Raw genomic sequence first — 57,671 nt, forward strand, 5'->3', positions numbered from 1 at the left:
AACGCCGGGCTTTTCGAAGCTCGGCGTTTTGTGTTGGATATATAAAATGAGCTGCCGCACGTTAGTGCGACAGCCCCATCATTTTGAACGGATGAAATTGTGTGTTTACTCCTGAATGATTCCGTTTACATCAACGGTCCAGGTTTTATCGTTGGAGTCTTTTACATCCTTGAATCCATTTCCAAGCTCCGGTTTTGCCGCGGATTTGGAAGAGGAGGATGCTTTCTGAATGGCGCCGTTGGTTCCCACCAGGTAGGATACGCCGTCTAACTGTGCCGGTGCGTAGCGCAGGTCGCGGTCTGCGTCCAGGCGCAGCCCCTGTGTGTAGACATTGTTGTCGCGCACGCCGTGGAAGCCGCGGCCCTTGTTGCCGCCGTCGGTGTAGAAGAACCAGGTCTGGTTCTCACCAAGATCCTCATCGTAGATGGTCTGTTTTCCGGTCTTCATAATGCCGTCGTCGCCAAAGTAGTAGTTTGCGGTCTGTCCGTCTTCGGTAATGACGCTCTGGAGACCGGTCTGCAGCTCGCCGCGCTCGTTGAAGCCGAAGCGCTTGCCGTCTACGGTAAATACCTGTACGCCGTTTGCCGCGTAGTACGGGCGGCCATTCTTAACATAGAAGATAAAGGTTTCGCCGTCTTCACTGATCTCCGGCGCGCCTTCCATCTGGTACCAGCCATTTCCGCGTTTGCCGTCCTCTTCGTAGAACTGATAGGAGGCGATAGCCGGAGCAGTCTGGGTCGCTGCGGCACCGGAATTGTTTTCGTTGGAAGCAGTGTCTGCGTTGGAGGCAGTTGCATTCTCAGCGTCTGCGCCGGTTTCGGCATCTGTCAGGACAGTATCATTCTGATTGCCGCCGGCCTGAGTCTGGGCGGTTTCCGGCAGGCGGAACCATCCGGTCTGCAGGATGCCGTTCTGGAAGGTGTAGTAGGAGCCGTCGATCTTGCGGTCAATCTGGTTTACAACCATGCGTCCGCTGTTGTCAAAGAAATGCCATACGGTATCCTGGTCCAGATCCTCATCCTCATTCTCCAGTTCGATCCAGCCGGTCTTCATAATGCCGTCACCCTCTTCGCCCAGATAATAGGTGGCGCCGTCTAACTCCAGCATGCCGGTCTGCATGTGGCCTTCTTCATTAAAATAGTAGTTCTTTCCGTCAATCTCCTGCCATTTGGAGACAACGCTTTTTCCGTCTTTTCCGTAGTAGTACCAGTAAGTATCCGGAGCCTCGGAATCCCACTCGTCCTCATTGGCTTCGCTGACCCACTGGTTCATGACACGGCGGCCTTCCTCGTTTACATAATACTCATCAATCATGCAGGAACGGGAAATGTAGCCGTCTTCGTTTAAGTAATACCACTCACCATCTTTCTTTTTCCAGGAATCGGTCAGGTAGTAGCCTTCGCTGTCTTTGTAGCGGAGCTCGCCGTCCTCATTCACCCAGCCGGCGGTTGCCGCCAGTACGGTGGATACGCTTCCCGGGATGGAAAGGGCAAGTGCAGGGGTTGCCGCTGACATTGCTGCCGCGGTGGATAATACAGCCAGTAATTTGTAATGTTTGTTCATAACGTTTGATTTCTCCTTTTTGCTTGTGGAAAGTTGGCCGAAAATCCGCAGTTGCATTACGGTGCCGATTATAGCGGATTTGATTCCTCTTGAAAAGTGAAGGTTACTGGAAATGGTGGCACGGTCTGCCAGCCGGAAATTCCGGGTGCAGGATGTCTGATAGTATGGTATACTAATAGCATTGAAAGAAAAGAAAGCGGCGAAAGCACCGCATGAGATCCATACAAAACACAACAGGAGGAGATTCCCAATGAAGATCAAAGTATCCAACTACATTGCCGGGAAACTGGTAGAAGCAGGCATCAATCAGGTCTTTACGGTTACAGGGGGAGGCGCCATGCATTTGAATGACGCGCTGGGCCATCAGGAAGGACTGCACTGCCTGTATCAGCATCATGAGCAGGCCTGCGCCATTGCGGCAGAGGCCTATGCCAGAATCCACAACAAGATCGGAGCGCTGTGCGTGACCACAGGCCCTGGCGGCACCAATGCCATTACCGGTGTGGTGGGCGGCTGGCTGGATTCCATCCCCATGCTTGTTTTATCCGGTCAGGTGCGCTACGACACCACTGCACGCTGGTCCGGCGTGGGCATCCGCGCCATGGGTGACCAGGAATTTGATATTGTGAAATCCATCGACTGCATGACCAAGTACAGCGAGATGGTCATTGATCCGCTGCGTATCCGCTATTGTCTGGAAAAGGCACTGTATCTGGCAACATCCGGACGTCCTGGCCCGACCTGGCTGGACATTCCGCTGGATGTACAGGGTGCGTATGTAGACACGGAGCAGCTGGCAGGTTTTGATGCTGAGGACTATGAGGCGGGCGGTACCGGCTGGGCGCTGCATACCGTTGGCATGGACCACACCTCCGGCGCGGCTGTATTTGCCGGAGCAACTGAGGAAACAGAAAAGAAAGCCGTTCTGGCAGGGGTACATGGCACCGAGGGAACCAGTGAGGTAGAGCCGCCGCATGCGATCCCGGAGGATTATGCCGGAAAGGGCGAGCACCGTCAGGTACTTCCGAAAAAAGTTTCCAGAGAAACAGCAAGAGAGATCATCGAGAAGATCAAAAACGCGAAACGTCCGGTTCTGTACGCGGGTAACGGAATCCGTATTGCCGGAGCGTTTGACGCCTTCATGGAAGTGGCAGACGGACTGGGCATTCCGGCGGTAGTGGGCTGGAATGCCGATGACTGCATGTACGATGACTGTCCGTGGTATGTGGGCAGACCGGGCAACATGGGCGACCGCCCAGGCAATTTGGCCGTGCAGAACAGTGACCTGGTATTTTCCGTGGGAAGCCGCTTAAGCATCCGCCAGGTGGGCTATAATTACAAGACCTGGGCCCGGGAGGCCTATGTGATCGTGAACGATATCGATCCGGAGGAGTTAAAGAAGCCGAGTGTGCATGTGGACATGCCGGTTCACGCGGACGCGAAGGATCTCATGGAGACTATGGCTGCGGTTCTTCGGGAAGAATATGACAAGAAGCCGGTATTTGACGGCGGCGAGGGCCTGCCGGGCATGACCTGGAGCGAGACCTGCCGCATGTACCGCGAGAAATATCCTACCATCCGCAAGGAGCAGTTAAAGCCGGATCCGACCCGGGAGGCGAATGTCTACGCAGTTGTGGAAGCACTCAGCAGCCGCTTAAGTGAAGACCAGATCACGGTAGTCGGCAACGGTTCTGCCTGTGTGGTAGGCGGCCATGCTTACATCATGAAGAAAGGACAGCGGTTCTTATCCAACTCCGCGATCGCTTCCATGGGTTATGACCTTCCGGCGGCTATTGGCGCCTGCATGGCAGCCCATGATCCGGAGCATGAGGGAGACGGCTACAGCAAACACGATATCATTCTGCTGACCGGCGAGGGCAGCATTCAGATGAATATTCAGGAGCTGCAGACCATCATCCACCACAAGATGCCGATCAAGATCTTCCTGATCAACAACGGCGGTTACCATTCCATCCGCCAGACCCAGAAGAATTTCTTTGGCGAGCCGCTGGTGGGTATTGGCGTGGACAGCCATGACTTAAGCTTCCCGGATATGGAGAAGCTGGCCGCGGCTTACGGCTATCCTTATGTTGTGGCACATCACAATGAGGAACTGGCTGAGGCTGTAGAGAAGACCCTGGCCATGGACGGCCCGGTGATCTGCGAATTCTATGTGACCACAGACCAGAACTTTGAGCCGAAGTCCTCCGCAAAGCGTCTGCCGGACGGTACGTTAGTATCTCCGCCGCTTGAGGATCTTTCCCCATTCCTTCCGGATGAGGAGATGGACAAACTGATGATCATTCCGAGGATAAAATAATGCAGGTTGTAGTAACAGGCGCCACAAGCTTTATCGGCGCGGCAACAGTGAAAAAATTAATGGAGGCGGGGCACCAGGTTTTTGCGGTGGTCCGCCCCGCTTCGTCTAATATGAAGCATCTGGAAGAGCTGGCATCCGGAGATTTGAGCGGGCTTGTGACCATTTGCCCGCTGGATCTTGCGGATATCCGGACGCTGCACGGCTTTTCGGCAGATGCCTGGGTCCACATTGGCTGGGACGGCGCGGGCAGCGACAACCGCACAAAGCGGGATGTGCAGCAGCGCAATGTCACCTATGCCCTGGACGCGGTGGAGGCAGCAGCAGCCCTTGGCTGCCGCCGCTTTTTGTTTACCGGTTCCCAGGCGGAGTACGGAGTCTGGCACCAGACCGTGGCAGAGGATACGCCCTGTCATCCGGTGTCTGAATATGGCAAGGCAAAGGTGGATTTTTGCGAAAAAGCGAAAATACTTTGCAAACAGAAGAATATGGAGTATATTCATACGAGGATATACAGTGTGTACGGCCCGGGGGATCATCCCTGGTCCCTGGTGCAGTCCTGCCTGCGCACCTTTTGCGAGGGCGGCAGCATGAAGCTTGGGGAGTGTACACAGAACTGGAATTTTCTTTATATCGATGACGCGGCAGCGGCCCTGGTCTCCCTGCTTACGGAGGCTCCGGCCGGTGTCTACAATATTGGCAGCAGCGACACCAGGCCGCTCCGGAGCTACATTGAGGAAATGTATGCTCTGTGTGGACATCGTGGAAGCTACAGCTATGGAGCACGCCCCCAGAATGCGGAGGGACCGGCAGACCTGATGCCGGACATCAGCCGGATTCTGCGGGAGACTTCCTGGCGGCCTGCCACAACATTTGCGGAGGGAATTTATGAAACATTGCATAGCCTGCGGGAAACTCCTGCCGGAACAGAGCCTCTTTGAGCTAACATCCGCCCCGGCTTCGGCCCAGGACATTCCGGATGCGAAGGAAGTGCAGCAGGATGAGGGTGTGACCCTTCATCTGCGCCAGTGCGGCGGCTGCGGGCTGGTTCAGTTTGACTGCGAGCCGGTGTCTTATTACCGCGACGTGATCCGGGCGGGCGGTGGTTCTTCCACCATGCGGGAGCTGCGCACCAGCCAGTACCGTCACCTGATCGAGACTTATCACCTGGAAGGAAAGACCTTCTTTGAGGCGGGGTGTGGACGGGGCGAATTCCTGAAATTTTTGCAGGAGTTCCCGGTAGAAATTTACGGTATGGAGCACAAGGCAGACCTGGTGGAGACCGCCCAGGCAGAAGGACTTCATGTCTGGAGAGAGTTCCCGGAGCGGGAAGACCAGCGTTTTGGCCATTCGCCGGAGGCATCCATGCTGCAGGAGAGCGGCTGGAGTGTGCCGGAGAAGCCCTTTGATGTGTTCTTATCCTTTAACTTTTTAGAACACCAGCCAAGGCCGGATGTGATGCTGAAGGCCATCTGGAATAATCTGGCGGAGGACGGCATGGGCCTTGTGACTGTGCCGAGCCTGGAGTATATTCTGGAAAAGGAAAGCTACTATGAGCTGATCCGCGACCACATTGCCTACTACACCTTTGATACGCTGCGGGCGCTGTTAAACCATTGTGGTTTTGAGGTGCTGGAGGAGGAGATGATCAACCGGGATACCCTGTCCATGGTTGTGAGAAAGACGGCAATGCCGGAGACAGATGCGGATGTCAGTGCTGCAGGCTCCGTTCAGAGCGGCACACCGTCGGGCGCCACCATCATCGCCCCTCTGACCGAGGGCTATAAGATCGTAACCGGCGAGGTGCGCGCGCTGACCGACCGTCTGGTCCGTGAAGGCAAGCGTCTTGCCATGTGGGGCGCCAGCCATCAGGGCTTTACCCTGGCATCCACGTCGGAGCTTGGGGAGCATCTGGCTTATATCATCGATTCAGCCCCGTTCAAGCAGGGGCGGTTCGCGCCGGCATCCCATGTGCCGATTGTGGCTCCGGATCATTACTTTGAGGATCCGGTGGACGCGGTTCTGATCGTGGCGCCGGGTTATACCGATGAGATTGCGGGAATCATAAAGACAAAGTTCGGTGAGAAGGTGGAGACCATGACGCTCCGCACCAACCGGATCGAGCATTTATAGAGTACATGTAACTGTGAGGGTACTGAACAGTTACGAGTACATGCGGAAACTCCTGGCAGATGCTGCTCGTGGAGAAGACGCAATGATGGAGGAATTATGACAGAGCTTTCAGGAAAACAGATCGTGATGACCGGGGCCACCGGCTTTATTGGAAGCCATGTGGCGAAGCGCTTTCTGGACGAGGGGGCCGAGGTGTACTGTCTGGTGCGCCCGGAGTCGCAGAAAACAGATTGTCTTCCGGTTCATGAGCATCTGCACCGGATTCCGGCGCAGATGGATGAGGCAGTGGAGTGTGTGCCGCAGATTGGCCATGCCGACGCGTTTTTACATTTTGCGTGGCGCGGCGTGAACCGCCAGGAGATCGACTCTCCCGAGGTGCAGAAGTTAAACATCGACGGCTCCCTGCGCTGCATCGAGGCGGCAAAGCTTTTAGGCTGTCAGGTGTTTATGGACGCGGGATCCCGTGTGGAGTATGGAATTACGTCTGACGGCACCATGGAAGAATCCATGGAGTGCCATCCGGTCAACGAATATGGAAAAGCCAAGCTTGCGTTCTTTAAACAGGCGAAGGAGTTATGCCGCGAGATGCAGATGACGTATTATCATCTGCGGTTTTTCAGCGTTTACGGAAAAGGCGACCATCCGTGGTCCATCATTTCCACGCTGACAAGGGAACTGCCGGAGGGAAAGACGGTTTCCTTAAGCGCCTGCCGCCACCGCTGGAATTTTATGGATATTGCGGATGCCTCCCGCGCTGTGGTGGAGCTGTACCGTTACAGTGACGGCCACCGGGGCGAGTGCTGCGCGGTGAACGTGGCTTCGGAGGATACCCGGGTGCTGCGGGACTTTGTGGAGGAAATCCACAGCCTCTGCGGCGGAAGGGGAAAACTGGAATATGGAAGCTTTGTCCAGGCGAAGGAGGGCGCGCTTTCCATCTGCCCGGTCAATGAAACGATCAAAAGGCTGACGGACGGCACCTGGAAGGAGCAGGTTTCCTTTGCGGAGGGAATCCGGCGGATGCTTGAATAATACAATTTTGGAAGGAAACGATTATGAAAAAGATCAGTGTGCTGATCCCCTGCTACAACGAACAGGAAAATGTAGAGGCCATCAGCAAAGCGGTGCTGGAGACCCTGACACGGGATCTGCCCCAGTACGACTATGAGCTGGTGTTCATCGACAACGACTCAACCGATGACACCCGCCCGATCCTGCGCAGGCTCTGCGCGGAAAACCCGAAGATCAAGGCCATTTTCAACGCCCGCAATTTCGGCCAGTTCAACTCTCCGTATTACGGCATGCTGCAGGTGACCGGAGATTGCGTCATTGAGATGGTGGCAGATTTCCAGGATCCGGTGGACATGATCCCGAAATACGTAAAGGCCTGGGAAGAAGGCTACAAGATCGTCATCGGCATCAAGACCAGCAGTAAGGAAAACAAGATCATGTACGCACTCAGAAGCTTCTATTATAAGACCATCAAGAAGCTGTCTGACGTAGAGCAGATTGAGCATTTTACCGGATCCGGGCTTTATGACCGGGATTTTATTGAGGTCTTAAGAAATCTGGATGATCCGACCCCGTTTCTGCGCGGCATTGTGGCAGAGCTTGGCTATAAGCGCAAGGAGATTCCTTACGAGCAGCCGAAGCGCCGGGCCGGAAAGACTCACAACAATTTCTACCGTCTGTATGATGCGGCTATGCTCAGCGTAACTTCCTACACCAAGGCGGGCCTGCGCCTGGCAACCTTTGTGGGTGCCATCAGTGCCTTCTTAAGCATGGTGGTAGCCATTGTGTACCTGGTTATGAAGCTGATCTGGTGGGACCGTTTCCCGGCTGGCATGGCACCGATGCTCATCGGCATGCTGTTTCTGGGGTCGGTGCAGATCTTTTTCATCGGTATGGTGGGAGAGTATGTGCTTTCCATCAACCAGCGCGTGATGCACCGTCCGCTTGTTGTGGAAGAAGAACGTCTGAATTTTGAGGAAAAATAACTGTGATGGCAGTGCCGCACGGTTACGAGGAGAAATAATTTGTTATGAAATACAAGATTGATGTGGTAAGAATCCGGGAAAACTCCATTCAGTTAAACGGATGGGTCATCGGAAAGACACCGGAGTCCAGAGCGGAGTTTGAGGTTCTGGACCAGAACAGAAGGCCGCTGGATATCAAATATGTGGCAACCCGCAGAGATGATGTCAGCCAGATCTATTACAAGCAGGTCTATGACCGGGATTATGGCTTTGATATTCAGTTCCCATACGAGCGCGGCGCGGATTACTGGCTGGTGATCCGCTGTGATGGAAAGACGGCCCGGGTGAAATATAATGAGGAGCTGATCGCGAAGCGGGCCAGCGTGGCACACAAGCGCATGGAAAAGATCAAGGATCTCATGAACATGGAGACCGTGCATGTGGCGCTGGAATTTGGAAAAAAACATGGCTTAAAGGCCCTGCTTTTAAAGTCCCGCCACAAGCTGCAGGGACTGGATAACGACTATGACTACGGTGAGTGGTATGAGCTGACCCGTCCGAAGGAGGAAGAACTGGCAGACCAGCGCGAAACGAAGTTTGCGTATGAGCCGCTGTTATCCATTGTCATTCCGGCTTACAAGACTCCGGAGAAATACCTGCGCGAGATGCTGGATTCCATTCTGGCCCAGACCTACAAAAACTGGGAGGTCTGTGTGGCCAACGGAAGCCCGAAGGGTGAGGGTGCCATTGTCAGCCGCGTCATGGCGGAGTACACAAAGAAAGACAGCCGCTTCCATGTGTCGGAGCTGGGGGATAACCTGGGCATTTCCGGCAACACCAACGCGGCCCTGGAGATGGCGAAGGGTGATTTCATCATCCTGGCAGACCATGACGACACCATTCCGGAGCATGCGCTTTACGAGGTGGCAAAGACCATCAATGAGCATCCGGACTGCGACGTGATCTACTCTGATGAAGACAAGCTGGATATGGACGGCGGCGCGCTGTTCGACCCGCATTTCAAGCCGGACTTCAACCCGGATCTCTTAACCAGCGTCAATTATATCTGCCATTTGTTTGTGGTAAAACGCAGCCTGTTAGACCAGGTGGGCGGCTTCCGTCACGAGTTTGACGGCGCCCAGGACTATGACTTTATCTTCCGCTGCACCGAGAGCGCAAAGGAAATCCGCCATATCCCGAAGGTGCTGTATCACTGGCGCTGTCATCAGGAATCCACCGCCAGCAATCCGGAGAGTAAGCTGTACGCCTTTGAGGCGGGTGCAAGAGCCATTATGGCCCATTACGAGCGCTGCGGCATCCCGGCGGAGAAGGTGGAGAAGGGCGTAGATTATGGCATTTACCACACCACCTTTAAAATTCAGGGGGATCCGCTGGTGTCCGTGATCATTCCGAACAAGGACCACAGCGTGGATCTGGACCTCTGCATCCGCTCCATCATCGAGCGGGCTACTTATAAGAACCTGGAGTTCATTGTGGTGGAGAACAACAGCACCGAGCAGGAAACCTTCGCCTACTACGAGAAGATCCAGAAGGAGTTCCCGCAGGTGAAGGTGGTGCGCTGGGAGCGGGAGTTTAACTATTCCGCCATCAACAATTTTGGAGCAACCTTCGCAAAGGGCGAATACCTGATGCTGTTAAACAACGACACCGAGATCATTGCCCCGCGCCTGTTTGAGGAGATGCTGGGCTTCTGCCAGAGAAAAGAGGTCGGCATTGTGGGTGCGCGCCTGCTTTACGAGGATGACACCATTCAGCATGCCGGTGTGGTGATCGGCTTTGGTGGTGTGGCAGGCCACACCTTTATCGGCCTGCATGAGGCAGAGAACAGCTACTTCCACCGGGCTATGTGTGCCCAGGACTACAGCGCCGTGACGGCGGCCTGCCTGATGGTGAAAAAGTCTGTGTTTGAGGAAGTGGGCGGCCTGACCGAGGAACTGGCGGTGGCTTTCAACGATGTGGACTTCTGCCTGAAGGTGCGGGCAGCCGGTTATCTGGTGGTTTACGCGCCGTATGCGGTGATGCACCACTACGAGTCCAAGTCCCGCGGTCTGGAGGATACGCCGGAGAAGGTGGCACGCTTCAACCGTGAGTGGGCGCTGGTGGCAAAACGCTGGCCGGATATTTTACAGAACGGTGATCCGTACTACAACCCGAACTTAACCCTGAGAAAATCCGATTTCTCCCTGCGGGATCTCTTAAAAGAGAAGATCGGTGAGCCGTATAAGCTGCCTGAGCTCAAAGAGCAGTAAGCTGGAGGAAGACGCATGAAAAAAGTTACGATCATCATTCCAAACTACAACGGCTTAAAATTCATGGAACCCTGTATGGCAGCTCTGGACAGGCAGCTTTGCCGTGACTTTCAACTGCTGGTGGTGGACAACGGTTCCACCGACGGCAGCGTGGAATGGCTGAAGGAGCATGGGCTTCCTTCCATTTTTCTGGAGACCAACACTGGCTTTTCCGGAGCGGTGAATGTGGGGATCCGGGCCGCAAAAACACCTTATGTGATCCTTTTAAACAATGACACCGAGGCGGAGCCGGAGTATGTGGGCGAACTGTTAAAGGCAATTGAGACTTCGCCGAAGATTTTTTCTGTCAGCCCGAAGATGATTCAGCTCTACCATAAGGAACTGATGGATGACGCCGGGGATATGTACAGCATTATGGGCTGGGCGTACCAGAGGGGCGTGGGACAGGAAATCGAACGCTATGACCGTCCCTGCCACATTTTTTCTTCCTGTGCCGGAGCGGCTATTTACCGCAGAGAGGTCTTTGAGGAGATTGGCTATTTCGATGAGATGCATTTTGCGTACCTGGAAGACATCGATGTGGGATACCGGGCGAAGATTGCGGGATACTATAATTTATACTGTCCGTCTGCAAAGGTGTTCCATGTGGGAAGCGGCACCAGCGGATCCAAGTATAACTCCTTTAAGGTAAAGCTGGCGGCCCGCAATAACGTGTACTTAAATTATAAGAACATGCCGGCCCCGCAGCTGCTGGTAAACAGTCTTCCGATTGCCGCCGGCATTGCCGGAAAGTACTGCTTCTTTAAAAAGCTGGGCTTTGAGAAGGATTATGTGGCCGGGGTTTTAGAGGGCATCCGGACCGTGAAAAAGACCCGGAAGGTTCCATACCGGAAGGAAGATTTTCGCAATTATCTTGCGATTGAATGGGAACTGATTTACGGCGCGGCGCTCTATATTTACGAGTTTTCCAGACGCCAGATCCGGAAAAAACTGGCTTCTGCAACAAAAAGTTAATAGAAATTTAATATACTGATCCAGAAAATTCGTGTATAATCGTTACGATTCCATTATGATGCCGGTAGACTGCCGTTTTGGCAGAACACTGGCAAATCCGTTGCTGTTTTGCCTGTTGAAAACAGCAGTTCATAAAGGTGGACTATATGATAAAAGATAATCAGACCAGACTGAACCGGCTGCATGTGCTTCTGGATGCACTGGTAATCGCGGTCGCCTATGTATTCAGCTGGTTTATTACACTGAAAAGCGGATTGTTCGGAGCAGATCTGGAGGCTGGTATCCTGCCGACCTGGTTTTACATGCGGGTCCTGGTGGTGGTCGTACCAGTCTATCTGCTTTTGTATACAATCTTTCATCTGTTTAAGCCGAAGCGGGTGCAGGGCAGGCGCCAGGAGTTTGCCAACATCTGCAAGGCAAACCTGATCGGACTGTTCCTCTTTGGAACAATCCTCTATCTGGGAAGAAAGAATCCGTATCTGCGGGAGTTTTCAGCAAGATTCATGGCGGGCTTCTTTCTCACCAATATCGCAGCGGAGACGCTGGAGCGAAATCTGATCCGTACCGTGCTGCGTTCCATGCGCGCGAAGGGATACAATCAGAAACATATCATTCTGGTGGGCTACAGCCGCGCGGCGGAGGGATACATTGACCGCGTGCTGGCCAATCCGGAGTGGGGCTACCGGGTACGCGGCATTCTGGATGACCACAAACCGTGGGGCTATGACTACCGCGGCATCAAGGTCATCGGAACCATGAAGGACCTAAAGCCGATTCTGGACATGAACCGTCTGGATGAGATTGCCATTACGTTAAGCCTGAAGGAATACGGCGGTCTGGAACAGATCGTGGCAGTCTGTGAGAAATCCGGCGTGCACACTAAATTTATTCCGGATTACAATAAGGTGATTCCGACAAAGCCTTACACGGAGGACCTGCAGGGGCTTCCGGTTATCAACATCCGCCATGTTCCGCTGAACGATCCGCTGAACGCGGCTATGAAGCGGGCGGTGGATATTTTCGGTGCCATTGTAGCCCTGATCCTGTTTTCCCCCATTATGCTGGTGACGGCAATTCTGATCAAGCTGACCTCTCCGGGTCCGCTGATCTACTGCCAGGAGCGGGTGGGACTTCACAACCGTCCATTTAAGATGTACAAGTTCCGTTCCATGGAGGTGCAGGCACCGGAGAAGGAAAAGAGCGAGTGGACTACGAAACGGGATCCTCGTGTGACACCCATTGGCAGAGTGATCCGCAAAACCAGCATCGACGAGATGCCGCAGCTTTTTAATGTCCTGTTTGGCAGCATGAGCCTGGTGGGGCCAAGACCGGAGCGGCCGTATTTTGTAGAGCGGTTCAAGGAAGAAATTCCAAGATACATGATCAAGCATCAGGTTCGTCCGGGCATGACCGGTTGGGCCCAGGTGAATGGCTACCGGGGCGATACTTCCATTACCAAGCGGATTGAGCACGATCTTTATTACATTGAAAACTGGACTTTGGGATTTGACTTTAAGATATTGTTTCTGACATTTTTCAAAGGCTTTATTAATAAGAACGCCTATTGACCCGGTCGCCGGAGCAGGCAGGAATGAGAATGAGGTACAAAAATGAGTCACGATTTTGACGATGAGTTAGAGCGCAGTACAGAGCGAAGAAGCAGACGCAACCCTCGCATGCGGGATACGCAGGGTTATGGTTCTTCCAGACAGGAAGATGGCTATCCGTCTGAGCGGGAACGCTGGGAGAGCCGCCAGAGGAAGCGTCAGGAAGCAGCGGAGCGGGAACTGGATGTGATGGGAGATTCCCGCATCTACGCGATTCCGAAGCAGCCAAAACGGGAAAGTGTCCAGGAGCCCGCCGGCCGGAGATACGAGCCGGACATGCTGGACGAAATGGAGAAGGGCCGTGGACGCGCAGGTTCCAGGCGGAGAAGCAGCATGAGCGGAGAAACTTCTTTCCAGGCTGCAGCCGGATCTGATTACGGACAGGACGCAGCGTTCGACGCGGATGTGCGCAGCAGTGCCGCGCGGGAGACCGCTGGCAGCCGGGCGGTTCGTGAGGCTGCGGCCGGTAAGAACGTGGGAGGCGCCAGCCGGGGCGGCGGCCGCTCGGATTTTGGCCGCAGCGAGGCAAAGAAAAAACGCAGACGCCGCATTATTGCCATGATCGTGGCAGAGTGTATCGCGCTGGTGGCCATTTTCAGCTATGCCTTTATGGCCCGCATGATGTCACAGATCCAGCGCTCCGAGGATTTCCAGATCAGCGAGATCAAGACCAACGATATCGCGATGGATGCGGAAGAGAATATGAAGGGTTACTGGACCATCGCCATTTTCGGTGTGGATGCTCGTGACAACGCCATCGAGAAATCCACGAACTCGGATGTTATTATCATCTGCAACGTGAACCGTGACACCGGCGAGATCAAGCTGGTATCCGTATACCGTGATTCTTACTTAAATATTAATGACAGTGGTTCCTACACCAAGATCAACCAGGCATATTTTGTAGGCGGCCCGAAACAGGCGGTCGAGGCGTTGAACCGCAACCTGGATCTGCAGATTCAGGATTACATGACCTTTAACTGGAAAGCCGTAGCCAACGCGATTGACGTTCTGGGCGGTGTGGACATTGAGCTGAGCAAGGCGGAGTTCTTCTATATTAACTCCTTCATTACCGAGACGGTAAAGGCAACCGGCATTGGCTCCCACCAGCTGAAACAGGCAGGCATGAACCATTTAGACGGTGTTCAGGCGGTAGCGTACGGACGTCTTCGTCTCATGGATACCGACTACGCGCGTACCGAGCGCCAGCGTAAGATCATTGCGCAGGCGTTTGAGAAATCCAAGAAAGCCGATTTCCAGACTCTGTACACCCTGATCGGAACGGTGTTCCCGCAGGTATCTACCAGTATCGGAGTAGATGACCTGGTAAGCAATGCCAAAAATATCAGCAAGTTCCATCTGGGAGAGACCACCGGATTCCCGCAGGCACGTGGCGACGCGAACATGGGCAAGAAGGGGGCCGTGGTTGTTCCGGCTACTCTGGAGAGCAATGTCATTGAACTGCACAAGTTCCTCTTTGGCGACGAAGATTATACTCCGTCTGAGACCGTTAAGAAGATCAGCGCGAAGATTTCTTCCGATACCGGCATTTATAAAGAAGGACAGTTTGTGGGTAATGTCGGAACCGGCGGCGGTGTGGTACAGCCGCAGAAGACCAAGGCGGCTTCCACCAAATCCTCCGAAAAGTCCAAGGATGAGGAAGGCTACCAGACTGTATATGAGTACGACAAAAACGGCAAGAAAGTCAGCAAAAAGCTTAAGATGGAGACCGATGCGGACGGTAAGTATGTAAAGTACGAGACCGACGCAGACGGATTCCTCGTAAAGGATGAGACAATTTCCGGCAGCCACAGCGTTACAACAGCGGTAGAGACCGATGAAAATGGAAACCTGAAAGAGTCCGAAAGCCGCAATAACCATAAGAACAATGAGAGTTCGGCCAGCGAATCCGGAATTGCGGATACTAAAGTAACAGACCGGCCGGGAGGCACATCGGAGAGTACTTCCGCGTCTCATCCGGGAAGCACCACGGAGAGCAGTTCAGCCAGCCATCCGGGAAGTTCTACCACCCCGACTACGGCGGCGTCTCATCCGGGCAGCATCAGTGAGAGTACATCGTCCGGTTCCGGCAGCACGGTTCCGACTGCGGCGTCCCATCCGGGAAGCAGCACCACGCCAACCAGCGCGGCCAGCCATCCGGGCAGCACGTCCACGACGCCAACCAGCCCGGGCACCGGAAATGTTTCATCCGGTGGACCATCCGGAAGCGGAAACAGTTCTTCTTCTGTATCGGGAACCGTAGCGGGACCGGGACAGTAAGAAAAACAATATCATAAAGTAACGAAAATGCCAGGGGCGCCAGATTGGCGCCCCTGGCATTTTTTGTATGGGAATCGGGTTTTATTTGGGGAGAGGCAGTGTTCACAATTAAATTGAAAAGGGAACACAATTGCAACACATTTTTCTGTTATAGTTCTTTACAGAGTTAAGGAAAAGAAGTACAGAAAGGAGATCATCATTATGTACGAAGAAGATAGAGATAACAGAGAACATGATTCGGAAGCTGGTTACAGTGACCGCACCGATGAACATATGGAATACCGCAGTGAAGCATCTCGCAGGGAAGAAAATCCGGAGATCAGAAGCGAGCAGCATCTGACACAGGAAGGCAGTCAGAATAACAGTGCATGGCAGTCCGTTGCGCAGGAAAGCAGCCAGAATAACAGCGCATGGCAGTCCGCACCACAGGGAAATAACCAGAACAGCAGTGCATGGCAGTCCGCTTCGCAGGGAGACAGCCAGAGCAGCAGCGCATGGCAGTCCGCACCACAGGGAAATAGCCAGAACAGCAGTGCATGGCAGCCTGCTCCGCAGGGAGACAGCCAGAGCAGCAGTGCATGGCAGTCAACCCCGCAGGGAAGTGCAGCTTCCTGGAGCGCTCAGGGTTCTGCCCAGGACAGCAGACAGGCAGATGCCCAGGCACAGGAACAGCATCATACAACCGGCGGCTGGGCACCGCGCAGACCGGAGTTCCATCACGCCTCTCATCAGAGACCGGAACACACAAAACGCAGTGGCCGTAGCCTGGCAGGAAAGATTGCCGGTGTTACCGCGGCAGCAGTCCTGTTTGGCACGGTAGCCGGTGGCACGATGTTTGCGGTAGATACCGCGGGCGAGTACCTGAAGGGACAGTACACCACCATTGGTCAGACTGAGACGCAGGCGCAGGTAAAGGTAGCGCAGGATGATGACGGCAGCAGCACCACTGCCGGAGCACCGGTTACCTCCGCAATTCAGACCGATGTTTCTTCTATTGTTGAGAAAGCTATGCCGTCCGTTGTTGCCATCAACAACACCATGGTCATGCAGCAGCAGACCTGGTTCGGACCGAGCCAGACCGTAGAAGTTCCGAGCAGCGGCTCCGGAATCATTGTGGGCCAGAATGATGAAGAACTTCTGATTGTAACCAACAACCACGTAGTTGCGGACTCCAAAGAACTGACCGTTACCTTCATTGATAACTCCCAGGTCAGTGCAGCCATCAAGGGTACGGATTCCGAGACGGACCTGGCAGTCATTGCCATCCCGTTAAAGGATATCCCGTCTGACACCATGAGTCAGATCAAAGTCGCAACCCTCGGTGATTCCGACGCGTTAAAGGTTGGCCAGGGCGTCATTGCCATTGGTAATGCCCTTGGTTATGGCCAGTCCGTAACAGTAGGTTATGTCAGCGCATTAAACCGTGAAGTGAAGGCAGAGGATCAGACCAGCCGCACTCTGCTCCAGACCGATGCAGCCATCAACCCTGGTAACAGTGGCGGCGCTCTTTTAAATATGAAGGGCGAGGTTATTGGCATCAACGCAGCCAAGTATTCTTCCACTGAGGTGGAAGGTATGGGTTACGCCATCCCGATCTCTCAGGCACAGGATATCATCAACGAGCTGATGAACAAGAAGACCCGTGTCGCAGTCGATGAGGCAGAGCAGGGTTATCTGGGAATTCAGGGCCAGAATATTGATGAGACCGCAGCAAGTATGTATGGCATGCCGAGAGGTATCTATGTATACAAGATCGTAGAGGACAGTGCGGCATCCCAGTCCGATTTAAGAGAAAAGGATATCATCACCAAGTTCGACGGTCAGACTGTCCGCACCATGGCAGATTTGAAAGATATGCTGACCTACTACAAAGGCGGCGACACCGTGAACTTAACCGTACAGTCCCTGGAGAATGGACAGTATGTAGAACGTACCGTACAGATTACCCTGGGAACCAAACCGGCCGGTGAGACCAACTAAAAATAACCATATGATATGATGTATCAAGGCCGTGGAAACCGCCATGAAGCGGTTCCTGCGGCCTTTGCGGTATACAGATTTACTCTCGCAGAAGCAGAAATGCCCGGTACAGATTCAGCGTTCCATATCCCCACTGGCGGTTGGGATAGCGGAACGCTTCTTTTCTGTCCGCTCCGCGGATGAGAATGGATTTTACGGAGATGCTGGTGAGGGTCAGGTCGTTTCCCTGGGTGAAGCCCCAGGAGAAGAGTGAGGCCACGGCTCCGGCGGTGATGGCGGCGGCCACGGAGGAGCCGGTCTTTCGGGTGAGCGGGCTTGTGGCGGATGACGAGATTGCTTCGCGGGTGGAGCCGGAAAAGGTGCTGCCATCCTGGCGAGGCAGTCCAGGCCCCTGTACTTCCACGCCGGGAGCGGCAAAATCCGGCTTGATCTGTCCGGTGGCAGTGAAGCCGCGGCTGCTGTGGATGTAAAGACTTCCGGTAACATGGTTGTATGTGCTGACGGTTAAGAGCAGAGGCGCGTTGCCGGGATCCGTAATGGTGATATCCGGGTCGGGCCGGAGAAATCCGGTGTCTTCGGTAAGGAATTCCTGCATGGGAAGCCAGATGTGAAACTGCCCGGAGACAAACAGCGTGGGATAGACCCGGATATGCCAGATGCCGGGGGCCGGAGCAGTAAAACGCAAAAAGGCCAGAAACCGTCCGGAGGAAGCCTCTGTGATCTGATAACTGATGAAAATGCGGGTGGCATCAAGCTGGAAGGAGACGGTGGTTTCCTGTCCCACCGCCAGAGGGATCCGCTCAATGACTTCCCCGGAGGGAGAGACGAAGCCTACCGTGTAAAGCTCCGAAACATCGGCCCAGAGTTCCATGGAAAATCCGGCGGTGGAATCCGCTACACGCAGTTCCACATCCTCATATGCCTGATCCGGGGAAAGACGGCCCGGATAGTGATGCCGGAATCCGGCTTCATTTCCGGCACCGGTGACGCAGGCAAAACCGCGGGTGCCGCTTAAGGCCTGCAGCTGCATGGCCAGGGGAGAGATCCCGCTGTGGCTTCCCTGTGCGGTTCCAACGCCCAGAAGGAGGACCAGTGGCAGCCGGTACTGACCGGCAATGCCGAGAAGAAAGGCGGCAGCGGTCATGATGTCATTTTCCTGGTAAGCGTCCGCGTCAGCCGGAACTGCAAAGAATTCCCGCAGATACTGCTTGGCAGGTTTTAACCGCACCACCGCCAGCGCGGCGTCCGGGGCAGCACCGGAAAACGTGGTGGGACTCTGAATCTGGCGGCCCGCGGCAACACCGGCCAGAAAGGTTCCATGACCGTTGATATCGGTGGAGGGCACCAGCTCAAATGGGTTTTCGGAGTCCAGAGCGCGGCTTAAGTCCTCCTGACTGTAGACGGTGCCGTAGAATGGCTGGAATCCCGCCACCGGCTCCGGGGAAGCTTCCCTTTCCATGGTCTGATCCCAGAGCCGTAAGATCCGGCTAGTGCCATCCGGGTTTTGAAACAGAGGATTGGTGTAGTCGATTCCGGTATCAATCAGTCCGATGAGGACGCCCTGTCCGGTACTCATGAGATTTGGCTGGGAAAAGACCGGGAGGATTCCGGCAGCTTCCAGCGCGGTGGTATCCTGAAGACCGTAAAGCTTTGGAATGGCAGAGTAGGTATGCTGCGTAAAACTTAAGGGAAGAACACCGGAAAGCGGCGCGTGGACAATGGCATATTCCTGACTGACCAGATTCACACACCGGGTTCCGGCAAGCTCATAGAGGGATTCTACGGCCCTCGGGGAATACCGGACAATGAAATCGGCAATATCTTCCGAGGCGGGGGAAACATTGCAGGAAATCATAAAAACTCCCGGAGTCTTTTCCTGTCAGTATATGAGCAGCACAGAGAACCGGTTACAATTTGACGCCATCCGCTTTTGATAGTACAATGAGGGTACTGAACAGTTACCAATGAGGGTAACTGCGCGGCGGCCGGGTTGCCGCTGCCACGATCGTGTGTGGATATTTGGAAAATCAGGAGGAACGAGTTATGCTTTATACAGGAATCATTGCAGCGCTGTCATCACTGGATCTTGGCATCAAATGGCTGATTGAGCGGGAAAAACCGGAAGACTTTCCCAAACCTCTGCCGCATACAAAGGAAAAAATCCTGCTTTACCGGAACCACAACGCAGGATTTCCCTTCGGCTTTCTGGAACAGCATGGAGAACTTGTGCGGATGCTCCCGCTGGCGGTTATTTCCGGTCTGGCCGGTTTTCTGACCGCAATTCTTCCTCAGAAAGACAAAAAAGTACAGAAGCTGGGTATTGCCATCATTCTGGGGGGTGCCATCAGCAACCTTTATGACCGCGTGGTGCGGCGTTATGTGGTGGATTACTTCAGCATTCAGTGTGGAAAACTGAAGGGTGTGGTCTTTAATCTTGGGGATATCTTTGTATTTCTTGGTTCCGGCATCCTGTTTGGGGAGGAGATCATAAAGGAGATACGCAGCGCTTTTTCAAAGAAAACTCCGGTTGACAGCAGTCGGAAAACCATGTAAAATCGTATGAAAATATAAAAGGAGCGAAATAATTCTATGTTAGATTCAGGAGACAGTACGGGCATACAACTGGCAGCAGTGATCATCCTGCTGATGTTATCAGCATTTTTTTCCTCGGCGGAGACTGCCCTGACTACGGTAAACAAGGTGCGTGTGCGGACTCTGGCAGAGGGCGGTGACAAGCGCGCGGCCATGGTGGCAGCGGTGATTGAAGATCCGGCCAAGATGCTCAGCACCATTCTGATCGGCAATAACATTGTGAACCTGTCAGCCTCTTCCCTGATGACGACCCTGACTCTGCGCCTGTTTGGCAATGCGGCAGTTGGTGTCGCTACCGGTGTGCTGACGCTGCTGATTCTGGTCTTTGGTGAGATTACGCCCAAAACCATGTCTACGCTGTACGCGGAGAAGATTTCCTTTGCTTACGCGGGCATCATTCACGTGCTGATGGTAGTCCTGACTCCGGTAATCGTTATCGTCAATAAGCTGTCTATGGGAGTGCTTTTCCTTCTTCGGGTAGACCCGAACAAAAAGCAGGAACCCATGACTGAGGATGAGCTTCGCACCATCGTAGAAGTAAGCCATGAAGAAGGCGTTATTGAGAGCGAAGAAAAGAAGATGATCAACAACGTGTTCGATTTCGGAGATGCCGTGGCGAAAGATGTCATGGTGCCGCGTATCGACATGGTCATGGTAGAGGTAAACGCGACTTTCAGCGAGCTTATGGAACTGTTCCAGAAGGAGCGCTTCACCCGTATTCCGGTCTACGAGGAGAACACGGACAATGTCATCGGCATTGTAAATATGAAGGATTTCATCCTGTTCGATCACGAGAAAGAAAAGAACTTCTCCATCCGTGATTATCTGCGCCAGCCGCTCTATACCTATGAATACAAGAAGACAGCCGAGCTGATGCTGGAGATGCGAAAAACCTTCAATAACATTGTCATTGTATTGGACGAGTACGGCGCCACGGCAGGTCTCATCACCCTGGAGGATATGCTGGAGGAAATTGTCGGAGAGATCCGCGATGAGTATGACCAGGATGAGGAGGACGAAGTAAAAGAAATCGGCCCGGATGAATATCTGGTAAATGGTTCTGCCAAGCTGGACGATTTAAACGACCGCCTGGGACTGGAACTGGAATCCGAGGATTACGACTCCATTGGCGGCCTGGTGATCGGTCTGTTGGACCATCTGCCGGAGGAAGGCGAGGAAGTCGATTACGAAAATCTTCATTTAAAGGTAGAAGAGATGGACAAAAACAGGGTTGGAAAGATCCGCATTCAGATCCATCATCCGGAGGAAACGGAAGACAAGGAAGAAGAAAAGGCTGCGGAATAGACAGCGAGGTTCTGTGCCGAAACAAAAACGCAGCAGAACAGTGAAAAAGAAGGAGATGCCGTAAGGTGTCTCCTTCTTTGCGTCGCGCAGCATGGGCCGCTTAGCTTAAAATTCCCCCGACCGTGCCGCCGGCCGCGCAGCAGGCCAGCACCGGCATCATCCGGGAAAGCTCCGGTATCTGGCCGTGGCGCAGCAGGATGGACGCGGCAAACAGAGCCAGAAAATACAGCACTCCGGTGAGCAGCCCCCAGAAAAATCTCCGGCTGCGAAGCGCCTTGCCACAGAGCAGGCCGCCCACAAGGCAGGAAATGACATACAGGGCGTAGACCGCGGGCGCAATCTGGGATTCTTTCAGCTTCAGCCGGTACAGAACGAAGGTCAGGATGAACAAGAGCAGGGCAGATAAGAGATAGGAAGCGACAAGGGAAATTAAAACAGCTTTCGGGCGGGATGGCAGCATAAAACCTCTCCTTTTGGGAATACTCTGATTGCTTCATTCTATTCCGGGCTGTCCGATAATATACGCAATGGAAAGAATGGCTTAAATACAAAGAAAAACAGGCTAAAATTACAAAAATATTCTTGACATGCTATCGCCAAACGGATATAATGATATGGCGTGCGAAAATCGCAGGATTTTTTGATGCGCAAAAAGCTGAAAAGAATTACAGCAACCAACAGACAATATCACAGGAGGTGAAAGGAATGCCAACATTCAACCAGTTAGTGAGAAAGGGAAGACAGACCGCAGAAAAGAAGTCTACTGCACCGGCTCTGCAGAGAGGATACAACTCCTTACAGAAACGTGCAACCAGCACTTCTTCTCCGCAGAAGAGAGGTGTCTGCACCGCAGTTAAGACTGCAACCCCGAAGAAGCCGAACTCTGCACTTCGTAAAATCGCCAGAGTACGTCTTTCTAACGGTATCGAGGTAACCAGCTACATCCCGGGCGAGGGACACAACTTACAGGAGCACAGCGTAGTATTAATTCGTGGTGGTCGTGTTAAGGACCTTCCGGGTACCAGATACCACATCATCAGAGGTACTCTTGATACCGCAGGCGTAGCCAACAGAAAGCAGGCTCGTTCCAAGTACGGCGCTAAGAGACCGAAAGACGCTAAGAAGAAATAAGTAACAACTTACACTAGTAGTACCACTAACGTAAGTAAAAGTAGTTAGTGCCGGGATGATATTGCCTGTGGTTGCAGGAATAGATAGAACCGTGCGCGAACACATTTTTATGGAAACATGTGAGTACCTATGAATTAATTTCTATAATTAAGGAGGGAAGTAACGTGCCACGTAAAGGACATATTCAGAAAAGAGATGTATTAGCAGATCCTTTATACAACAACAAGGTTGTAACCAAGCTGATCAACAACATCATGCTTGACGGTAAGAAGGGTGTTGCACAGAAAATCGTATACGGTGCATTCAACCGTGTAGAAGAGAAGAGCGGCAAGCCGGCTCTGGAAGTCTTCGAAGAGGCTATGAACAACATCATGCCTGTTCTGGAGGTTAAGGCAAAACGTATCGGTGGTGCTACCTATCAGGTGCCGATCGAGGTTAAGCCGGAGAGACGTCAGACCCTGGCACTTCGCTGGATCACCATGTTCTCCCGTAAGAGAGGCGAGAAGACCCAGGAAGAGAGACTGGCAAACGAGATTATGGACGCAGCAAACAACACTGGTGCATCTGTAAAACGTAAAGAAGACATGCATAAGATGGCAGAGGCTAACAAGGCCTTCTCCCACTTCAGATTCTAATAGGAGGAAAAAGCTTTGGCTGGAAGAGAATATCCGTTGGAGAGAACCAGAAATATTGGTATCATGGCTCACATCGATGCTGGTAAGACCACTTTGACTGAGCGTATCCTGTATTACACTGGTGTAAACTACAAAATCGGTGATACTCACGAAGGTACTGCTACCATGGACTGGATGGAGCAGGAGCAGGAGCGTGGTATTACCATTACTTCAGCAGCTACTACCTGTCACTGGACCATTCATGGCCAGGACAACCGTCCGATCAAAGGACAGCCGGAGTATCGTATCAACATCATCGATACCCCAGGTCACGTAGACTTCACTGTTGAGGTAGAGCGTTCCCTTCGTGTACTGGACGGCGCTGTAGGCGTGTTCTGTGCAAAGGGTGGTGTAGAGCCGCAGTCCGAGAACGTATGGCGTCAGGCTGATACCTACAACGTACCGCGAATGGCATTCATCAACAAGATGGATATCCTGGGCGCTAACTTCTACGGCGCAGTAGAGCAGATTCGTACCAGACTTGGTAAGAACGCTATCTGCTTACAGCTGCCGATCGGTAAAGAGGACGAGTTCAAGGGCATCATCGACCTGTTCGAGATGCAGGCTTACATCTACAACGATGATAAGGGCGACGACGTTACTGTTTGCGAAATCCCGGATGATATGAAGGATGATGCAGAGTTATATCACACCGAGCTGGTAGAGAAGATCTGCGAGCTGGATGATGATCTGATGATGCAGTATCTGGAAGGCGAAGAGCCGTCTATCGAGGAACTGAAGAAAGTATTAAGAAAAGCTACCTGTGAGTGTACCGCTGTTCCGGTATGCTGCGGTAGTGCATACAGAAACAAAGGTGTTCAGAGACTTCTGAACGCAGTTATCGAGTTCATGCCGGCTCCGACCGATATCCCGTCTATCAAGGGTACCGATATGGATGGCAATGAAGTGTTCCGTCACTCTTCTGATGAAGAGCCGTTCGCAGCTCTGGCATTCAAGATCATGACTGACCCGTTCGTAGGTAAACTGGCATTCTTCCGTGTGTACTCCGGTACCATGAATTCCGGTTCTTACGTTCTGAATGCTACCAAGGGCAAGAAAGAGCGTGTTGGCCGTATCCTTCAGATGCACGCTAACAAGAGACAGGAAATTGACAAAGTTTACTCTGGCGATATCGCTGCAGCAGTAGGCTTTAAGGTTACCGGTACCGGTGATACCATCTGTGATGAGAATCATCCGGTTATCCTGGAGTCCATGGAGTTCCCGGAGCCGGTTATCGATATCGCGATCGAGCCGAAGACCAAAGCTGGTCAGGGCAAGATGAGTGAGGCACTTGCGAAACTTGCAGAGGAGGATCCGACCTTCCGTGCATCCACCAACCAGGAGACTGGCCAGACCATCATCTCCGGTATGGGTGAGTTACATCTGGAGATCATCGTAGACCGTCTTCTGAGAGAGTTCAACGTAGAAGCTAACGTTGGTGCTCCGCAGGTTGCTTACAAAGAGACCTTCACCAAGGCCGTAGACGTAGACAGCAAATATGCTAAGCAGTCTGGTGGTCGTGGTCAGTATGGTCACTGTAAAGTTCACTTCGAGCCGATGGATGCGAACGCAGAAGAGACCTTCAAGTTCGAGTCTACCGTTGTCGGTGGTGCTATCCCGAAAGAGTACATCCCGGCAGTTGGCGCTGGTATCGAAGAGGCTGCTAAGTCCGGTATCCTTGCTGGATTCCCGGTACTCGGCGTAAAAGCTACCGTATACGATGGTTCTTACCATGAGGTCGACTCTAACGAGATGGCATTCAAGATCGCTGGTTCCATGGCGTTCAAGGAGGCTATGCAGAAGGCAGGCGCTATCCTGCTTGAGCCGATCATGAAGGTTGAGGTTACCATGCCTGAGGAGTACATGGGTGATGTTATCGGTGATATCAACTCCCGTCGTGGCCGTATCGAGGGTATGGATGACTTAGGCGGCGGTAAGATCGTTAAGGCATACGTTCCGCTTTCCGAGATGTTCGGTTACTCTACTGACCTTCGTTCCAAGACTCAGGGACGTGGTAACTACTCCATGTTCTTCGAGAAGTACGAGCCGGTTCCGAAGTCCGTACAGGAGAAGGTTATCAACGAGCACAAGAAATAATGTAATCTAATTTCCAATCGGTAGTTCTGCGGTTGTTTTTATCAAAGAACATGCTGCGGAGCTGCCGGCCGGAATAGAGAAAAGGCTTGAAAATATTGCGTAAATAGCATATAATAAAGAACAGCCTAACCATATAATCAATCGCCCGTACTAGGCGGGCAAATCAAGGAGGACGTTATAAAATGGCAAAAGCAAAGTTTGAAAGAACCAAACCGCATTGTAACATTGGTACCATCGGCCACGTTGACCATGGTAAAACCACTCTGACCGCAGCAATCACCAAAGTTCTGTCTGAGAGAGTTGCTGGTAACACCGCTACCGATTTCGAGAACATCGATAAGGCTCCGGAGGAGAGAGAGCGTGGTATCACCATTTCTACCGCACACGTTGAGTATGAGACTGAGAAGAGACACTATGCACACGTTGACTGCCCAGGACATGCTGACTACGTTAAGAACATGATCACCGGTGCAGCTCAGATGGATGGCGCTATCCTTGTAGTAGCAGCAACCGATGGTGTTATGGCTCAGACCAGAGAGCACATCCTGCTTTCTCGTCAGGTAGGCGTACCGTACATCGTTGTATTCATGAACAAGTGTGATATGGTTGACGATCCGGAGCTGCTTGAGTTAGTAGACATGGAGATCCGTGAGCTGCTGAACGAGTACGAGTTCCCGGGCGATGACACCCCGATCATTCAGGGTTCTGCTCTGAAGGCTCTGGAAGATCCGAAGGGCGAGTGGGGCGACAAGATCATGGAGCTTATGGACGCAGTTGACAGCTGGATCCCGGATCCGCAGCGTGAGACTGATAAGCCGTTCCTGATGCCTGTAGAGGATGTATTCACCATTACCGGTCGTGGTACCGTTGCTACCGGCCGTGTAGAGCGTGGTGTTCTTCATCTGAACGATGAGGTTGAGATCGTTGGTATCCACGAGGAGACCAAGAAGACCGTTGTTACCGGTATCGAGATGTTCCGTAAGTTACTGGATGAGGCTCAGGCTGGTGATAACATCGGTGCTCTGCTTCGTGGTATCCAGAGAACTGAGATCGAGCGTGGACAGGTTCTGTGTAAGCCGGCATCTGTAAAGTGCCACAATAAGTTTACCGCACAGGTTTACGTTCTGACCAAAGACGAGGGTGGTCGTCATACCCCGTTCTTCAACAACTATCGTCCGCAGTTCTACTTCAGAACAACTGACGTAACCGGCGTTTGCGAGCTCCCGGCTGGTACCGAGATGTGCATGCCTGGTGATAACGTAGAGATGACCGTTGAGCTGATCCATCCGGTAGCTATGGAGCAGGGTCTTCGTTTCGCTATCCGTGAGGGTGGTAGAACCGTAGGTTCAGGTCGTGTTGTTACCATCTGCGACTAATCTCTAATTAGAAATTAATCGAAATTTTCATATTATGTAGATGCGCCTGGTGCGCCTACTGTGTCCAAACGTAAGATGACCCGTGGAGATTTTCTCCACGGGTTTTTCTGTTGTATGAATTTCACACAATCTTCAAACTAAAGTATGGACAGTTGTGTTATAATTGGCAGGAGTGTAACTGTGAGGGTACTGAACAGTTACGCAGGAGTAGAGAAAAATTGAGGAGTATATTATGAAAATGAAATGGAAACAGCAGGCGGCAACAGCGCTGGCGGCAGTGCTCTGCGGAGCGGGACTGCATCTGGCAGTGGCTGTACCGGCCGGCAACAGTGCTGCAGTTTCGGAAGCGCTGGTGGCAGAGCCGGAAGGTGAATCCGCGGAGACAACAGCCCAATATACCTTTCATGCCGATGTTTACGGTCCTGGCGTGGCCAATCTGTCTTCCTCGGACAGTTATTCCCGGTATCAGTGGGGGCTGAAAAACGATGCGGAATTACAGTACAGTGAGATCACAAACCGGTTTAAGGACAGCAATCCGAAGCTGGCAACTTATATTGATCTGGCAAATTATCTTGGCATGCCGGCCCCGGTAGCCGGACCGGATGCTTACCGTATCAAAGAGATCCGGGCAAGACGTGGGGTGGATATCAATATTCTCCCGGCGTGGAACCTCTACGATTCCAGCACGGAGGAGCACCGTCAGGTGGTGGTAGCGGTCATAGATACCGGAATTGACATCAATCATCCAGATCTGAAGGATGCCATCTGGACCAATGAAGATGAGATTCCGGGGGACGGCATTGACAATGACGGAAACGGTTATATAGACGATGTCCATGGCTGGAATTTCTTTGATGGAAACAATGAACTCTGCAAGGGCAGTGAGGATGACCACGGTACCCATGCGGCGGGAACCATTGCCGCGGCCCGTGGAAATGGCGGCATTGCCGGAATCACAGACAACAAGTATGTGAAGGTCATGGTATTGAAGGCCCTGGGAACCCAGTATGGTGTTGGAGAGGAAAAGGCCATTATTGAGGCCATCCGCTATGCGGAAGCAAACGGAGCCTCCATCTGCAATCTCAGTTTTGGAACTACGGAGTATTATCCGGAACTGGATAAGGTAATGCGGGATTCGAAGATGTTATTTGTGGTATCTGCAGGAAATGGTGACGCAAAGGGAATCGGAGAAGATACCGATCAGAAGCCGGATTACCCATCCTCCTTCGACCTGGACAATGTCATTTCCGTGGCAAACCTGATGTTTGACGGAAGCCTGGCGGAAAGCTCCAACTACGGAGCAAAGAGCGTGGATATTGCGGCGCCGGGCACCTACATTGTCAGCACCATTGCAAACAGCGGTTATGGATTTATGACAGGAACATCCATGTCTGCCCCGATGGTGACTGGAGCGGCGGCATTCCTGTATTCCTACCGCACGGACCTGCAGCTTTCCGATATCCGGAAAGTTCTTCTGGAAACAGCACGTAAGATTCCGCCGCTGGAAGGCAAACTCAGCAGCAATGGCATGCTGGATGTGTACGCAGCGCTGAACTATGGAAGAACAACGGAGAACGCGGACAGCGCGCAGGCAGAGCAGAGCGCAGAGCAGACAGCCGGGACTGCGCAGGAGAGCCAGGGCAGTGACAGCACGTCAGACGGTGCGGCGCAGTCAGAGAGTACGGCCTCTGCATCCAAAACCATCACGGCAGGTGGCGGGGAACCGGTTAACCTGGGGTGGTAAGCTGACAACCTGGAAAACATATCGAAACGGCATCAGAAAAGCCCATGAAAACAATGAGAAATGTTTTCATGGGCTTTTTCATATCCTTTTTGCGATGTATACCGCAGTGCGGATTTATTTCTTTTTGTTTTTGTATTCATTTAGCAGGCGCTCAAACTCTTCTTCATCACCGGAACGTTTTAACCGCTGTCTGCGGCGCTCCCGGCGCTCTGCCAGCAGTCTTGCCTCTTTCTTTTTGGAGTAGATAAACCAGCTTACAAGGCCGATCATACCAAGTGCGAGAAGTACGATCAGCATCGTGATCAGGACACCGGCCACGGAAATATTTTTGTGAGGCCGCTGAGGCTTCTCTGCGTTGGAAGCAGTGGCCACGGAAGCCGCTGTGTTTGAGGCGTCGGTATCTGATGGGGCGGTTTCTGTGTCCGGATCATCCCCGTCGATGGTGACGCCGTCTTTTGCCAGCAGGTATGCAGTTCCGATGGTCCGGTCATTGTAGCTGTAGGTGAGCAGAGCCACGGCGTTGTCAGGACTGATCTCCGGCAGCGCGCCAAGGGAAATGTCCGCATCCTCAAAGGTGGCGCCATTTGGCAGGGTGATGACGCTGTCCGGATCGATCATCAGGTCGGACGCCTGGAAGGAACCCTTATCCAGATTGATGGTTTCGTTTCCGGTCACGTAACGGCTTTCATAGTCTGCCACGGTATAGTCCTGGAAGGAACGGAATCCAAATTCCAGAAGTGCCTTACCGTCTACGAAGTATTGTCTCGGCTGCCCTTTTAAGATAACGGAGACCAGGCGGCGGTTGTCTTTTACCGCGTAGGTGACCAGGGTATTGCCGGCTTTGATCAGGTATCCGGTCTTTCCGGCTACGGCCTCCGGGTAGTAATACGGGCTGCTCGGATCTTCGGTCACACAGAGACGGTGCTCCCCGCGGATGGTGAAGCCATCCGGATTCTGGGTGGTCGGCGCGATTTTATGGGTGGTAGAGGAGCTGATCTCCACCAAGGTATCGTTGTCGTAGGCGGCCTGCGCAATCAGGGCCATATCGTAAGCGGAAACATACTGATTGTCATTGTTTAAGCCGGATGGGTTTTCAAAATGGCTTTCCTGGCATCCCAGTTCCACCAGCTTTTCATTCATCATGTCCACGAAGGCGGGGATGCTGCCCGCGGTGTGCTCAGCCAGGGCATTGGCAGCCTGGTTGCAGGAGACCAGAAGCAGAGAGTAGAGACAATCCTCTACGGAAAGTTCATCTCCGGCCACGACACTGATTTTATTTCCGCTGTCGGCCTCAACCTGGTTGACAGCCGTCGTAGAAAATGTTACAGTATCTTGCAGATTGCAATTTTCCAGGACGATGAGTGCTGTGAGAATCTTGGTGATGCTGGCCGGATAGTACGGCAGGTGAATGTTCTGGCCATACAGAATGGCGCCGGAATCCATATCCATGACAATGCCCGCTTCAGCCATGATGCCGGTGTCAGAGGGCCAGTCGGGTTTTGCCCAGGCCGTCAAAACGAACAACTGGCATGTTAGGGCAAAACATACAAATTTTGTTATCTTTTGTTTCCATTTATTCAGCAATGTGCGAACCTCCTGTGTTCTTTTTCCGTTTGCCGCTCCGAGTGAAAAGCAAGGAACTCTGCGGAAATTTCCGAATTTTGGCAAAACGGACCTGTCTAATCATACCTTATGTAAAATAAATATTCAACCAAATATTCCATGAAATATTCGTGAAATTGCCACTTCCATTTTCCCCACATTTGTAGTATCATAATTTCTGCTACGACATATAGTTGTTTATAATCAATAAAAATACAAGATATAGTATATACGAGAGGGGTTTGGGCATGACTACGGATGTTAAGACAAATGTGATCAAGAGAAACGGCAAGGAAGTTTCTTTCGATGTCTCCAAAATTGTGAGCGCGATCACCAAGGCCAATGCCAGTGTGGATCATCTTCATCAGCTGAATGAGTATCAGATCAACGCAGTGGCAGACATGATCGCAAAGCAGGTGGAAGAGGCTACGCATGCGGTAAACGTAGAAGATATTCAGGATATGGTAGAGACCGGCATTATGGAGATGCGCGGTTATGAGGTGGCGCAGAAATATGTGCGTTACCGTTACAAGAGAGAGCTGACCAGAAAATCCAACACGACCGACAACGGCATCCTGGCTCTGATCGAGCATCTGAATGAGGAAGTAAAACAGGAGAACTCCAACAAGAACCCGGTCATCAACTCTACCCAGCGTGATTACATGGCTGGTGAGGTCAGCAAGGATTTAAGCCGCCGTGTTCTGCTTCCGGAGGAGATCGTGCGCGCCCATGAGGCGGGTATCATCCACTTCCACGATACCGATTATTTTGCGCAGAAGGAGCACAACTGTGACCTGATCAACCTGGAGGACATGCTCCAGAATGGCACCGTGATCAGCGAGACCATGATCGAGAAGCCGCACAGCTTCTTTACCGCCTGCAATGTTACCACCCAGATCGTGGCGCAGGTAGCCAGCAACCAGTACGGCGGACAATCCTTCTCCCTGGCACATCTGGCTCCGTTTGTAGACATCAGCCGTCAGAAACTGCGCAAGAATGTCATCGCGGAGCGTCAGGAGTGCGGTGAGTCTTTGGATGACGCCATCATCGACCGCGTAGTAGAACGCAGACTGCGCGAGGAGATCAAGAGTGGTATCCAGACCATCCAGTATCAGCTTATTACTCTGATGACCTGTAATGGACAGGCTCCGTTTGTTACCATGTTCATGTATCTGGATGAGGTTCCGGAGGGCCGCACCCGTGACGATCTGGCTATGATCATTGAGGAAGTCATGATCCAGAGAATGCAGGGCGTCAAGAACGAGAAGGGCGTGTGGATCACCCCGGCATTCCCGAAACTGATCTATGTTCTGGACGAGGACAACATTACCGAAGATTCCAAATACTGGCACTTAACTGAGCTTGCCGCGAAATGTACCGCAAAGCGCATGGTGCCGGACTACATCTCCGCGAAGATCATGAAGGAGATGAAGGGCGGAAACGTGTACCCGTGCATGGGCTGCCGTTCCTTCCTGACCGTAGAGGATTCACAGAGAAACGCAGACGGAAGCCACAAGTTCTACGGCCGTTTCAATCAGGGCGTTGTCACCATCAACCTGGTGGATGTGGCCTGCTCTTCTGAGGGCGATATGGACCGCTTCTGGGAGATTTTTGAGGAGCGCCTGGAGCTTTGCCACCGCGCGCTGCGCTGCCGTCATGAGCGTCTGCTCGGCACCATCTCCGATGTCGCTCCGATCCTGTGGCAGAACGGTGCCCTGGCAAGACTGAAAAAGGGAGAGACCATCGATAAGCTTTTGTTTAACGGTTATTCCACCATTTCCCTGGGCTACTGCGGCCTGCATGAGATGTGCGTGCGCATGACCGGAAAGTCCCACACCGACCCGTCCGCAAAACCGTTCGCTCTGGCTGTTATGCAGAAGATGAACGACAAGTGCAAGGAGTGGAAAGAGGCAGAGAACATCAGCTACTCCGTATACGGCACCCCGATGGAGTCCACCACCTACAAGTTTGCGAAATGCTTACAGAAACGCTTCGGCATCATCCCGGGCGTAACTGATAAGAACTATATCACCAACAGCTACCACGTTCATGTAACTGAGGAGATTGACGCCTTCAGCAAGCTGAAATTCGAGTCCGAATTCCAGAAGCTGTCTCCGGGCGGAGCCATCAGCTACGTGGAAGTGCCGAATATGCAGCAGAATATTCCGGCGGTTCTGTCCGTCATGAAGTTTATCTACGAGAACATCATGTATGCAGAGCTGAACACCAAGAGCGATTACTGCGAGTGCTGTGGCTACGATGGCGAGATCAAGATCGTCGAGGACGAGTCCGGCAAGCTGGTCTGGGAGTGCCCGAACTGCGGCAACCGTGCCCAGGACAAGATGTCCGTTGCGCGCCGTACCTGCGGCTACATCGGAACCCAGTTCTGGAACCAGGGCCGGACACAGGAGATCCGCGACCGCGTGCTACATCTTTAAAAAATAAAAATTGATTTGAATATAGAAAATGCCGGGCAGGCGCTAAATGGCGCCGCCCGGCATTTTCGTGGTTTTACAAGATAGCAATTCTAACATTTTTATGAAAATTATGGTGCGCACCCTCGCTTGCCTTGCACCTGATGAAAATTAATGGTATACTGTCGTGGTAAATTACCCGTATTGCGGCCTGCAGGGCCAGATGGGCGGAAAAGTGCCCCCGTTTTTGGGCATTTGTGAGAAGAAAAACGCAGCTTTTGCGGCTCTGCGGATGAAAGGAATACCATGTCTTCAAATAACGAATACGCGATCCAGGTACAGGACGTGAGCAAGATATATAAGCTGTATGACAAGCCGATTGACCGGCTGAAGGAATCCCTCAGCTTAACCCACAAAAACTACCACAAGGACTTTTTTGCGCTGAGTGATATTTCATTCAATGTAAAGAAGGGCGAGACGGTAGGCATCATCGGAACGAATGGTTCCGGCAAATCAACTATTTTAAAAATTATCACCGGAGTGCTGACGCCAACCAGCGGTCAGGTCCGGGTGAGCGGAGTCATCTCGGCGCTTCTGGAGCTGGGAGCGGGCTTCAACATGGATTACACCGGCATTGAGAATATCTATATGAACGGAACCATGATGGGCTTCTCCAAAAAGCAGATGGATGAAAAACTCCCGGATATTCTGGAGTTTGCCGATATTGGAGATTTCGTTTACCAGCCGGTGAAAACCTATTCCAGCGGTATGTTTGTGCGGCTGGCTTTTGCGCTGTCTATTAATGTAGAGCCGGAAATCCTGATTGTGGATGAGGCACTTTCTGTGGGAGACGTGTTCTTCCAGTCCAAGTGCTACCGCCGCATGGAGGAAATCCGAAAGAACGGAACCACCATTCTTATGGTTACCCATGATATGGGCAGTGTCATCAAATACTGTGACCGGGTGGTGCTTTTGAATAAGGGCCATTATGTGGCTGAGGGCGCGCCGGGCAAGATGGTGGATCTCTACAAGAAGATCCTGGCCAACCAGATGGATGACCTGGAAGAAGAACTGCTGGAGATGAATGATTTTTCCGGCGGGATGGACAATGGAGCAGAAACAAAAGATAATGTTCCAGAAAAAAATATTGAAGAAAAAACAGTGCACAGCGGCCTCATGAAAGACAAAATCACCATCAACCCGAACCGCACTGAGTACGGCAACGGCAAGGCCGAAATCTATGACCTTGGCATGTTTGATGAGCGGGGCAACTTAACGAACCTGCTGTTAAAGGGTGAGTATTTCACCATCAAAGAAAAGATTCGTTTCCATGACAGTATCCAGGCGCCGATCTTTACTTATACCATTAAAGATAAGAAGGGCGCGGACTTAACCGGCACCAACACCATGTTTGAGGGCGCCGAGATCCGTCCTGTGAAAAACGGTGATGAGTACGAGGTGAACTTCCGCCAGAAGATGACCCTTCAGGGCGGTGAGTATCTGCTTTCCATGAGCTGCACCGGCTTTGAGCAGGGCGAGCACACCGTGTACCACCGTCTGTACGATGTGGCAAATATCACGGTCATTTCCAATAAGAATACCGTGGGTGTTTATGATATGGAATCCGAGGTGGAGGCAGTGCTGAAACCGGCGGGCTCCGGGAACTCGGAAACCGGGAATGCGTGAGATGGAGAAAAAACATGCCGGGAAATGCGTGAGACCGAAAACGACAGGATCGAAACGCAAACATGGCGAACAACGAACGTGAACATAAGAAAGAGGTTTTTGAAACATGAACATGAGAAAGATCGATGATGAGATACAGGCGCTCCTTTCCGAGCACCGCGGAGACATCCGCTCCATCTTAAAGGACAACCACCGGCTGGACCTGTTATATGCCCTCTCTTCCCAGCGGGAATTGCTGCTTGAGTGGTATGACTTCGAGCCGGAGGCGGAGGTTCTTCAGGTGGGTGCCGATTACGGTGCGCTGACGGGACTTCTGCGTTCCAGCGTGAGCGCAGTGACGGTTCTGGATGACACCGAATCCGCACTGGAGACGGTAAGACAGCGTTATCCGGGCGCGGCCAACATCCATTACCACAAGGACAGCCTGACCGGTTACGCGGCTGAGGCCTGTGCTGAGGGCAAAAAGTACGACTATGTGATCTTTGCGGGAACGCTGACCGCTCCCTATGAGGATCACATTCATGCAGCCAAGGCGCTGTTAAAGCCAGAGGGCATTCTGATTGTGGCTTCCGCCAATGCCCTTGGCATGAAATATTTTGCGGGAACCGTGGAAGAAGAGAACGCGCTGACCAAGCGCCAGCTGATGGAGCTGCTTTGTGGAGATAAAGAAAACCAGAGCATGGCCGAGGAGCATGGCGCACTGAAGTTTTATTATCCGATGCCGGACTATAAGACCCCGGTCAGCATCTACTCTGACGCCTATCTGCCGAAAAAGGGTGATTTAACCCGCGTGACACCGGCTTACGATTATCCGCCGTACCACATGATGGAGCAGGGGGAGAAGTTTGATACGGTCTGCGAAGCAGGTTTGTTTGACTTGTACGCTAACTCCTATCTGGTATTCTGGAGCGCAGATCCGAAACAGCTTCAGAAAGATGATGAGCGGATTTTCATTAAATATAACAAGACAAGAAGAGAAGAGTTCCAGATCAAGACCTGTATCTGCGAGCGGAATAAGGAGCGCTACGTCGAGAAGGCCGCCCTGAGCCTGGACGGCAGCGCCCACATTGATTCCTTCAAAGAAAAATATGAGAAACTGACGAAGCAGCACCGCACATTAAAGGTTGCAGAGCCGAAGTTTGCCGAGCACCGCAATTCGGTTTATTTCCCATATCTGGTGGGTCAGACTTGTGCGGAAAAATTAGGCGAGCAGTTAGAGGGCGGACAGCTTCCGCTGGATGTCCTGCAGATCGTCATGAACCAGATCTATGATATCAGTCCGGAGTGCCGCAGCGCCTTTGTCCGCACCGAAGAGTTTGACGAGGTGTTTGGCGCAGACCTGCCGGAGGAGGAGCAGGATCTGCTGCTTTCCGATACCGCCTGCGAGGTTTCCAACATCGACGCATTGTTTGAAAACATGCTGATGACCCGGGAAGGCATCTACTGCCTGGATTACGAGTGGGTATTCTTATTCCCGGTTCCGGAGCATTTTGTAAAATACCGCATTCTGTACTACTTCTATGAACAGTACAGCAGCGTGTTAAAACAGCTGACCTTAGATCAGATCCTGGGTTACTTCGGCATTACGCCGGAGATGGCAGAAGTGTACCGCAAGATGGAAGTGAACTTCCAGAACTATGTACACGGTGAGAACCAGGAGCTGTATCTGGGTAATTACATGGTTTATTCCCGCACCGTGCGTGACATCCGTCAGACCGAGAGTGACCTTGCAAGAGCAAGAGAGCGCATCGAGCAGATGAAGATCCACAGCCGCGAGAAGGACGTGACCATCCGCAAGATCACGGAAGTACAGCGTCTGACCAACAACCATGTTACCAACCTGGAAGCCATCATTCACAACCATGAGCATGAGATCGGGGAGATGGCGAAGACCTTAAATTACTTAAACAAACATGAGGCCATCCTCTTTAAAATCCGCCGCAAACTGGGCGATAAATTTAACCAGAAGTACCCGAAGGGATCCATGGAGCGAAAGAAGCTTCATTATAAGAAGGAATACATGCTGCATCCGCTTCGCTCCATGAAGCTTTACTCCACACCGGAGGGAAGAAATTTACGGGACGGCGATTTCAACATTGGTGAGATTTACCGGGAGCACGGACGCCTGAAGTTTGAACAGGTGGAGAACCCAACGGTTTCCATCATCATTCCGGTATACAACCAGATCCACTATACCTATGCGTGCCTGCTTTCGATTTTAGAGCACACGAAGGATGTCTCCTATGAGGTCATCATTGCGGACGATGTGTCTACGGATGCTACGGAGCATCTTTCCGAGTACGCAGAAGGTCTGGTGATCTGCAGAAACAGCACAAACCAGGGCTTTTTACGCAACTGCAACAACGCAGCGCGCCATGCCCGCGGTAAATATGTGATGTTTTTAAACAACGACACCCAGGTGACCGAAAACTGGCTGTCTTCTCTGGTGCAGCTCATTGAGTCTGACCCGACCATCGGCATGGTGGGTTCCAAGCTGGTGTACCCGGACGGACGGCTGCAGGAGGCGGGCGGCATCATCTGGAGCGATGGTTCCGGCTGGAACTATGGCCGTCTGGATAACCCGGACAAGCCGGAGTACAACTATGTGAAAGATGTTGACTACATTTCCGGCGCGGCCATCTTACTGTCCAATGAGCTGTGGAATCAGATTGGCGGCTTTGACACTCGTTTTGCACCGGCCTACTGCGAGGATTCCGATCTGGCTTTCGAGGTCAGAAAAGCAGGCTACCGCGTGGTTTACCAGCCGAAGTCCAAGGTCATCCACTTTGAGGGCGTTTCCAACGGTACCGATGTACAGGGAACCGGCTTAAAGCGATACCAGATTGCCAACAGCAAAAAACTGAAGGAAAAATGGGCCGATGAGTTCGCAAAACAGTGCGAGAACGACGGCAACCCGGATCCGTTCCGTGCAAGAGAGCGCAGCATGGGCAAACCGATCATCCTGGTGGTAGACCATTATGTGCCGACTTACGATAAGGATGCAGGTTCCAAGACCACCTATCAGTACTTAAAGATGTTCTTAAAGAAGGGCTATGTGGTAAAATTCCTGGGCGACAACTTCATGAACGAGGAGCCCTACACCAGCGAGCTGGAGCAGATGGGCATCGAGGTTTTATACGGACCGGAGTATCAGGTCAAGATCTGGGACTGGCTGCGTGACCATGGCGATGACATTGCGGTGGCTTACTTAAACCGCCCGCACATTGCGTCCAAATACATTGATTACATTTTAGATAATACCGATATCAAGGTGATTTACTACGGACACGACCTGCACTGGCTGCGGGAGAGCCGTGAGTACCAGATTACCAAAGATCCGAAGATCCGTGAGGATGCGGAATACTGGAAATCCATCGAGTTTACGCTGATGAGCAAGGCGGCGGTATCTTACTATCCGTCTTACATTGAGCGCGACGCAATCCATGAGATCGATCCGACCATCAATGTGAAAGACATTACGGCTTATGTGTTCGATGAGTTCAAGTCTGATATTCAGGAAGACTTTGCGAAGCGCAACGGACTGCTGTTTGTCGGAGGCTTCGCGCATCCGCCGAATGCAGACGCGGTGCTCTGGTTCGCGAAGGATATTTATCCGCGCATCCGTCAGCAGATGGAGGCAGCAGGCCAGATTTCGCCGGAATTTATTGTGGTTGGTTCCAAGGTAACGGACGAGATCAAGGCGCTGCAGCAGCCGGGCAATGGCATCATCATCAAAGGCTTCGTGTCTGAGGAAGAACTGAGTGAGCTTTATGCTACCTGCCGGGTGGTTGTGGTTCCGCTGCGTTATGGCGCAGGCGTAAAGGGCAAGGTGGTAGAAGCAATTTATAACGGTGCTCCGATCGTCACTACCTCCATCGGCGCGGAGGGAATCCCGCAGGTAGAGGATGTGCTTTTAGTAGAAGACGAGCCGGAGGCATTTGCCGAGACGGTGACCAGACTCTACCAAAGTCCGGAGGGCTGCAAGGCACTCTGCGAGAAGACACAGAGCTACATCCGCACCCACTTCAGCATGGATGCGGCATGGAAGGTCATCGAGGACGATTTTAAGAGATAATTAAGGAGAATATACAATGCAGGCAATTTTACTGGCCGGCGGTCTGGGAACCCGGCTTCGGAGCGTGGTAAGTGACCGCCCGAAGCCTATGGCCCTGATTGGCGAGAAGCCTTTTATGGAATATGTGGTGCACGAGCTTTCACGGCACGGCATCACGGATATTATCTTTGCCGTGGGCTACAAGGGTTCCATGGTGGAGGAGTATTTTGGGGACGGCAGCGGCTTTACCGCGCCGGACGGGACTCCCATCACGGTTCATTACGCTTACGAGGAAGAACTTCTCGGTACAGCCGGAGCCATCAAAAATGCCGGCAGATTTGTTACGGAGGACAGTTTTTTTGTCCTGAACGCGGATACGTTTTATCAGATCGACTACAGCCGCCTGGTGATCATGCAGCAGCAGTCGGATCTGGATATGGCACTGGTGCTCCGGAAAGTGCCGGATATTTCCCGGTACGGGGCAGCCGTGTTAACGAACGGACGCCTCACCGGCTTTAACGAAAAGAGCGCGGAGGCGAAGCCGGGAACCATCAACGGCGGCGTGTATCTGATGAAGCGCGCCCTGCTGGATGAGATTCCGGCAGGAAAGGTTTCTTTGGAAAACGAGATGATCCCGAAGTGGCTTTCTGAGGGCCGCGCATTGGGCGGCTTCGTGAATGACGGCTACTTTATCGACATCGGCATTCCGGAGGCCTATTATCAGTTTATTGAGGATGTAGAGAAAGGAGTAGTGGTATGGTAATCAGGGGACGGGCACCGCTTCGCGTCAGCTTCGGCGGCGGCGGTACGGATGTGGCACCATTCTGCGTAGAGCAGGGCGGAGCCATCATCGGCAGCACCATCAACAAATATGCGTACTGTTCCATCGTTCCGAGAGAGGATGACCAGATTATCGTACACTCTCTGGATTTTGATATGACAGTCAAATACAACGCGAAGGAGAACTTCGTCTACGACGGGCGGCTGGACCTGGTCACCGCGGCCTTAAAGGCCATGGACATCAACCAGGGCTGTGAGGTGTACTTGCAGTGTGACGCTCCGGCCGGTTCCGGTCTGGGAACCTCTTCCACCGTTATGGTTTCCCTGTTAACGGCCATGGCCCGCTGGAAGGGCGTGGAGATGGACGCTTACCGCCTGGCTGACCTGGCTTACCAGGTAGAGCGTGAGGATTTAAAGATCGACGGCGGTTATCAGGACCAGTATGCGGCAACTTTTGGCGGCATCAACTTTATCGAGTTCCACGGCCGCAACAATGTGGTGGTAAACCCGCTGCGCATTAAGAAGGATATTCTGCATGAGTTACAGTATAACCTGCTCTTATGCTATACCGGCAACATCCATGTGTCCGCGAATATCATCAAGGACCAGGTGAAAAACTACGAGAAGAAAGATGCCTTTGATGCTATGTGCGAGGTGAAGGCCCTGGCTTATGCCATGAAGGATGAGCTGTTAAAGGGCAATCTGCACAGCTTTGGTAAGCTTCTGGACTATGGCTGGCAGAGCAAGAAGCGCATGAGCAGCAAGATCACCAACCCGCAGATTGACGAGCTTTACGATGAGGCCATCAAGGCCGGAGCCCTGGGCGGCAAGCTTCTGGGCGCTGGCGGCGGCGGTTATCTTCTCATGTACTGCCCGTACAATGTAAAACATAAAGTGGCAGCCCGCATGGAGCAGATGGGCGGTCAGCTGGCCGACTGGAATTTTGAACTGCGCGGCGCCCAGTCCTGGATCGCGGATGAGAACCGCTGGGGCTACCATGAGGTGAAGGTGCATCTGCCGAACGGGGACTACGAGTTCAGGCTGTAGAGCAAAGGTAACTGTGAGGGTACTGAACAGTTACGAGCAAAGAAAATGAAAAGTGGGGCGCTGCGATATGGAATCTTGCCGGATACAGTCTGCAGCAGTCCATAATAAGGATATACCATGGAAAAAGTAATATTTCTGGATCGGGACGGTACGCTGAACGTTGAGGTCAACTACCTGCACCGGAAAGAAGATCTGGTGCTGCTTCCGGGAGTGCCGGAGGCATTAAAAGCATTTAAGGACCAGGGCTACAAGCTGGTGGTGATCACCAACCAGGCGGGGGTGGCCCGGGGCTATTACACGGAGGACGATGTCAGGGAACTGCACCGCTATATGAATGAGCTTCTGGCGGAGCAGGGAGCGGAGATTGACGGATTTTATTACTGCCCGCACCATCCGGAGCATGGCATTGGAAAGTACAAGATCCAGTGCCACTGCCGCAAGCCGGAGACTGGCATGTTTGAGATGGCGGAACAGGATTTTGACGTGGACAAGGCTTCTTCCTGGATGATCGGTGATAAGCTGATCGACATTGAGGCCGGACGCAATTACGGAGTCCGCACCGTGCTGGTGGGAACCGGCTACGGCGCCGGAGTCCACGAAGAACAGAAAAAGAAGGGAGACTTCCCTTACGATCTGTACGCAAATGATTTACTGGAGGCATACAATGAGATTAACAGAAAAACAGCAGGAAATCTATGAGGAGCTGTTTGTACGCTATCCGGTTCTGGAGAAGAACCGGGAGGCTATTTTAAAGGCTTATGAGGTGCTGGAGACTTGTTACCGCACAGGCGGAAAGCTTCTGGTGGCTGGAAACGGCGGAAGCTGCGCGGACGCGGAGCACATTGTCGGGGAACTGATGAAGGGTTTTAAAAAGCGCCGCCCGTTAGACGAGACACTGCAGTGCTGTCTGGCTATGGAGGATACAAAGCACGGAGCAGAGCTGGCGCGCAGCCTTCAGGGCAGCTTAAGAGCCATTGCCCTGGACGGACATCCGGGCCTTTCCACGGCTTTTGCCAATGATGTGGACGCGGACATGATCTTTGCCCAGCAGGTCTGTGGGTATGGGGACAAAGAGGATGTATTCCTGGGGATATCGACCTCCGGAAACTCGAAAAATGTGGATTATGCGGTGACCGTCGCGAAAGCGAAAGGCTTAAGCGTCATTGGTCTGACCGGAAAGGATGGCGGTCTGCTTGGAAAGCGGGCAGATGTGGCCATCATCGTCCCGGAGACGGAGACCTTTAAGATTCAGGAACTGCATCTTCCGATTTATCATGCGCTGTGCCTGATGTTAGAAGAGGCATTCTTCGAAGAATAGGAAAGGTGCTGACCCTGCAGACGGCAGGGAGCATAAGCAAAACACGAATGAAACAGGAAGGAGACAAGCGGCCATGACCAGTCATACTTTTGCGATCTGTGCCTATAAGGATTCGCCCTATCTGGATGCCTGCATCCATTCCCTGAAACGGCAGTCTGTGAAGTCAAAGATTATTCTCTGCACCTCCACACCAAGTCCGTTTCTGGAAGCTATGGCAAAAATCCATGATATTCCACTGTATGTGCGGGATGGAAAGAGCGACATTCAGGATGACTGGAACTTCGCTTACGGAAAGGCGGACACCCGTCTGGTGACCATTGCCCATCAGGATGACTGTTACCACCGGGATTACGCGGCCGAGGTACAGCGGTGCTGGGAACGATACCCGGACACCACGGTGTTCACTACAGACTGCGCAATCTTAAAAGGGGAAACGCTGCAGAGACCGGGGCTGATCCAGTTTATCAAGATGATCCTGCGTCTGCCGCTTCGCCTGCATGGACTGGCAGACCGGACCTTTGTGAAAAAGGCGGCTCTGGTGTTTGGCAACCCCATCATCTGTCCTTCCTGTACCTATGATAAAGAGGCCCTTGGCGCGCCGCTGTTTGACTCGCCCTACAAATTCGCGCTGGACTGGGACACCATGTGGAAGCTGGCGAACCGTCCGGGACGGTTTATCTGTGTGGAGCGTCCGCTGATCCGCTACCGGATCCACGACGGGGCCACCACAAAGGCCTGCATCGAAAATCACCAGCGCGTGGAAGATGAGACAGCCATGTATGGGAAAATCTGGCCGAAGCCGGTGGTGAAAGTGCTGATGCATTTTTACCGCAAGGCATATTCGGCTTATGAGAAATAATGTAACTGTGAGGGTACTGAACAGTTACGAAATAATTTGGAGTATAATTATGGAAAAGATGGAATTTAGCGGAAAGCAGAAGGCGGAGGCCATGCAGTATCAGTGGACAAAGCGCGCGGACGTCTGGAAGACGGAAGCCCTGGCCCTGATCCTGCTGACTGCGTTCGCGTTTGTGATCAACCGCCATATGGAGATCAAGGGCCTTTACATGGATGATCTCTACCAGTGGTTCTGTTTTAACGATAACCCGTTTTTCGCGGCGGTGTTTACCAGCGGCGGAACCCGTTTCCGTGCCCTCTACAATCTGGTGGCATGGACAGAAATGAAACTATTCGGCACCCATGTAAACTGGTATGTGCCCTTTAACATTGTGCTGAACTCCTGTCTTGCGTACAACCTGTACCGCATGGCAAAACGGTTCAGCCATTCTGCGTATGTGGGGATTTTGTGCGCGGTCATGTTTTTAATGTCCCGCATGTCCTATTACCAGATCGGTCAGGCCCTGGGCCTGATGGAGACCATGGCCATGTGGATGGCGCTGGGGATTCTCTATTTCCTGTTAGAGTATCTGGGAGAAACGGATGAGACGGCTGCGAACCGGGAGTTTTATCTGGCGGCAGTGCTTTATTTCTGTGTCTGCCTGGTGCATGAGCGTTACATGGTGCTGCTTCCGCTGTTTTATTTTTCCCTGCTCTTTAAAATGTCAAAGAGCTGGAAGCTGTGGGCGGCTCCGACGGTGGGATTTGCCCTGATCCAGCTTCTGCGGTTCATTTTTATCGGAACCATCTCCCCGCCGGGAACCGGTGGAACGGATGTGGCAGATACCTTGTCTGTAAATTCAGTGCTGCACTTTGTGTTAAGCCAGATTGCCTACATCTTCGGCATTAACGCCGGGCCGGAGCATTTAAACGGACAGAACTTCCGGGAAGCGCCGCTGTGGGTGACCATTCTCATTGCCCTGGCAGACCTGATGATCGCGATGCTGGTGATTGCTTTTATTATCCGGGTGCTTCATAAAGGTAAGAAAATGGTGCCTTATTTACAGAAGGCATTCCTGTTTGTGGCATTTATCGGAGCCTGCATTGTCTGCTCCAGCGTGACCATCCGCGTGGAGATGCGCTGGGTCTATGTTTCCCTGGCGGCAGCGCTGTTATTCCTCTCCTGGATGTACGGCAGTCTCACTGAGCAGATGGCTAAGCGGGGCCGCTGGGTTCAGGCGCTTCCGTATTTAAGCCTGTTTACCCTGTACGTGCTGTTCATGCTTCCGGTGGAGCATTATTACCGGGGCCTGTTCCCGAACCTCTACTACTGGGCAGACCAGGAACACTATAACGCGCTGGCAGAGGAAACCTACGGACAGTACGGTGTGGGAATTTTTGGAAAGACCATCTACATTGTAGGGGATAAATTTGAGATGGACGATTTCACTCAGGCCGAATTCTTCCGGGTATTTGACCGGCTGAACCGTGAGGACTGTGTGAAGGTGGTTCACATTAAGGATCTGCGGGACATTGGCCTTATCACCGATGACATGCTGGTGATCCAGGAGGACCCGGAGAATAACCGCTTCCAGGATATCACTCATGCGGCATCCATGTTTAAATGCCGTCCGATCTACGGCTTCTACGATGATGGCTGGTTAGATGAGCGCGCGTCTGTTCAGGTGATGGCCGGAAGCACCGGAGAAATCCATTTAAGCTTTCACTATCCGAGGGATCTCACGGACGACCAGTGGCTGACCGTGTATGTGGACGGCGAGCCGAAGGAATATATTAACTTTACAGAGCAGAATGAGGAATGCACGATTCAGGTGGATCCGTATCAGCCGGTGACCCTGCGGTTTGAGAGCAATTTCTATGTGCCGAACGCGCTGGAGAAGCGTGGCGTGACACGGCTGGCCGTGCTTCTGAAGATGACAGCGGACTGAAATGTAAATGATACCATACGGAGGAAAGAAGATGAAGGTTGTAATTCTGGCAGGTGGTCTGGGAACCCGGATCAGTGAAGAGAGCCATTTAAAGCCGAAGCCAATGATTGAGATTGGCGGAAGACCGATCCTGTGGCACATCATGAAATATTATTCCGAATTTGGATTTCATGATTTTGTGATCTGCCTGGGCTATAAGCAGTATGTGGTAAAGGAGTTTTTTGCAGATTATTTCCTGCATACCTCCGATGTGACCTTTGACCTGGCCAACAACAAGATGGAGGTTCACAACAACTATGCGGAGCCGTGGAAGGTGACGCTGGTGGATACCGGATTAAACACTATGACCGGCGGCCGCGTAAAGCGCATCCAGCCGTATATTGGCGACGAGCCGTTCATGCTGACCTACGGCGACGGAGTCTGCAATGTAGACTTAAAGGGACTGCTGGAGTTCCACAAGTCCCATGGAAAAACGGCTACCATCACGACCGTCAGCATCGACCAGCAGAAGGGCGTGCTGGACATTGGCCCGGACAATACCATCCGCTCCTTCCGCGAGAAGGCAGCGTCCGACGGTGCCATCATTAACGGCGGTTTTATGGTGCTGAATCCGGAAGTCTTTTCCTATTTGAAGGACGACACTACCGTGTTCGAGCAGGAGCCGATGACCCGTCTGGCTGCAGAGGGACAGCTGATGTCCTTCTACCACGATGGTTTCTGGCAGTGCATGGACACCCAGCGCGAGATGCAGCTCTTAGAGAAGCTGTGGCAGTCCGGAAATGCGCCCTGGAAGATCTGGAACGAATAGAGAGTGGCAGCAGGGAGAGAATACAATGAAGTATGATTTGAATACATGCAGGGAATTTTATCAGGGAAAGAAAGTCCTGGTGACCGGACATACGGGTTTTAAAGGTTCCTGGCTGTGCCGGATCCTGACTTTGGCAGGCGCACAGGTGACCGGTTACGCAGCCGAGGCCCCAACCAATCCGGCTCTGTTTTCCATTGCCGGACTGGCAGATACGATGGACAGTGTGATCGGGGATGTCCGGGATCTGAAACATCTGAAGGAAGTCTTTGACCGGGTACAGCCGGAAATCGTGCTGCATCTGGCAGCACAGCCCATTGTGCGGGATTCCTACAAGGATCCGGTCTACACCTATGAGACCAACGTGCTGGGAACGGTGAACGTGCTGGAGTGCGTGCGCCTGACTCCTTCCGTGAAATCCTTTTTGAATGTGACCACCGATAAAGTGTACGAGAACCGGGAGTGGGAATACGGCTACCGCGAATGCGATCCGCTGGATGGCTATGACCCGTATTCCAACAGCAAATCCTGCTCCGAGCTGGTGACCCACAGCTATCAGAAGTCCTTCTTCGCGGACGGACACTGCGCGATTTCCACTGCCCGGGCGGGTAATGTCATTGGCGGCGGTGACTTTGCAAACGACCGCATTATCCCGGACTGCGTTCGCGCCATGGAGGCCGGCAAAGAGATTGTGGTGCGAAATCCGTATTCCACAAGACCGTTCCAGCATGTGCTGGAGCCGCTGTTTGCCTATCTGGAGATTGCCCAGAAGCAGTATGAGGATCTGGCGTACCAGGGATATTATAACGTGGGACCGGATGAGTGCGACTGCGTGACTACCGGCGAGCTGGTAACGCTGTTCTGTGATCTCTGGGGCGATGGCGCTTCCTGGGTGAACCAGCATGACGGAGGCCCCCATGAGGCAAACTTCTTAAAGCTGGACTGCTCGAAGATCAAGAAGACCTTTGGCTGGAAGCCCCACTGGCATATTCAGGATGCGATTGAGAAGACCATTGTCTGGTCGAAGGCGTACCTGGCTGGGGAGGATATGAGAAAGGTCATGGATCAGCAGATTCAGCAATACTAAGAGAGAGCAGATGAGATTCGGGGAAACCTTAGAGATCCGGAACGGAAATCTGTCAACAAGATATAGGAGAGAGTAATAATATGGAAAAAACACAGGAGCAGGCACGCCAGGAAATCCTTGACCTGGTAGCGGATTACTGCAGAACCTATCATATTAACAATAAGAAGAAATACGAACCGGGTGACCGCATTCCGTATGCGTCCCGCGTGTACGATGAAGCGGAGATGGTGAATCTGGTGGACAGCGCTCTGGAGTTCTGGCTGACCTCCGGCCGCTACACCGATGAGTTTGAGGAGAAGCTGGCAGAGTATCTGGATGTGCGTTACTGCGCTCTGGTAAACTCCGGTTCCTCCGCGAACCTGGTGGCTTTCATGACCCTGACTTCCCCGCTCTTAAAGGAGCGTCAGGTGAAGCCGGGGGATGAGATCATCACCGTGGCAGCCGGTTTCCCGACGACCGTAACCCCGGCCATTCAGTACGGCGCAGTTCCGGTGTTTGTGGATGTGACCATTCCGCAGTACAACATTGATGTGACGAAACTGGAGGAGGCTTACTCTGAGAAGACGAAAGCCGTGATGATTGCGCACACTCTGGGCAACCCGTTTGACTTAAAGGCCGTGAAGGACTTCTGTGACCGCCATAACCTGTGGCTCATCGAGGACAACTGTGATGCTCTTGGAAGCCGTTACACCATTGACGGTGTGAAAAAATTTACCGGAACAGTAGGTGATATCGGAACCTCCAGCTTCTACCCGCCGCACCATATGACCATGGGCGAGGGCGGCGCTGTTTATACCGACAACCCGCTGCTCAACAAGATCATCCGCTCCTTCCGCGACTGGGGACGCGACTGTGTCTGCCCGTCCGGCCGGGACAACCTGTGCGGACACCGCTTCGACCGTCAGTACGGCGAGCTGCCGCTGGGCTATGACCACAAATATGTATACTCTCATTTCGGTTATAACTTAAAGGCTACCGACCTGCAGGCGTCCATCGGATGTGCGCAGCTTGACAAGTTCCCGGGATTTGTGGAGCGCAGACGCCACAACTTTGACCGTCTGAAAGCAGCACTGGCAGATACCACTGACAAGCTAATCCTGCCGGAGCCGTGTGAGAACTCCAGACCGAGCTGGTTTGGTTTCCTTATCACCTGCAAGGAAGGCGTGGACCGCAATGCGGTGGTTCAGTACGTGGAGAAGAAGGGCGTACAGACCCGTATGCTGTTTGCCGGAAATCTGACCAAGCACCCGTGCTTTGACCAGATGCGGGCAGAGAAGCGCGGCTACCGTGTGGTGGGCGAGTTAACCAACACCGACCGCATCATGCAGGATACCTTCTGGGTAGGTGTTTATCCGGGCATGAGCGATGAGATGATCGATTACATGGCAGCAACGATCCGCGAAGCCATCAACCAGTAGTTTCCGCACCAGCCGCAGGCAGGATGCGCGGATGACAGATACAGGATCAGGCAGCCTTCCGCCATGTGGAGGCCAGCCGGAAAAGAGGTCGGACAGTGCAGTACGATTTAACAAAGGTTCATGAGATTAATTTAAAAATATTAAAAGAGATCGACCGGATCTGCAGAAAATATAAGATTAAATATATGCTGGACGGCGGCACCCTGCTTGGGGCTGTCCGTCACAAAGGCTTTATCCCGTGGGATGATGACGTGGATATCGCGTTTACCCGCAACAATTACGAGGCATTCTTAAAGGTAGTAAAACGGGAACTGCCGGATACGATGGAGCTTTTGATGCCGGAGGATTTCCAGGGCGGAAAAGCGTTTTTCGATTTTACGGCCCGGGTCATTTACAAGAATAGCCGCCGCCATGAGGATTCCCCGGAGGTGCAGTATTACGAGGGCAAATTAAATCACCTGTGGGTAGATCTGTTTATCATCGACGAGCTTCCGGAAAACAAGGCGGCAGCAGAATTTACCCGGCTGCTCCACAAGAGCATTTACCTTCTGGCTATGGGACACCGGTATCATCTGGATTTCTCCAAGTACAGCCTGTTCCACAAGCTGGCGGTGGGAGGCGGTTCCGCAGTCGGAAAGCTGATCCCGATGAAACTGATTTTTAAAATGCAGCATGCTGCAGCGCTGAAGGATAAGCATGGCCGCAGCAGTCTGTGCTATTACAGCAACTACCAGCCGGATTATCTGTATGTGACCATTCAGAAGGAATGGTGCGAAGAGATTACCGACATTGAATTTGAGGGCGAGACACTGATGGCTTCAAAGCATGCCCATGAGGTTCTGACCTGGGTATACGGCGACTACATGAAGCTGCCGCCGGAGGCCGAGCGGGTACCGGCCCATTCCACAATAGACATTCAGGTATTTGACGAGGAAGCATGATGGAAAAGAAATTATCGGTAGTGGTATCGGTATACAACGAAGAACAGGCACTGCCCATGTTTTACGAGACAACGAAGCTGATCCTGGAGATTCTTCCCTGGGACTACGAGCTGTTGTTCGTCAACGATGGAAGCCGGGATGACAGTCTTTCCATTTTAAGAGAGTATGCAGCCCGGGATGAGAAAGTGAAGGTGGTATCCTTCTCCCGCAACTTTGGTCACGAGGCAGCCATGATCGCGGGCATTGACTATGCGGATGGAGACGGCATCGTCTGTATGGACGCGGATCTGCAGCATCCGCCGGAATGTCTGCCGGAAATCGTGCGGAAATTTGAGGAGGGATGCGGGGTCATCAGCATGGTGCGGACGAAGAATAAGTCCGCAGGGCTGATCAAGAACATCACCTCCGCTGGATTTTACTGGGTCATCAACACCCTTTCGGAGGTAAAGTTTGAGCCAAACGCGTCGGACTTTTTTGCGGTATCCAGGGAAGCAGCCGAGGTGCTGCGGAAGAATTACCGGGAGAAGGTGCGTTTCCTGCGGGGGTATGTGCAGAGCATTGGATTCCAGAAGACCACCATTACCTATGAGGCTCACGACCGGGTCGCAGGGGAAAGCAAGTACAGCATCCGCAAGCTGCTGGCTTTTTCCATGAACACCATCATGTGTTTTTCCAACCTGCCGCTGAAGCTTGGCATTTACGCCGGAGCCTTTGCGGGACTTTTGGGAGTGGCGGTAATGATCTACACGCTGTTCACCCGCCAGGGCGCGCCCAGCGGTTACGCCACCATCGTGATCTTAAACTGCTTTATGTTCGCAATCCTGTTTCTGATCGTGGGTATTATCGGAGAGTATATCGCGATTCTGTTCAGCGAGCTGAAGGACCGGCCGATTTATATCGTGGAAGAGACACAGAATGTGGAGAAGAAGTCTGTGTAAGAATAGTGCAGAAAAATTGACCAGAAAAATCCGCCGGAGTCGTACAAATCCGGCGGATATATTTCTGTGAAAAGCAGGCGGAATGCCCGGCGGATACTATGTGTCGGGTGGAATTTTGCACTGCCTGGAATCAGGATTTTGAATTGTGCGCCTGCTCCTGCAGATACGCGTCTGCGTCCTTAAAAAACGAGGTGATGATCAGCAGCATGATGATCCCCACCGGGAAGGCCGCGATGATGGATACGGTCTGCAGGTTGGACATGGAGTTTTCTGAGAAGATCAGCGCCAGTGGCAGCAGGATCAGGAAAATAGCCCAGAACAGCTTGACGTTCCGGTGCGGCTCTTCATCGCTCTTTAACTCCTTGTAAGTGTAGGTGGAGGCCACCATGGTGATGGAGTCAAAGGACGTGGAGTAGAAGGTGATCATGGACAGCACCAGCAGGACAAGCACGGCTTTGGAAAGCGGGAGCTGTCCGAGAATATCCAGGATGGCATGATACAGGTTGCCGTCTGCAGCGTAGGTGGAGAGCACATCCAGCTTTCCATGCATCTGCAGGCCGAGACCGTAGTTTCCCATAATAATAAAGGAAGTAAAGGTTCCGGAGAGACCGAATACATAGCCGCCCAGAATGACCTGGCGCAGGGTGCGTCCTTTGCTGATGGAGCCGATGAAAAACGGCACGGCCACACACCATACCATCCAGTAGGCCCAGTAGAAAATGGTCCAGGTCTGCGGGAAGGAGGAGGTTCTGAGGGAATCGGTCCAGGTGGCCAGGCCGATAAAATTCTGGGTTAAGTTGCCCAGAGCAGTTATGCCTTCTTCAATGATGAAGCGGGTCTGGCCGCCAAAGAAGAAGACATAGGCCAGCAGGCCGAAGAACAGCCAGGTGCAGGTGGCAGCGGAGAGCTGAACGCCCTTCATGCCGAAGTACACGCTGAAGGTATAAATGGCGCAGACCACAATGAGGATCACCAGGGTGAGTCCGGTGCTCTGCGGGATGCCGGTCACCGTGCTGATGGCGCCCGCCAGGAGCGGGGTTGCCAGGGAGAATGTGGTGGCAGTTCCGGCCAGGAGCGCGAAGACCGCGATCAGGTCGATGAGCTTTCCAGCCAGACCGTCTACTTTATTTCCAAGAACCGGGCGGCAGGCTTCGGAGTATTTCTGACGTGTCCGTTTGCGGACATGAAGCATGAAGCCGAAAGCCGCGGACAGCACCAGGTAAAAGCCCCAGGGGATCGGTCCCCAGTGGAACAGGGGATAAGTGGCAGCCCAGTCATGCAGGGCCCCCATCTCGGCGGTGTGCGGGTCCGAAGCGTACAGGATCCACTCACAGCAGGAATAGAACAGGATGTCGGCAGCCAGGCCGGCAGTGAAAATCATGGAGCCCCACTGGAAGCCGGAGTACAGCGGTTTGTCGGTATCGCCCAGGCGGATCTTTCCGAACCGGGAAAACGCGATATAGAGGGAGCAGACAAACACACCCAGACCGATGATGAGATAATAGCTTCCCATCTCATCGCCCAGGAAATTACGGATGGCGCTGATGGTGTTTGTGGAGCTTTCCGGACTTATGACAAACCAGGCACAGAGCGCCAGGATACATAAGAAGGGAACCAGTGTGGTGAACCAGTCGATCTGGTGGAGCAGAGATGTCTGCCCGGCAGCAGCTTGGTCAGTGTAATGTTTCATAATAGCCTCCTGTTCAAAAAAACTTAAAATCGAATTATATTGAACATAATATCACCGCATTGCGGAAAAAGCAAGGGGATTCTATGAGAAGATTTGGCAGAAGACACAGATTTAGAAGAAGCGGCAGCCGGAAGATCGGATGGCAGATGGAGATGTCCATTGACCGTGCCGCATCCAGAAGATACCGCAGTTACCGGCGACACAGGAATATGTGGTTTGTGATCCTGGGCGTATTGCTGGTGCTGCTCCTTACCTTTGGCTGCGTGTTTGCGGTTAAGCGGGCAGTACGGGCAAGGGGCGCGGATGCGTCGGAATCCGCCCATAAAACGGAGCAGACCGGAAGTACCGGAACCTATGAAAATGTGGAACTGGTGACGGAAGGCGAGAAGGTAAAAGAGCTGGAAACCCAGGGAAAGACCGCGGAAGAAATCGCGGCTCAGACGGAGCCGATCCTTGGCGGAGCGGAGCTGACCATGCTGGCCGGACAGACGAAGGCCCAGATGATGTCCTTCCTTCTGGAGACGAAGAAAGGCAGCCTGATCGTAGTGGACGGCGGTTGGTGGGATGATGCCGACTACTTAAAAGAGCAGATCAAAAAGCGCGGCGGCCATGTATCAGCCTGGTTTCTGACCCATGCTCACACCGACCATGTGGGAGCGCTCTTAAACATCCTGCAGAGTGAGGCCGACGGGGAGGACACCGGTATCACCATCGATCATATTTACTATGATTTTGCTTCCCTGGACTGGTACAAGACCCATGAGCTTGGCGATCTGGGAACCGCGGATGCCATTCTCACCGCGCTGGCAGGACTTCCGAAGGATGAGGCATGCCCGGTGAAAAAGGGCGATGAGATTCTGGTGGATGATGTGTGCATTACCGTATTAAACGACCGCTATGAGCCGGATGATAACCATGTGGGCGAGCGGGACGGAAATGATGCCAGCATGGTATACCAGATGCTGGTAAACGGTGTCACGATTCTGTTCACCGGCGATCTGCAGGTGGACGGCGGAAATCATGTGCTGGAAACGGTGGCGAAGGAAGATTTAAAAGCCGACATCGTACAGATGGCACACCATGGACAGCATGCCGTAACGAAAGAGTTTTACGAGGCAGTCAGCCCGAAAATCTGCCTGTGGCCGACACCCCAGTGGCTGTGGGACAACGAGGATGGAAAATATACCACACCAGAGACCAAGGCGTGGATGAAAGAACTGGGTGTAGAAAAGCATTACTGCATGAAAGATGGAGACCAGGTGATCCGATAAGGATCGCCGGTCTCCATTTTTTGTTATATTCTTTTGAGCGACTGCAGAAGCTGAACACGGTTTTTGACGCCCAGCTTCTGGTAAATGTTATGGACATGTTTTCTCAGCGTGGAATCGCTGATGTAAAGCTGCTCACAGATATCAGGTCCGTTTTTTCCATTGTTCATCAGCTGAAGAATCTCCAGTTCCCGTTTGGTAAGCCCCTTTTCCTCTGCGAACTGAGTCAGATTGGAACGTTTGGAATATGCGGAAAAGGTCTTTGGCGTTACTTCAAAGTTTAAAAGATAGAACAGCTTCAGCTCGATATGGATCTTCAGCATTTCCAGCATAAACAGTTCCCGGTCACTGAAGTCCTCCTGTCCTTTTTTCCGCCAGATGGCAATGGCGCCAAGTGGCTGGTCGCGATGGACAAAGGTCATATAGATTGCGTAGTACAGATCCTGTGGCTTTAAAATATCTGTATAAATTGGAGTATTAGTCCAGGTGTTGTCCGGGGTGATATTGGAATAACGGAATACGCTGCTCCAGGGACTGTTTAAATAGGAAGTCCAGCGCGGAGAGTAGGATCCGGTCATATATTTATCAACATAATATTGCAATTCCGGAGTTTGGGGAACGATAGCGGCATTGCTTAAGGTAATACTGCTGTTTGTTCTGGATGCTTTAAACACAAGACCCTGGGAAAAGGGAATGATACCTTGAATCTGTTCAAGAATTGTTCTGGAAAATTCTGTATAGTCTTTGCAGCGGTTCATGCGGTAGATAAGCTGCGAGAGCGCCTGCCATTCGTAGTTAAGTAAATTTTCTGCCATAAAGCCCATCCTTCCATAAACACTGTATATAATGTACCACAAAACTGCTATTTTGTCAAAAAAACTGCTAGTTTTGCAGTATAAATGCACGGAAAATGGAACTGGGATTCCGGGAAAAGAAACAGAAAATCCATATAAATTTTTGCGAAATTTTGTATAATTATGATAAATGATAAAAAAATAACGAAGGAGGAGTGGAAGTGAAAGGATTTGTTACAGCAAAGGAAGCAGCAGAATTGATTAAAAGCGATGATACCGTTGCTTCCGCAGGAATGGCACTGATGGGACTTTGTGAGGATGTAATTCGCTCCACGGAAGCCAGATTTCTGGAAACCGGAGAACCAAAAAATCTGACGCTTTTCTATGGCGCGCACCAGGGAAACAACCCGATCACCGAATACGGCTGGGATCACTGGGCACATGAGGGAATGCTGAAACGCTGGAACGGAGGATTTTTAGGAGCATCCCCGAAAATCATGGAACTGTGTAATACAAATAAGATTGAAGCGTATTGCTGGCCAATGGGAAATATCCTTCATATGTATCATGAGATCGCAATTGGCCGTCCGGGCTTGATGACCAAAATCGGACTGAAAACCTATGCGGACCCGCGTCTGGAGGGCAGCAAGGTAAATCAGGTATCCAAGGAAGATATCTGTAAGGTGATTGATTTTGAGGGCGAAGAGTATCTGTTCTATCCGAAGCCGGTGCTGAATGTGGGACTGATCCGCGGAACCACCGTAGATACCCATGGAAACCTGACCTTCGAGGAGGAGAGTATCAACAGTGAAGCCCTCTCCCTGGCAATGGCAGTGAAGCAGTGCGGCGGCATTGTTATCGCACAGGCAAAATATAAGGCTGCGGCAGGAACCATCCATCCGAGAACCGTTCATGTTCCGGGAATCTTTATCGACTATGTTGTGATCAATGAAGATATTCATACCCATCAGCAGAATGAGGCATCTGCTTACAATCCGGCTATGGCAGGAAATGTAAAGGCAGATCTGGCCGAATTTCCGAAACTGCCGTTAACGGAAGCGAAAGTGATTGCCCGCCGTGCGGCTATGGAGTTAAAGGCAGGAACCAGCATCAATCTTGGTATCGGTATCCCACAGAATATTGCGTCTGTTGTAAACGAGGAAAAGTGTGGGAAATATGTTACTTTAACCAGTGAGTCCGGAACCGTTGGCGGCGTTGCCATTACCGGAAAAGCATTCGGAAACTGCTGGAATCCGGAGTGCTTCCTGGATGAAGATGTACAGTTCACCTGGTATTGTGGCGGCGGACTTGGAGCTGCGTTCCTTGGACTCGCGGAGACCGATGAACGCGGAAATGTCAATGTCAGCAAATTTGGCCCTCGCTTTAACGGCCCGGGCGGATTCATCGATATCACACAGCCGACAAAGAAAGTTATTTTCTGTGGCGCCTTTATGGCAGGCAAGCTGCAGACCGAAGTAAAAGACGGAAAGATCCACATTGTAAATGAAGGTAAGTTCCGCAAGTTCGTATCCAAAGTTGGACAGGTAACCTTCAGTGGTGATTATGCAGTAGAATCCGGCCAGGAAGTTATGTATATCACGGAGCGTGGTGTATTTGAACTGACAAAAGATGGCCTGATGCTTACAGAAATCGCGCCTGGCATTGACCTGGAGAAAGACATTCTGGCAAATATGGATTTCAAGCCGATCATTTCCCCGAATTTAAAGGAAATGGATGCAGCATTGTTCCAGGAAGACTGGGGTGGCTTAAAGGCAATTATGGAAGGCTGAACACAACAATCATAAAAAACGGAGGGAAGAGATATGTCAGATATTTTAATGGAAGTAAAAGATAAAATTGCTTATGTAACCTTAAACAGAGGACCGGCAAACGCATTTGTAAACGAGATGTATGTAGAGTTTGCAAATACCCTTCTGGAACTGGGCGAGCGTGATGATGTTGCGGTTGTTGTGGTTCGTGCCAATGGAAAGATCTTCTGCGGCGGAAATGATATCAGCGCATTTGATTCCTTTGATTCCCGCACCAAGGCAAACTACTCCGCAGAGTGCTGCGGCAAGGCAGCTGGTGCCGTGTGGGATTGCAAGAAGCCGGTTATCTGCGCGGTTCAGGGCGCGGCAATGGGCGCAGGCATGTGTATCGCGGCAGCCAGTGACTTTATTATCGCAGGCGAGGGCGTGAAGTTCGGAATTCCGGAAGTAAAACTCGGTATCCCGGCAGCAGGCGTATTTGCCCGCATGATCGTTCCGTTACATAAGGCAAAATGGATGGCATTTACCGGCAATCCGGTTACGGCAGAGGAGCTGTATCAGTACGGCACTGTTATGAAGGTTGTTCCGAAGGCAGAGGTTTGGGATGAGGCAGATAAATTTGCCCATGAGATGGCCGCATCCTGCTACCGCGCAGTCAGCATCTTCAAGCAGAACTTCTGCCGCAACCTGGATGCCCGCCTGTATGACCAGTTCATGGTAGAACAGAACAGTTTCATGGATAACATGATGTATTCTCATGATTTCAAGGAAGCAATCGCAGCATTTACTGAGAAGAGAGCACCGGAATTTAATGGAAAATAAAAGCCATATTGGCAGAGGGGATTACATATGGAGAAAAGAGAAATAGATCCGAAGAGTCGTGATTATGAGTTTTCTGAGATTGAGCCGGATGAGCGCTTTGTACAGACCGCAAAGGAATTCTGGGTTACCATCGGGACCTTCTGTGTATTTACCGTTCTGATGATCCTGAACCTGTACATGGTGAATGGACCTGATCCGCAGCATTATACGTATGTCTTTGGCTTCCCGCTCTGGATTTTCTGCCAGATCTGCCTTCTGATCGGCATGGTAGTTGCCGTAATCCTGATTACCACATTTGTTTATCGGGATATGGATATCACGGAGCATGGAACTGTAAAACCAAGAGAGAAGAAATAATGCCAGGGAGAAAGGGGGCAGGCTTTTATGGAAATATCGAGTAGTACAAGAACTACGATTGTAGTTGTGTTTGCAATTTATACGATCCTGCTGCTGGGGTATAGTCTTTATTCCCGGCGGGCTATGAAAGAAGGAAAGGGAGACTATATCAGTAAGTTTTATACCGGAGGACGTGACGGTGGTATTCTGATGACTGCCATGATGGTTTCCGCAGGCGTTGCGGGAGCAGGTGTGTTCATGGGAGTGCCGGGCTTTACTTATACCTTCGGCGCTATCTGGATGGTGTGCTGTTTCTGGTCCATGTGTTCCAACTTCATGGTACTGGGACTGATCGGTAAACGTGTGGGTATTGTAGCCCGCAGAACTAATTCCCAGACCTTTGTGGAACTTTTGATGCACCGCTATAATAAGAACAAGCTGGTTGGCTTTTTATGCAGCTTTGTTGTACTGTTCTTCCTGGGAGCCTTTGCGGTTTCCACCATCACGGGCGGCGGACGTATTTTCCAGATCCTGACCGGACAGGATTACCGTATTGGACTGGCAATCTTTACCGTTCTGGTAATCATTGCGGCTGTTACGGGTGGTATCAAGGGCGTAGCAACAGCAATTGTCATTCAGGGTATTGTCATGACGGTATCTGTTATCATCCTGTTCTTCATGGGAATCCGCAGTACTGGTCTCAGCTATACCGGAACGATTCAGGCGCTGATTGAGCAGCAACCAGAGTGGTTCATGCCGGTGAAGGGCGTCGGAATGGTATTCTCCTTTGCGTTCCTCTGGGGCATGGCTACCTTTACCCTGCCGCATGTTACCATGACGGCACTGACGTATAAAGATTCCCGCACCCTGCATCAGGCAATCAAGGTCGGAACTGTGGTTGTGGCAATCTGGCTGTTAGGCTTAAATGGACTTTGCTTTACGATTAAGTACCTCTTTCCGGAGGGAACTCTTGCAACCCCGGATCTTGGAATTCCGACTCTGGCTGTTACGGCAATGCCGCCGTGGGCAGCAGGACTGGTTCTTGCCGGTGTGTGCGGCGCGGTTCAGTCTTCCGTAGGCGGAATGGTAGTTTCCCTTGCAGGTACTTTTGTAAGTGATGTATACAGCAAACTCATTAATCCGAATGCAAAACCGGAGACCGTTAAGAAGCTGAATATGTGCAGCATCATCGTAGTTGCAATCATTGTATTCCTGTTTGCATGTGATCCGCCGGAACTTCTGGCTTCCCTGATTACCTACGCAAGTGGTGGTATGACCGTAGCCTTCTTCCATGTACTGCTGTTAGGCCTGTTCTGGAAACCGGCCAATGAGTACGGCGCAGTAGCCGGAATCATCAGCGGCATTGCACTGTTCCTTCTGATTGATAAGGGCATCCTCCCGTTATCTCTTGGAATGAACGCGGCAGTTATGGCAACACTTCTTTCCACCGTCATTATGGTGGTAGTTTCTCTGGTAACTCCGAAAACACCGTATGGCATCATTGCCACCTGGTTCGGAAAAGATTATCCGGAACAGTAAAATCCGCATATAGAAAAACAGCGCCGGTATGGAACAAAAAGATTCCGTATCGGCGCTGTTTTGTTCTTAAAGTGATTAATCCGGAACAAAAAGTCCGCTGTGATAGGAGTAGCTGCCCAGTTCATCCAGCAGCCGGTCCATTTCTTTTCTGTCAGTTGGCAGTTCGCCGGTCAGATAGGAATTGATGATGGCGTAGACATTGCTGCTCTTGTGCAGGCACTGGCGAAACAGATCCGGGAAGGAGGATTTGGAGGCAAGCCTGCGGTCCCAGGGATTGCACCAGATATCATGATCGATGTTTAATACTTCCCGCGGGTTATTGATCTCATCCGTGACCAGCTTCTGCGATGCCACCGGCTTTTTCAGAACCAGTTTTTCCACGAAGGCAATTTTGTTGCGTTTGGATCCTTTTGGGTCTGCCAGGGTCCGGCAGCCGAAGCGCAGAGCCAGGATGGAGCGGTGGATCATGGCCGGGGTCACCTGAAAGTTGTTACTGTAGGTGATGGGATAGTAAGCCTCGT

Annotated in this window: 43 protein-coding genes (1 of these 43 running past the window's edge); 36 read left to right on the forward strand and 7 right to left on the reverse strand. The window is 52.2% G+C overall.

What is annotated here, in order from left to right; all coding sequences use genetic code 11:
- Positions 1-105: 105 nt before the first annotated feature.
- Entirely contained in the window at positions 106-1,563 is a 1,458-nt protein-coding gene (locus WMO41_RS10700) for a cell wall-binding protein (protein ID WP_349229744.1), read from the reverse strand.
- A gap of 250 nt (positions 1,564-1,813) precedes the next feature.
- On the opposite strand from WMO41_RS10700, the gene WMO41_RS10705 reads away from it, so the two are divergent.
- The 10 genes from WMO41_RS10705 to WMO41_RS10750 all read left to right on the forward strand — a co-directional run bounded on the left by WMO41_RS10705 (position 1,814) and on the right by WMO41_RS10750 (position 17,137).
- Entirely contained in the window at positions 1,814-3,883 is a 2,070-nt protein-coding gene (locus WMO41_RS10705) for a thiamine pyrophosphate-binding protein (RefSeq protein ID WP_349229745.1), read from the forward strand.
- Positions 3,883-4,821 carry an NAD-dependent epimerase/dehydratase family protein gene (locus tag WMO41_RS10710; protein ID WP_349229746.1) on the forward strand — a complete coding sequence of 313 codons (939 nt, stop codon included), beginning with the start codon at positions 3,883-3,885 and terminating at the stop codon, positions 4,819-4,821. The genes WMO41_RS10705 and WMO41_RS10710 overlap by 1 nt, the downstream gene beginning before the upstream one ends.
- A complete protein-coding gene (locus WMO41_RS10715) occupies positions 4,769-6,013 on the forward strand; it encodes a class I SAM-dependent methyltransferase (RefSeq protein WP_349229747.1) in 1,245 nt (414 codons plus the stop codon). Before WMO41_RS10710 ends, WMO41_RS10715 begins: the two co-directional genes overlap by 53 nt.
- Before the next feature lie 96 nt (positions 6,014-6,109).
- Complete coding sequence (locus WMO41_RS10720) at positions 6,110-7,042, forward strand: NAD-dependent epimerase/dehydratase family protein (RefSeq protein ID WP_349229748.1); 933 nt, start codon at positions 6,110-6,112, stop codon at positions 7,040-7,042.
- Positions 7,043-7,065: 23 nt separating this feature from the next.
- On the forward strand, positions 7,066-8,007 hold the full coding sequence (locus WMO41_RS10725; RefSeq protein WP_349229749.1) for a glycosyltransferase family 2 protein: 942 nt from the start codon (positions 7,066-7,068) through the stop codon (positions 8,005-8,007).
- A 44-nt stretch (positions 8,008-8,051) separates the two neighbouring features.
- Positions 8,052-10,256: a glycosyltransferase gene (locus WMO41_RS10730; protein ID WP_177291709.1), complete on the forward strand. Its 2,205-nt coding sequence runs from the start codon at positions 8,052-8,054 to the stop codon at positions 10,254-10,256.
- Between the two features lie 15 nt (positions 10,257-10,271).
- Positions 10,272-11,270, forward strand: coding sequence for a glycosyltransferase family 2 protein (locus WMO41_RS10735; protein WP_349229750.1), 999 nt, complete (start codon positions 10,272-10,274; stop codon positions 11,268-11,270).
- A gap of 146 nt (positions 11,271-11,416) precedes the next feature.
- Positions 11,417-12,838 carry an undecaprenyl-phosphate glucose phosphotransferase gene (locus WMO41_RS10740; RefSeq protein WP_349229751.1) on the forward strand — a complete coding sequence of 474 codons (1,422 nt, stop codon included), beginning with the start codon at positions 11,417-11,419 and terminating at the stop codon, positions 12,836-12,838.
- Between the two features lie 42 nt (positions 12,839-12,880).
- A complete protein-coding gene (locus WMO41_RS10745; protein ID WP_349229752.1) occupies positions 12,881-15,157 on the forward strand; it encodes an LCP family protein in 2,277 nt (758 codons plus the stop codon).
- Between the two features lie 201 nt (positions 15,158-15,358).
- The gene (locus WMO41_RS10750) at positions 15,359-17,137 is read left to right on the forward strand and encodes a S1C family serine protease (protein ID WP_349229753.1); all 1,779 of its coding nucleotides are present in this window, start codon (positions 15,359-15,361) and stop codon (positions 17,135-17,137) included.
- A gap of 79 nt (positions 17,138-17,216) precedes the next feature.
- Here WMO41_RS10750 and WMO41_RS10755 read toward each other — a convergent pair whose 3' ends face one another.
- Positions 17,217-18,992, reverse strand: a complete 1,776-nt coding sequence (locus WMO41_RS10755) for a S8 family peptidase (protein WP_349229754.1) — start codon at positions 18,990-18,992, stop codon at positions 17,217-17,219.
- Between the two features lie 188 nt (positions 18,993-19,180).
- Between WMO41_RS10755 and WMO41_RS10760 the strand changes: the two genes are divergently transcribed.
- Both WMO41_RS10760 and WMO41_RS10765 read left to right on the forward strand, forming a co-directional pair.
- Positions 19,181-19,690, forward strand: a complete 510-nt coding sequence (locus WMO41_RS10760) for a signal peptidase II (protein ID WP_177291395.1) — start codon at positions 19,181-19,183, stop codon at positions 19,688-19,690.
- Positions 19,691-19,726: 36 nt separating this feature from the next.
- On the forward strand, positions 19,727-21,034 hold the full coding sequence (locus WMO41_RS10765) for a CNNM domain-containing protein (RefSeq protein ID WP_177291394.1): 1,308 nt from the start codon (positions 19,727-19,729) through the stop codon (positions 21,032-21,034).
- Positions 21,035-21,134: 100 nt separating this feature from the next.
- Here WMO41_RS10765 and WMO41_RS10770 read toward each other — a convergent pair whose 3' ends face one another.
- Positions 21,135-21,494, reverse strand: a complete 360-nt coding sequence (locus WMO41_RS10770) for a TIGR04086 family membrane protein (RefSeq protein ID WP_349229755.1) — start codon at positions 21,492-21,494, stop codon at positions 21,135-21,137.
- A gap of 245 nt (positions 21,495-21,739) precedes the next feature.
- Here WMO41_RS10770 and rpsL point away from each other — a divergent pair, with 245 nt between their 5' ends.
- The 5 genes from rpsL (at position 21,740) to WMO41_RS10795 (ending at position 28,056) form a co-directional block, all read left to right on the forward strand.
- On the forward strand, positions 21,740-22,165 hold the full coding sequence (gene rpsL, locus WMO41_RS10775; RefSeq protein WP_118733059.1) for a 30S ribosomal protein S12: 426 nt from the start codon (positions 21,740-21,742) through the stop codon (positions 22,163-22,165).
- Between the two features lie 164 nt (positions 22,166-22,329).
- Entirely contained in the window at positions 22,330-22,800 is a 471-nt protein-coding gene (rpsG, locus tag WMO41_RS10780; protein WP_118531413.1) for a 30S ribosomal protein S7, read from the forward strand.
- A 15-nt stretch (positions 22,801-22,815) separates the two neighbouring features.
- Positions 22,816-24,936 carry an elongation factor G gene (gene fusA / locus WMO41_RS10785; RefSeq protein WP_349229756.1) on the forward strand — a complete coding sequence of 707 codons (2,121 nt, stop codon included), beginning with the start codon at positions 22,816-22,818 and terminating at the stop codon, positions 24,934-24,936.
- Between the two features lie 182 nt (positions 24,937-25,118).
- On the forward strand, positions 25,119-26,312 hold the full coding sequence (tuf, locus tag WMO41_RS10790) for an elongation factor Tu (RefSeq protein ID WP_349229757.1): 1,194 nt from the start codon (positions 25,119-25,121) through the stop codon (positions 26,310-26,312).
- 232 nt (positions 26,313-26,544) lie between these two features.
- A complete protein-coding gene (locus WMO41_RS10795) occupies positions 26,545-28,056 on the forward strand; it encodes a S8 family peptidase (RefSeq protein ID WP_349229758.1) in 1,512 nt (503 codons plus the stop codon).
- A gap of 114 nt (positions 28,057-28,170) precedes the next feature.
- Here the strand turns inward: WMO41_RS10795 and WMO41_RS10800 are convergent, their stop codons facing one another.
- On the reverse strand, positions 28,171-29,526 hold the full coding sequence (locus WMO41_RS10800) for a D-alanyl-D-alanine carboxypeptidase family protein (protein ID WP_349229759.1): 1,356 nt from the start codon (positions 29,524-29,526) through the stop codon (positions 28,171-28,173).
- A 380-nt stretch (positions 29,527-29,906) separates the two neighbouring features.
- On the opposite strand from WMO41_RS10800, the gene nrdD reads away from it, so the two are divergent.
- The 14 genes from nrdD (at position 29,907) to WMO41_RS10870 (ending at position 48,932) form a co-directional block, all read left to right on the forward strand.
- Entirely contained in the window at positions 29,907-32,096 is a 2,190-nt protein-coding gene (gene nrdD, locus WMO41_RS10805) for an anaerobic ribonucleoside-triphosphate reductase (protein ID WP_349229760.1), read from the forward strand.
- Between the two features lie 282 nt (positions 32,097-32,378).
- Complete coding sequence (locus tag WMO41_RS10810) at positions 32,379-33,758, forward strand: Wzt carbohydrate-binding domain-containing protein (protein ID WP_177292924.1); 1,380 nt, start codon at positions 32,379-32,381, stop codon at positions 33,756-33,758.
- 112 nt (positions 33,759-33,870) lie between these two features.
- Positions 33,871-37,833: a glycosyltransferase gene (locus WMO41_RS10815; RefSeq protein ID WP_494338457.1), complete on the forward strand. Its 3,963-nt coding sequence runs from the start codon at positions 33,871-33,873 to the stop codon at positions 37,831-37,833.
- A gap of 16 nt (positions 37,834-37,849) precedes the next feature.
- The gene (locus WMO41_RS10820) at positions 37,850-38,575 is read left to right on the forward strand and encodes a nucleotidyltransferase family protein (protein ID WP_349229762.1); all 726 of its coding nucleotides are present in this window, start codon (positions 37,850-37,852) and stop codon (positions 38,573-38,575) included.
- The gene (locus WMO41_RS10825) at positions 38,569-39,639 is read left to right on the forward strand and encodes a GHMP family kinase ATP-binding protein (protein WP_349229763.1); all 1,071 of its coding nucleotides are present in this window, start codon (positions 38,569-38,571) and stop codon (positions 39,637-39,639) included. The genes WMO41_RS10820 and WMO41_RS10825 overlap by 7 nt, the downstream gene beginning before the upstream one ends.
- Positions 39,640-39,756: 117 nt before the next feature.
- Positions 39,757-40,338, forward strand: a complete 582-nt coding sequence (gene gmhB, locus WMO41_RS10830; protein WP_349229764.1) for a D-glycero-beta-D-manno-heptose 1,7-bisphosphate 7-phosphatase — start codon at positions 39,757-39,759, stop codon at positions 40,336-40,338.
- Positions 40,304-40,957, forward strand: a complete 654-nt coding sequence (locus WMO41_RS10835; RefSeq protein ID WP_177292920.1) for an SIS domain-containing protein — start codon at positions 40,304-40,306, stop codon at positions 40,955-40,957. Before gmhB ends, WMO41_RS10835 begins: the two co-directional genes overlap by 35 nt.
- Before the next feature lie 73 nt (positions 40,958-41,030).
- Entirely contained in the window at positions 41,031-41,816 is a 786-nt protein-coding gene (locus tag WMO41_RS10840) for a glycosyltransferase (RefSeq protein WP_349229765.1), read from the forward strand.
- Positions 41,817-41,865: 49 nt separating this feature from the next.
- Complete coding sequence (locus WMO41_RS10845) at positions 41,866-43,743, forward strand: hypothetical protein (protein WP_349229766.1); 1,878 nt, start codon at positions 41,866-41,868, stop codon at positions 43,741-43,743.
- 31 nt (positions 43,744-43,774) lie between these two features.
- Complete coding sequence (gene rfbF, locus WMO41_RS10850) at positions 43,775-44,551, forward strand: glucose-1-phosphate cytidylyltransferase (RefSeq protein WP_349229767.1); 777 nt, start codon at positions 43,775-43,777, stop codon at positions 44,549-44,551.
- A 25-nt stretch (positions 44,552-44,576) separates the two neighbouring features.
- Positions 44,577-45,635, forward strand: a complete 1,059-nt coding sequence (gene rfbG, locus WMO41_RS10855) for a CDP-glucose 4,6-dehydratase (RefSeq protein ID WP_349229768.1) — start codon at positions 44,577-44,579, stop codon at positions 45,633-45,635.
- A gap of 80 nt (positions 45,636-45,715) precedes the next feature.
- Complete coding sequence (gene rfbH / locus WMO41_RS10860) at positions 45,716-47,053, forward strand: lipopolysaccharide biosynthesis protein RfbH (RefSeq protein ID WP_349229769.1); 1,338 nt, start codon at positions 45,716-45,718, stop codon at positions 47,051-47,053.
- Positions 47,054-47,148: 95 nt separating this feature from the next.
- The gene (locus tag WMO41_RS10865) at positions 47,149-47,994 is read left to right on the forward strand and encodes a LicD family protein (RefSeq protein WP_349229770.1); all 846 of its coding nucleotides are present in this window, start codon (positions 47,149-47,151) and stop codon (positions 47,992-47,994) included.
- The gene (locus WMO41_RS10870; protein ID WP_349229785.1) at positions 47,994-48,932 is read left to right on the forward strand and encodes a glycosyltransferase; all 939 of its coding nucleotides are present in this window, start codon (positions 47,994-47,996) and stop codon (positions 48,930-48,932) included. The genes WMO41_RS10865 and WMO41_RS10870 overlap by 1 nt, the downstream gene beginning before the upstream one ends.
- A gap of 130 nt (positions 48,933-49,062) precedes the next feature.
- Here the strand turns inward: WMO41_RS10870 and WMO41_RS10875 are convergent, their stop codons facing one another.
- Entirely contained in the window at positions 49,063-50,622 is a 1,560-nt protein-coding gene (locus tag WMO41_RS10875) for a BCCT family transporter (RefSeq protein WP_349229771.1), read from the reverse strand.
- A gap of 83 nt (positions 50,623-50,705) precedes the next feature.
- On the opposite strand from WMO41_RS10875, the gene WMO41_RS10880 reads away from it, so the two are divergent.
- On the forward strand, positions 50,706-51,893 hold the full coding sequence (locus WMO41_RS10880; protein WP_349229772.1) for a ComEC/Rec2 family competence protein: 1,188 nt from the start codon (positions 50,706-50,708) through the stop codon (positions 51,891-51,893).
- 23 nt (positions 51,894-51,916) lie between these two features.
- On the opposite strand, the gene WMO41_RS10885 is transcribed toward WMO41_RS10880, so the two are convergent.
- Positions 51,917-52,705 carry a helix-turn-helix domain-containing protein gene (locus WMO41_RS10885; protein ID WP_349229773.1) on the reverse strand — a complete coding sequence of 263 codons (789 nt, stop codon included), beginning with the start codon at positions 52,703-52,705 and terminating at the stop codon, positions 51,917-51,919.
- Between the two features lie 200 nt (positions 52,706-52,905).
- Here WMO41_RS10885 and WMO41_RS10890 point away from each other — a divergent pair, with 200 nt between their 5' ends.
- Genes WMO41_RS10890 through WMO41_RS10905 form a run of 4 tightly spaced genes read left to right on the forward strand, consistent with a single transcriptional unit; the run spans position 52,906 to position 57,150 of the window.
- The gene (locus WMO41_RS10890; protein ID WP_349229774.1) at positions 52,906-54,474 is read left to right on the forward strand and encodes an acyl CoA:acetate/3-ketoacid CoA transferase; all 1,569 of its coding nucleotides are present in this window, start codon (positions 52,906-52,908) and stop codon (positions 54,472-54,474) included.
- 33 nt (positions 54,475-54,507) lie between these two features.
- Complete coding sequence (locus tag WMO41_RS10895) at positions 54,508-55,275, forward strand: enoyl-CoA hydratase/isomerase family protein (RefSeq protein WP_349229775.1); 768 nt, start codon at positions 54,508-54,510, stop codon at positions 55,273-55,275.
- Positions 55,276-55,302: 27 nt separating this feature from the next.
- Positions 55,303-55,632 carry a YhdT family protein gene (locus WMO41_RS10900; RefSeq protein ID WP_349229776.1) on the forward strand — a complete coding sequence of 110 codons (330 nt, stop codon included), beginning with the start codon at positions 55,303-55,305 and terminating at the stop codon, positions 55,630-55,632.
- A 27-nt stretch (positions 55,633-55,659) separates the two neighbouring features.
- Complete coding sequence (locus WMO41_RS10905; RefSeq protein ID WP_349229777.1) at positions 55,660-57,150, forward strand: sodium:solute symporter family transporter; 1,491 nt, start codon at positions 55,660-55,662, stop codon at positions 57,148-57,150.
- Positions 57,151-57,225: 75 nt separating this feature from the next.
- Here WMO41_RS10905 and WMO41_RS10910 read toward each other — a convergent pair whose 3' ends face one another.
- A protein-coding gene (locus tag WMO41_RS10910) for a zinc dependent phospholipase C family protein (RefSeq protein WP_349229778.1) crosses the window boundary here: on the reverse strand, positions 57,226-57,671 show its end. It continues 535 nt past the right edge of the window; 446 of the gene's 981 nt are visible here — the last part of the coding sequence; its start codon lies beyond the right edge, outside the window; it ends in the stop codon at positions 57,226-57,228.

The organism is Ventrimonas faecis, assembly GCF_040096075.1.
Lineage (GTDB): Bacteria > Bacillota > Clostridia > Lachnospirales > Lachnospiraceae > Brotaphodocola > Brotaphodocola faecis.

Coding starts and splice junctions, on each gene's coding strand:
- WMO41_RS10700 (WP_349229744.1), bottom strand. CDS start 1,563: ATGAACAAACATTACAAATTACTGGCTGTATTATCCACCGCGGCAGCA.
- WMO41_RS10705 (WP_349229745.1), top strand. CDS start 1,814: ATGAAGATCAAAGTATCCAACTACATTGCCGGGAAACTGGTAGAAGCA.
- WMO41_RS10710 (WP_349229746.1), top strand. CDS start 3,883: ATGCAGGTTGTAGTAACAGGCGCCACAAGCTTTATCGGCGCGGCAACA.
- WMO41_RS10715 (WP_349229747.1), top strand. CDS start 4,769: ATGAAACATTGCATAGCCTGCGGGAAACTCCTGCCGGAACAGAGCCTC.
- WMO41_RS10720 (WP_349229748.1), top strand. CDS start 6,110: ATGACAGAGCTTTCAGGAAAACAGATCGTGATGACCGGGGCCACCGGC.
- WMO41_RS10725 (WP_349229749.1), top strand. CDS start 7,066: ATGAAAAAGATCAGTGTGCTGATCCCCTGCTACAACGAACAGGAAAAT.
- WMO41_RS10730 (WP_177291709.1), top strand. CDS start 8,052: ATGAAATACAAGATTGATGTGGTAAGAATCCGGGAAAACTCCATTCAG.
- WMO41_RS10735 (WP_349229750.1), top strand. CDS start 10,272: ATGAAAAAAGTTACGATCATCATTCCAAACTACAACGGCTTAAAATTC.
- WMO41_RS10740 (WP_349229751.1), top strand. CDS start 11,417: ATGATAAAAGATAATCAGACCAGACTGAACCGGCTGCATGTGCTTCTG.
- WMO41_RS10745 (WP_349229752.1), top strand. CDS start 12,881: ATGAGTCACGATTTTGACGATGAGTTAGAGCGCAGTACAGAGCGAAGA.
- WMO41_RS10750 (WP_349229753.1), top strand. CDS start 15,359: ATGTACGAAGAAGATAGAGATAACAGAGAACATGATTCGGAAGCTGGT.
- WMO41_RS10755 (WP_349229754.1), bottom strand. CDS start 18,992: ATGATTTCCTGCAATGTTTCCCCCGCCTCGGAAGATATTGCCGATTTC.
- WMO41_RS10760 (WP_177291395.1), top strand. CDS start 19,181: ATGCTTTATACAGGAATCATTGCAGCGCTGTCATCACTGGATCTTGGC.
- WMO41_RS10765 (WP_177291394.1), top strand. CDS start 19,727: ATGTTAGATTCAGGAGACAGTACGGGCATACAACTGGCAGCAGTGATC.
- WMO41_RS10770 (WP_349229755.1), bottom strand. CDS start 21,494: ATGCTGCCATCCCGCCCGAAAGCTGTTTTAATTTCCCTTGTCGCTTCC.
- rpsL (WP_118733059.1), top strand. CDS start 21,740: ATGCCAACATTCAACCAGTTAGTGAGAAAGGGAAGACAGACCGCAGAA.
- tuf (WP_349229757.1), top strand. CDS start 25,119: ATGGCAAAAGCAAAGTTTGAAAGAACCAAACCGCATTGTAACATTGGT.
- WMO41_RS10795 (WP_349229758.1), top strand. CDS start 26,545: ATGAAAATGAAATGGAAACAGCAGGCGGCAACAGCGCTGGCGGCAGTG.
- WMO41_RS10800 (WP_349229759.1), bottom strand. CDS start 29,526: ATGGCTGAAGCGGGCATTGTCATGGATATGGATTCCGGCGCCATTCTG.
- nrdD (WP_349229760.1), top strand. CDS start 29,907: ATGACTACGGATGTTAAGACAAATGTGATCAAGAGAAACGGCAAGGAA.
- WMO41_RS10810 (WP_177292924.1), top strand. CDS start 32,379: ATGTCTTCAAATAACGAATACGCGATCCAGGTACAGGACGTGAGCAAG.
- WMO41_RS10815 (WP_494338457.1), top strand. CDS start 33,871: ATGAGAAAGATCGATGATGAGATACAGGCGCTCCTTTCCGAGCACCGC.
- WMO41_RS10820 (WP_349229762.1), top strand. CDS start 37,850: ATGCAGGCAATTTTACTGGCCGGCGGTCTGGGAACCCGGCTTCGGAGC.
- WMO41_RS10825 (WP_349229763.1), top strand. CDS start 38,569: ATGGTAATCAGGGGACGGGCACCGCTTCGCGTCAGCTTCGGCGGCGGC.
- gmhB (WP_349229764.1), top strand. CDS start 39,757: ATGGAAAAAGTAATATTTCTGGATCGGGACGGTACGCTGAACGTTGAG.
- WMO41_RS10835 (WP_177292920.1), top strand. CDS start 40,304: ATGAGATTAACAGAAAAACAGCAGGAAATCTATGAGGAGCTGTTTGTA.
- WMO41_RS10840 (WP_349229765.1), top strand. CDS start 41,031: ATGACCAGTCATACTTTTGCGATCTGTGCCTATAAGGATTCGCCCTAT.
- WMO41_RS10845 (WP_349229766.1), top strand. CDS start 41,866: ATGGAAAAGATGGAATTTAGCGGAAAGCAGAAGGCGGAGGCCATGCAG.
- rfbF (WP_349229767.1), top strand. CDS start 43,775: ATGAAGGTTGTAATTCTGGCAGGTGGTCTGGGAACCCGGATCAGTGAA.
- rfbG (WP_349229768.1), top strand. CDS start 44,577: ATGAAGTATGATTTGAATACATGCAGGGAATTTTATCAGGGAAAGAAA.
- rfbH (WP_349229769.1), top strand. CDS start 45,716: ATGGAAAAAACACAGGAGCAGGCACGCCAGGAAATCCTTGACCTGGTA.
- WMO41_RS10870 (WP_349229785.1), top strand. CDS start 47,994: ATGGAAAAGAAATTATCGGTAGTGGTATCGGTATACAACGAAGAACAG.
- WMO41_RS10875 (WP_349229771.1), bottom strand. CDS start 50,622: ATGAAACATTACACTGACCAAGCTGCTGCCGGGCAGACATCTCTGCTC.
- WMO41_RS10880 (WP_349229772.1), top strand. CDS start 50,706: ATGAGAAGATTTGGCAGAAGACACAGATTTAGAAGAAGCGGCAGCCGG.
- WMO41_RS10885 (WP_349229773.1), bottom strand. CDS start 52,705: ATGGCAGAAAATTTACTTAACTACGAATGGCAGGCGCTCTCGCAGCTT.
- WMO41_RS10895 (WP_349229775.1), top strand. CDS start 54,508: ATGTCAGATATTTTAATGGAAGTAAAAGATAAAATTGCTTATGTAACC.
- WMO41_RS10900 (WP_349229776.1), top strand. CDS start 55,303: ATGGAGAAAAGAGAAATAGATCCGAAGAGTCGTGATTATGAGTTTTCT.
- WMO41_RS10905 (WP_349229777.1), top strand. CDS start 55,660: ATGGAAATATCGAGTAGTACAAGAACTACGATTGTAGTTGTGTTTGCA.